59 protein-coding genes and 1 tRNA gene (2 of these 60 only partly in view) are annotated in these 55,640 nt (G+C 66.5%); 15 read left to right on the top strand and 45 right to left on the bottom strand.

Translation table 11 applies throughout. The features are described 5' to 3' along the window. Nucleotides 1-2,147, bottom strand: partial view of a ComEC/Rec2 family competence protein gene (locus E7773_RS12150; protein WP_363130370.1) — the 5' portion only. 40 nt of this gene lie to the left of the window's left edge; only the first 2,147 of its 2,187 coding nucleotides appear in the window; it begins with the start codon at nt 2,145-2,147; its stop codon lies beyond the left edge, outside the window. A 103-nt stretch (nt 2,148-2,250) separates the two neighbouring features. Here E7773_RS12150 and gltX point away from each other — a divergent pair, with 103 nt between their 5' ends. The 3 genes from gltX to E7773_RS12165 are packed head-to-tail and all read left to right on the top strand — an operon-like array spanning nt 2,251 to nt 5,170. Beyond that, a complete protein-coding gene (gene gltX / locus E7773_RS12155) occupies nt 2,251-3,684 on the top strand; it encodes a glutamate--tRNA ligase (protein WP_293991598.1) in 1,434 nt (477 codons plus the stop codon). A 20-nt stretch (nt 3,685-3,704) separates the two neighbouring features. Next, nucleotides 3,705-4,982, top strand: coding sequence for a citrate synthase (locus tag E7773_RS12160; protein WP_293991602.1), 1,278 nt, complete (start codon nt 3,705-3,707; stop codon nt 4,980-4,982). After that, a complete protein-coding gene (locus E7773_RS12165) occupies nt 4,982-5,170 on the top strand; it encodes a hypothetical protein (RefSeq protein ID WP_293991605.1) in 189 nt (62 codons plus the stop codon). Before E7773_RS12160 ends, E7773_RS12165 begins: the two co-directional genes overlap by 1 nt. A 169-nt stretch (nt 5,171-5,339) precedes the next feature. Here the strand turns inward: E7773_RS12165 and E7773_RS12170 are convergent, their stop codons facing one another. The 4 genes from E7773_RS12170 to E7773_RS12185 are packed head-to-tail and all read right to left on the bottom strand — an operon-like array spanning nt 5,340 to nt 9,311. Then, on the bottom strand, nt 5,340-6,689 hold the full coding sequence (locus E7773_RS12170) for a HAMP domain-containing sensor histidine kinase (protein WP_293991607.1): 1,350 nt from the start codon (nt 6,687-6,689) through the stop codon (nt 5,340-5,342). Next, the gene (locus tag E7773_RS12175) at nt 6,686-7,753 is read right to left on the bottom strand and encodes a DUF2336 domain-containing protein (RefSeq protein WP_293991610.1); all 1,068 of its coding nucleotides are present in this window, start codon (nt 7,751-7,753) and stop codon (nt 6,686-6,688) included. Before E7773_RS12175 ends, E7773_RS12170 begins: the two co-directional genes overlap by 4 nt. 48 nt (nt 7,754-7,801) lie before the next feature. Beyond that, nucleotides 7,802-8,980, bottom strand: coding sequence for a hypothetical protein (locus E7773_RS12180; RefSeq protein ID WP_293991612.1), 1,179 nt, complete (start codon nt 8,978-8,980; stop codon nt 7,802-7,804). A gap of 40 nt (nt 8,981-9,020) precedes the next feature. Continuing rightward, nucleotides 9,021-9,311 carry an Hpt domain-containing protein gene (locus E7773_RS12185; protein WP_293991615.1) on the bottom strand — a complete coding sequence of 97 codons (291 nt, stop codon included), beginning with the start codon at nt 9,309-9,311 and terminating at the stop codon, nt 9,021-9,023. 114 nt (nt 9,312-9,425) lie between these two features. Here E7773_RS12185 and E7773_RS12190 point away from each other — a divergent pair, with 114 nt between their 5' ends. Further along, a complete protein-coding gene (locus tag E7773_RS12190; RefSeq protein ID WP_293991619.1) occupies nt 9,426-11,168 on the top strand; it encodes a hypothetical protein in 1,743 nt (580 codons plus the stop codon). Here E7773_RS12190 and E7773_RS12195 read toward each other — a convergent pair. The 29 genes from E7773_RS12195 to thiE form a co-directional block, all read right to left on the bottom strand. Then, nucleotides 11,165-11,434, bottom strand: a complete 270-nt coding sequence (locus tag E7773_RS12195) for a DUF1467 family protein (RefSeq protein ID WP_293991622.1) — start codon at nt 11,432-11,434, stop codon at nt 11,165-11,167. The genes E7773_RS12190 and E7773_RS12195 overlap by 4 nt on opposite strands. A 4-nt stretch (nt 11,435-11,438) precedes the next feature. Further along, the gene (locus E7773_RS12200) at nt 11,439-13,079 is read right to left on the bottom strand and encodes a ribonuclease J (RefSeq protein WP_293991624.1); all 1,641 of its coding nucleotides are present in this window, start codon (nt 13,077-13,079) and stop codon (nt 11,439-11,441) included. Between the two features lie 44 nt (nt 13,080-13,123). Further along, complete coding sequence (locus E7773_RS12205; protein ID WP_293991627.1) at nt 13,124-13,903, bottom strand: type III pantothenate kinase; 780 nt, start codon at nt 13,901-13,903, stop codon at nt 13,124-13,126. A gap of 72 nt (nt 13,904-13,975) precedes the next feature. Then, the gene (locus tag E7773_RS12210) at nt 13,976-14,713 is read right to left on the bottom strand and encodes a biotin--[acetyl-CoA-carboxylase] ligase (RefSeq protein ID WP_293991629.1); all 738 of its coding nucleotides are present in this window, start codon (nt 14,711-14,713) and stop codon (nt 13,976-13,978) included. Further along, the gene (gene nuoN / locus E7773_RS12215; protein WP_293991632.1) at nt 14,680-16,128 is read right to left on the bottom strand and encodes an NADH-quinone oxidoreductase subunit NuoN; all 1,449 of its coding nucleotides are present in this window, start codon (nt 16,126-16,128) and stop codon (nt 14,680-14,682) included. Before nuoN ends, E7773_RS12210 begins: the two co-directional genes overlap by 34 nt. Then, the gene (locus E7773_RS12220; RefSeq protein WP_293991634.1) at nt 16,128-17,660 is read right to left on the bottom strand and encodes an NADH-quinone oxidoreductase subunit M; all 1,533 of its coding nucleotides are present in this window, start codon (nt 17,658-17,660) and stop codon (nt 16,128-16,130) included. The genes nuoN and E7773_RS12220 overlap by 1 nt, the downstream gene beginning before the upstream one ends. Continuing rightward, nucleotides 17,657-19,744 (bottom strand): NADH-quinone oxidoreductase subunit L, encoded by a 2,088-nt coding sequence (gene nuoL / locus E7773_RS12225; RefSeq protein ID WP_293991637.1) that lies wholly within the window; start codon nt 19,742-19,744, stop codon nt 17,657-17,659. The genes E7773_RS12220 and nuoL overlap by 4 nt, the downstream gene beginning before the upstream one ends. A 4-nt stretch (nt 19,745-19,748) precedes the next feature. Next, nucleotides 19,749-20,054: an NADH-quinone oxidoreductase subunit NuoK gene (nuoK, locus tag E7773_RS12230; RefSeq protein ID WP_293991639.1), complete on the bottom strand. Its 306-nt coding sequence runs from the start codon at nt 20,052-20,054 to the stop codon at nt 19,749-19,751. Further along, on the bottom strand, nt 20,051-20,665 hold the full coding sequence (locus E7773_RS12235) for an NADH-quinone oxidoreductase subunit J (RefSeq protein ID WP_293991642.1): 615 nt from the start codon (nt 20,663-20,665) through the stop codon (nt 20,051-20,053). Before E7773_RS12235 ends, nuoK begins: the two co-directional genes overlap by 4 nt. Before the next feature lie 33 nt (nt 20,666-20,698). Beyond that, nucleotides 20,699-21,184, bottom strand: a complete 486-nt coding sequence (gene nuoI / locus E7773_RS12240; RefSeq protein WP_293991645.1) for an NADH-quinone oxidoreductase subunit NuoI — start codon at nt 21,182-21,184, stop codon at nt 20,699-20,701. Then, the gene (locus E7773_RS12245; protein ID WP_293991647.1) at nt 21,181-22,002 is read right to left on the bottom strand and encodes a class I SAM-dependent methyltransferase; all 822 of its coding nucleotides are present in this window, start codon (nt 22,000-22,002) and stop codon (nt 21,181-21,183) included. The genes nuoI and E7773_RS12245 overlap by 4 nt, the downstream gene beginning before the upstream one ends. After that, nucleotides 21,999-23,051, bottom strand: coding sequence for an NADH-quinone oxidoreductase subunit NuoH (nuoH, locus tag E7773_RS12250; RefSeq protein WP_293991650.1), 1,053 nt, complete (start codon nt 23,049-23,051; stop codon nt 21,999-22,001). Before nuoH ends, E7773_RS12245 begins: the two co-directional genes overlap by 4 nt. Next, on the bottom strand, nt 23,048-25,066 hold the full coding sequence (gene nuoG / locus E7773_RS12255) for an NADH-quinone oxidoreductase subunit NuoG (RefSeq protein ID WP_293991652.1): 2,019 nt from the start codon (nt 25,064-25,066) through the stop codon (nt 23,048-23,050). The genes nuoH and nuoG overlap by 4 nt, the downstream gene beginning before the upstream one ends. Before the next feature lie 3 nt (nt 25,067-25,069). Then, complete coding sequence (locus E7773_RS12260; RefSeq protein WP_293991655.1) at nt 25,070-25,762, bottom strand: hypothetical protein; 693 nt, start codon at nt 25,760-25,762, stop codon at nt 25,070-25,072. 66 nt (nt 25,763-25,828) lie between these two features. After that, the gene (locus E7773_RS12265; RefSeq protein ID WP_293991658.1) at nt 25,829-26,422 is read right to left on the bottom strand and encodes a hypothetical protein; all 594 of its coding nucleotides are present in this window, start codon (nt 26,420-26,422) and stop codon (nt 25,829-25,831) included. Nucleotides 26,423-26,466: 44 nt separating this feature from the next. Beyond that, nucleotides 26,467-27,132 carry a hypothetical protein gene (locus tag E7773_RS12270; protein ID WP_293991660.1) on the bottom strand — a complete coding sequence of 222 codons (666 nt, stop codon included), beginning with the start codon at nt 27,130-27,132 and terminating at the stop codon, nt 26,467-26,469. Next, entirely contained in the window at nt 27,129-28,433 is a 1,305-nt protein-coding gene (gene nuoF / locus E7773_RS12275; RefSeq protein ID WP_293991662.1) for an NADH-quinone oxidoreductase subunit NuoF, read from the bottom strand. The genes E7773_RS12270 and nuoF overlap by 4 nt, the downstream gene beginning before the upstream one ends. Nucleotides 28,434-28,521: 88 nt before the next feature. Further along, on the bottom strand, nt 28,522-28,689 hold the full coding sequence (locus E7773_RS12280) for a hypothetical protein (RefSeq protein ID WP_293991665.1): 168 nt from the start codon (nt 28,687-28,689) through the stop codon (nt 28,522-28,524). Continuing rightward, nucleotides 28,689-29,354, bottom strand: a complete 666-nt coding sequence (locus E7773_RS12285) for an NAD(P)H-dependent oxidoreductase subunit E (protein WP_293991667.1) — start codon at nt 29,352-29,354, stop codon at nt 28,689-28,691. The genes E7773_RS12280 and E7773_RS12285 overlap by 1 nt, the downstream gene beginning before the upstream one ends. Beyond that, nucleotides 29,347-29,565, bottom strand: coding sequence for a hypothetical protein (locus E7773_RS12290; RefSeq protein ID WP_293991669.1), 219 nt, complete (start codon nt 29,563-29,565; stop codon nt 29,347-29,349). The genes E7773_RS12285 and E7773_RS12290 overlap by 8 nt, the downstream gene beginning before the upstream one ends. Further along, on the bottom strand, nt 29,565-30,800 hold the full coding sequence (locus E7773_RS12295) for an NADH-quinone oxidoreductase subunit D (protein WP_293991672.1): 1,236 nt from the start codon (nt 30,798-30,800) through the stop codon (nt 29,565-29,567). The genes E7773_RS12290 and E7773_RS12295 overlap by 1 nt, the downstream gene beginning before the upstream one ends. Next, a complete protein-coding gene (locus tag E7773_RS12300; RefSeq protein WP_293991675.1) occupies nt 30,797-31,627 on the bottom strand; it encodes an NADH-quinone oxidoreductase subunit C in 831 nt (276 codons plus the stop codon). The genes E7773_RS12295 and E7773_RS12300 overlap by 4 nt, the downstream gene beginning before the upstream one ends. Next, the gene (locus E7773_RS12305; RefSeq protein ID WP_293991677.1) at nt 31,620-31,844 is read right to left on the bottom strand and encodes a hypothetical protein; all 225 of its coding nucleotides are present in this window, start codon (nt 31,842-31,844) and stop codon (nt 31,620-31,622) included. The genes E7773_RS12300 and E7773_RS12305 overlap by 8 nt, the downstream gene beginning before the upstream one ends. Then, a complete protein-coding gene (locus tag E7773_RS12310) occupies nt 31,841-32,398 on the bottom strand; it encodes an NADH-quinone oxidoreductase subunit B (RefSeq protein ID WP_293991680.1) in 558 nt (185 codons plus the stop codon). Before E7773_RS12310 ends, E7773_RS12305 begins: the two co-directional genes overlap by 4 nt. Then, complete coding sequence (gene ndhC / locus E7773_RS12315) at nt 32,395-32,769, bottom strand: NADH-quinone oxidoreductase subunit A (protein ID WP_293991682.1); 375 nt, start codon at nt 32,767-32,769, stop codon at nt 32,395-32,397. Before ndhC ends, E7773_RS12310 begins: the two co-directional genes overlap by 4 nt. Before the next feature lie 101 nt (nt 32,770-32,870). After that, complete coding sequence (locus E7773_RS12320) at nt 32,871-34,064, bottom strand: diguanylate cyclase (RefSeq protein WP_293991685.1); 1,194 nt, start codon at nt 34,062-34,064, stop codon at nt 32,871-32,873. 152 nt (nt 34,065-34,216) lie between these two features. After that, nucleotides 34,217-35,029, bottom strand: coding sequence for an inositol monophosphatase family protein (locus tag E7773_RS12325; RefSeq protein ID WP_293991688.1), 813 nt, complete (start codon nt 35,027-35,029; stop codon nt 34,217-34,219). Between the two features lie 8 nt (nt 35,030-35,037). After that, nucleotides 35,038-35,601, bottom strand: coding sequence for an elongation factor P (gene efp, locus E7773_RS12330; RefSeq protein WP_293991691.1), 564 nt, complete (start codon nt 35,599-35,601; stop codon nt 35,038-35,040). A gap of 35 nt (nt 35,602-35,636) precedes the next feature. Further along, nucleotides 35,637-36,350, bottom strand: coding sequence for a thiamine phosphate synthase (thiE, locus tag E7773_RS12335; RefSeq protein WP_293991694.1), 714 nt, complete (start codon nt 36,348-36,350; stop codon nt 35,637-35,639). On the opposite strand from thiE, the gene E7773_RS12340 reads away from it, so the two are divergent. Then, nucleotides 36,350-37,099: a DUF72 domain-containing protein gene (locus E7773_RS12340; protein ID WP_293991697.1), complete on the top strand. Its 750-nt coding sequence runs from the start codon at nt 36,350-36,352 to the stop codon at nt 37,097-37,099. The two genes, thiE and E7773_RS12340, sit on opposite strands and share 1 nt — an antisense overlap. On the opposite strand, the gene E7773_RS12345 is transcribed toward E7773_RS12340, so the two are convergent. Then, entirely contained in the window at nt 37,096-37,770 is a 675-nt protein-coding gene (locus E7773_RS12345; protein WP_293991699.1) for an O-methyltransferase, read from the bottom strand. The two genes, E7773_RS12340 and E7773_RS12345, sit on opposite strands and share 4 nt — an antisense overlap. After that, complete coding sequence (locus tag E7773_RS12350; protein WP_293991701.1) at nt 37,770-38,675, bottom strand: fructose bisphosphate aldolase; 906 nt, start codon at nt 38,673-38,675, stop codon at nt 37,770-37,772. Before E7773_RS12350 ends, E7773_RS12345 begins: the two co-directional genes overlap by 1 nt. 126 nt (nt 38,676-38,801) lie before the next feature. Here E7773_RS12350 and E7773_RS12355 point away from each other — a divergent pair, with 126 nt between their 5' ends. Continuing rightward, nucleotides 38,802-39,281, top strand: a complete 480-nt coding sequence (locus E7773_RS12355) for a TlpA disulfide reductase family protein (RefSeq protein WP_293991703.1) — start codon at nt 38,802-38,804, stop codon at nt 39,279-39,281. On the opposite strand, the gene E7773_RS12360 is transcribed toward E7773_RS12355, so the two are convergent. From E7773_RS12360 to gap, 3 genes are read right to left on the bottom strand one after another with little or no spacing between them, the layout of a single operon-like run. After that, nucleotides 39,268-40,461 (bottom strand): phosphoglycerate kinase, encoded by a 1,194-nt coding sequence (locus E7773_RS12360; protein ID WP_293991706.1) that lies wholly within the window; start codon nt 40,459-40,461, stop codon nt 39,268-39,270. The two genes, E7773_RS12355 and E7773_RS12360, sit on opposite strands and share 14 nt — an antisense overlap. After that, the gene (locus tag E7773_RS12365) at nt 40,458-40,910 is read right to left on the bottom strand and encodes an MOSC domain-containing protein (RefSeq protein WP_293991708.1); all 453 of its coding nucleotides are present in this window, start codon (nt 40,908-40,910) and stop codon (nt 40,458-40,460) included. Before E7773_RS12365 ends, E7773_RS12360 begins: the two co-directional genes overlap by 4 nt. Next, the gene (gene gap, locus E7773_RS12370; protein WP_293991710.1) at nt 40,910-41,917 is read right to left on the bottom strand and encodes a type I glyceraldehyde-3-phosphate dehydrogenase; all 1,008 of its coding nucleotides are present in this window, start codon (nt 41,915-41,917) and stop codon (nt 40,910-40,912) included. Before gap ends, E7773_RS12365 begins: the two co-directional genes overlap by 1 nt. Nucleotides 41,918-42,058: 141 nt before the next feature. On the opposite strand from gap, the gene E7773_RS12375 reads away from it, so the two are divergent. The 4 genes from E7773_RS12375 (at nt 42,059) to E7773_RS12390 (ending at nt 43,570) form a co-directional block, all read left to right on the top strand. Then, the gene (locus tag E7773_RS12375) at nt 42,059-42,232 is read left to right on the top strand and encodes a hypothetical protein (protein WP_293991712.1); all 174 of its coding nucleotides are present in this window, start codon (nt 42,059-42,061) and stop codon (nt 42,230-42,232) included. Continuing rightward, nucleotides 42,225-42,533: a cell division protein ZapA gene (locus tag E7773_RS12380; protein ID WP_293991714.1), complete on the top strand. Its 309-nt coding sequence runs from the start codon at nt 42,225-42,227 to the stop codon at nt 42,531-42,533. The genes E7773_RS12375 and E7773_RS12380 overlap by 8 nt, the downstream gene beginning before the upstream one ends. A 276-nt stretch (nt 42,534-42,809) precedes the next feature. Further along, nucleotides 42,810-43,352, top strand: coding sequence for a 5-formyltetrahydrofolate cyclo-ligase (locus E7773_RS12385; protein WP_293992300.1), 543 nt, complete (start codon nt 42,810-42,812; stop codon nt 43,350-43,352). Beyond that, the gene (locus E7773_RS12390) at nt 43,349-43,570 is read left to right on the top strand and encodes a DUF2842 domain-containing protein (RefSeq protein WP_293991716.1); all 222 of its coding nucleotides are present in this window, start codon (nt 43,349-43,351) and stop codon (nt 43,568-43,570) included. Before E7773_RS12385 ends, E7773_RS12390 begins: the two co-directional genes overlap by 4 nt. Nucleotides 43,571-43,671: 101 nt before the next feature. Here E7773_RS12390 and E7773_RS12395 read toward each other — a convergent pair. Both E7773_RS12395 and E7773_RS12400 read right to left on the bottom strand, forming a co-directional pair. Next, nucleotides 43,672-43,748 (bottom strand) — tRNA-Asp (locus E7773_RS12395). A gap of 61 nt (nt 43,749-43,809) precedes the next feature. Next, the gene (locus tag E7773_RS12400) at nt 43,810-45,054 is read right to left on the bottom strand and encodes an AI-2E family transporter (protein WP_293991719.1); all 1,245 of its coding nucleotides are present in this window, start codon (nt 45,052-45,054) and stop codon (nt 43,810-43,812) included. Between the two features lie 53 nt (nt 45,055-45,107). Here E7773_RS12400 and glpK point away from each other — a divergent pair, with 53 nt between their 5' ends. Then, nucleotides 45,108-46,574: a glycerol kinase GlpK gene (gene glpK / locus E7773_RS12405; protein ID WP_293991721.1), complete on the top strand. Its 1,467-nt coding sequence runs from the start codon at nt 45,108-45,110 to the stop codon at nt 46,572-46,574. A 4-nt stretch (nt 46,575-46,578) separates the two neighbouring features. On the opposite strand, the gene E7773_RS12410 is transcribed toward glpK, so the two are convergent. Then, nucleotides 46,579-47,304 carry a Crp/Fnr family transcriptional regulator gene (locus E7773_RS12410; protein ID WP_293991724.1) on the bottom strand — a complete coding sequence of 242 codons (726 nt, stop codon included), beginning with the start codon at nt 47,302-47,304 and terminating at the stop codon, nt 46,579-46,581. 43 nt (nt 47,305-47,347) lie between these two features. Next, nucleotides 47,348-47,860 (bottom strand): GNAT family N-acetyltransferase, encoded by a 513-nt coding sequence (locus E7773_RS12415; protein WP_293991726.1) that lies wholly within the window; start codon nt 47,858-47,860, stop codon nt 47,348-47,350. Nucleotides 47,861-47,935: 75 nt separating this feature from the next. Between E7773_RS12415 and E7773_RS12420 the strand changes: the two genes are divergently transcribed. After that, nucleotides 47,936-49,198, top strand: a complete 1,263-nt coding sequence (locus tag E7773_RS12420) for an MFS transporter (RefSeq protein ID WP_293991730.1) — start codon at nt 47,936-47,938, stop codon at nt 49,196-49,198. Here the strand turns inward: E7773_RS12420 and E7773_RS12425 are convergent. Then, nucleotides 49,195-49,335: a hypothetical protein gene (locus tag E7773_RS12425; RefSeq protein ID WP_293991732.1), complete on the bottom strand. Its 141-nt coding sequence runs from the start codon at nt 49,333-49,335 to the stop codon at nt 49,195-49,197. The two genes, E7773_RS12420 and E7773_RS12425, sit on opposite strands and share 4 nt — an antisense overlap. 155 nt (nt 49,336-49,490) lie before the next feature. After that, on the bottom strand, nt 49,491-51,236 hold the full coding sequence (locus E7773_RS12430; protein ID WP_293991734.1) for a class I adenylate-forming enzyme family protein: 1,746 nt from the start codon (nt 51,234-51,236) through the stop codon (nt 49,491-49,493). A gap of 122 nt (nt 51,237-51,358) precedes the next feature. Between E7773_RS12430 and E7773_RS12435 the strand changes: the two genes are divergently transcribed. The 3 genes from E7773_RS12435 to E7773_RS12445 all read left to right on the top strand — a co-directional run. Continuing rightward, a complete protein-coding gene (locus tag E7773_RS12435) occupies nt 51,359-52,582 on the top strand; it encodes a serine hydrolase domain-containing protein (protein ID WP_293991736.1) in 1,224 nt (407 codons plus the stop codon). A gap of 103 nt (nt 52,583-52,685) precedes the next feature. Next, on the top strand, nt 52,686-54,710 hold the full coding sequence (locus tag E7773_RS12440) for a 3-hydroxyacyl-CoA dehydrogenase NAD-binding domain-containing protein (RefSeq protein ID WP_293991739.1): 2,025 nt from the start codon (nt 52,686-52,688) through the stop codon (nt 54,708-54,710). A 148-nt stretch (nt 54,711-54,858) separates the two neighbouring features. Beyond that, nucleotides 54,859-55,640: the 5' portion of an amidase family protein gene (locus tag E7773_RS12445; RefSeq protein WP_293991741.1), read on the top strand. 532 nt of this gene lie beyond the right edge of the window; 782 of the gene's 1,314 nt are visible here — the first part of the coding sequence; its start codon is at nt 54,859-54,861; its stop codon lies off the right edge, out of view.

Raw genomic sequence — 55,640 nt, forward strand, 5'->3', positions numbered from 1 at the left:
CCCGCGTCGCGCGTGCGATCGGTCGACGCGGCGATCACCCACGGATGTTGGTCGCCGGGCGCCCGCACGGTGACGATCCGTCCGCTCGACAGCGCGATCGCGACGCCGCCGGTTCGCCGCAGGGTCGGCGCATCGAGCTTGAGCCACGTCGGCGTGCAGCTGCGCGGCAAGCGGCGGTCGCTCACCACGATATCGGCGCTGCGGCACGCGGCGCTCAGCTGGTCGATCGGGAGTTGGTATAGGCTGCGCGTCGCGAGGATGCGGAACGTGCGACCGCTCGAGGTGACGAGCGCGAGGCAGGCGTCGCGGGTGCACTGCGCGAACGGCTGCTCCGACAGCAGCAACGCTTCGCCATCGACCCCGGCATTCTCCGCCATCGTGTCGCGCGCATAGTCGCCGGCCCGGTCGCGCAGCATCGCCACGCCGCCGTCGGGCGTCCTGATCGCGAGATGCTGGCCGTCGCCCGACACCAGCAAATCGGGCGCGGGAGTCGCCAGCGCCCACACCGCGCCGACCGCGAACGGCACCGTGCCCGCGAGCCGCGCCCGAGTCCGCCACAAGGCAAGCCACAAACCGCCCACGATCATCAGCCCGTACGCCCCGCCCGGCATCGCCGGCAGCATCGCGAGCGATCCCGGCGCGACCGCCGCCATGTGCGCGATCCACAACAACAGCGCGAGTGCCCTGCCCGCCACCCACCAGAACGGCGCGCCCAGCCCGACCGCGTCGAACGCCAGCGCGAGCGCCTCGGCGGGCATGATCACGAAGGTCGTCAGCGGAATCGCGACGATATTGGCAAGCGCGCCGTACAGTCCGTCCTTGTGGAAGTGATAGATCGCGATCGGCGCGAGTGCGAATTCGACGATCAGCCCGGTGAGCAGCAACGACGCCAGCTCGCGTAGCACCTTGCGCCACCACGATTCGTCGCGTTTCAGGAACCAGCCGCGCACCGTCGGCTGCTCGTGCAGCGCGACGATCGCGGCGACCGCCGCGAACGACAGCTGGAAACTCGGCCCCATCATCGCGTCGGGCCACAACAGCATCACGACGAACGCGCCCGCGGCGACCAGCCGCAGCGTGATCGCCTCGCGCCCCATCGCCAGCGCGGTCAGGACCAGCAACGCGGCGATGCACGACCGCATCGTCGGCACCTGGTTGCCGGTCAGCATCGTGTAGCCGATCGCTGCGAGCGCGCCCGCCCCGGCCGCGATGACCGGAATCCGCGCCCGGAGCGCCAGCCACGGCCACAAGGCGAGCAGCCGGGTGACGATCCAGATCGTGAAGGCGACCGCCGCGGTGATGTGCAGCCCGCTGACCGACAGCAGGTGCGCGAGCCCCGACCGGCGCATGTCGCTCTGCGCCTGCTGGTCGATCGCGCCCTCGTCCCCCGCGGCGAGCGCGGCGGCGATCCCGCCGGCATTCCCCGGCAGCGCGGCCTCGATATGCGCGGCCAGCGCGGCGCGCAGCCCGTTCGATTGCGAACCCGGCGTCAGGACCGTCACTGGCGCGATTCCCTTCCCCGTCGCGCCGAGCCCGTCGAACCATGCCACACGCCGGAAATCGTACGCACCGGGCACGGTCGCCTCGTTGGGCGGCATCAGGCGCGCTTGGAGCTTGATCGTCGCGCCGGTGCTGAGATTGGCCGGCATGTCAGCTTGCGCGAGGTTGACGCGGATGTGCGGCGGCAAGGCCGGAGGCGGTCGTTGATACGACGTGCCCCCGCCCGGTCTTCCGGGTGCGGTCGCGGTGGAGGCTTGCGCATCGGCCATCACCGACAACGGCGCCAGCCTGAGCCGCACCAGCGCCCGCGCCGGCAGCGGCTCGACGCTTTCGACCCGCGCGGTCATCGTCACGATCGCGGGCCGCGCGAGCACCGGCGCCGCGACATCGCTCGCACGCCACCACGCCAGCCCGATCCCAAGCGCCGCGACGATCGCGCCTATCGCCACAGCCCGCCCCGCACGCCCGTGCCGCCCGACCGCTACTGCCGCCAGCGCCACTGCCGCCAGAGCGTACATCGCCGCGATCCACTCCTGACGGTCGGGCAGCACGAACCACGCCGCGATCCCGCCGCCCAGCGCCACCGGCAGCCACAACGGCAGTTGGTCGCGCTCCGCCTCCAGCCGCGTCTCGAGTGCGTCACGCACACGCCAAACGCGCGCGACCTGCGTTTGAAGCCGCGAAACGTGCGTGCTAGAGGCCCCCTCGGCGATCGTCGCCATATGTTCTTCAGCTTGGGAGCACGCGCGGTTGAGCGCAAGTTCTGATCCCGGATCGCCCGCAGGCGCATCCGTCACGCCAGTCGTCACCCGGTTCGCGCCCTCGCCGACCGGTTATCTGCACATCGGCGGCGCGCGCACCGCGCTGTTCAACCTGCTGTTTGCGCGTCATCACGGCGGCAAGTTCCTGCTGCGGATCGAGGATACCGACCGCGCGCGCTCAACCCAGCCGGCGATCGACGCGATCCTCGACGGGATGCGCTGGCTCGGGCTCGATTGGGACGGCGACGAAACCTATCAGTTCGCCCGCGCCGACCGCCACGCCGCGGTGGCGCGCGAGATGGTCGAAAAGGGCGCGGCATACCGCTGCTACCTCACCCCCGACGAGCTCGCCCAGATGCGCGAGGAAGCCGCTGCGGCGAAGAAGCCGCTCCGCATCCGCTCGCCATGGCGCGACCGTACGCCCAACGATCCCAACGCGCCGCACGTCATCCGCCTCAAGGCCCCGACCGAGGGCGCGACGACGATCCACGACCGCGTGCAGGGCGAAGTCACCGTCCAGAACGCCGAGATCGACGACTTGGTCCTGCTCCGCTCGGACGGCACGCCGACCTACATGCTCGCGGTGGTGGTCGACGATCACGACATGGGGGTGACCCACGTCATCCGCGGCGACGATCATCTCAACAATGCGTTCCGCCAATTGCCGATCTACCGTGCGATGGGCTGGCCGGAGCCGGTCTACGCACATATCCCGCTGATCCACGGGTCGGACGGCGCGAAGCTGTCGAAGCGCCACGGCGCGCTCGGCGTCGATGCGTATCGCGACGAAATGGGGTTGCTTCCCGAAGCGGTCGACAATTACCTGCTGCGGCTCGGCTGGGGGCACGGGGACGACGAGATCATCAGCCGCGACCAGGCGATCGAATGGTTCGACCTGGCGGGCGTCGGCAAGTCGCCCAGCCGGTTCGACCTCAAGAAGCTGGAGAACATCAACGGCCATTATATCCGCGAGGCCGACGATGCCCGCCTGGCCGATCTGGTCGCCGCTCGCCTGCCCTCGCCAATCGACGATTCGCAGCGCGACCTGCTGCGCCGCACCATGCCATTTCTGAAGCCCCGCGCGGCCAATCTCAACGAATTGGCGACGGCGAGTACCTTCCTTTTCGCGGTGCGGCCGCTTGCAATCGACGCCGACGCCGCGCCCTTGCTCACGGGCGACGCACCCGCGCTTCTTTCGCAACTGCACACTGCGCTTGACGCGCTCGACGGCTGGGATACGGAGAGTCTCGAAAACGCGGTTCGGCAGGTCGCCGAAGGCGCCGGGGTCAAGCTGGGTCAGGTCGCGCAACCGTTGCGCGTGGCATTGACCGGGAAGCGCACCTCGCCCGGCATCTTCGACGTGCTTGCGGTGCTGGGCCGCGACGAAAGCCTGGGCCGCATCGCCGACGCGATGGCCGCCTGAAAATTCGAAGGAACGTTACGATGACCGATGCCCCCACGATCAAGCTCGGCAACCACGACTACGCCGTCATGTCGGGATCGGTCGGCCCCGACGTGATCGACATCCGCAAGCTGTACGCGGACACCGGCATGTTCACGTACGATCCCGGCTTCACCTCGACCGCGTCGTGCGAGAGCGCGCTGACCTATATCGATGGCGACGAGGGCGTGCTGCTCCACCGCGGCTATCCGATCGGGCAGTTGGCCGAGGAATCGAGCTTCATGGAGGTCAGCTATCTGCTGCTCAACGGCGAATTGCCGTCGAAGCAGGAACTTGCCGATTTCACCACCACGATCAGCCGCCACACGATGGTGCACGAACAGCTCGCCTCGTTCTTCCACGGTTTCCGCCGTGACGCGCACCCGATGGCGGTGATGTGCGGCGTGGTCGGTGCGCTGTCGGCCTTCTACCCCGATTCGACCGAAATCCACGATCCGCGCCAGCGGATGATCGCGTCACACCGCCTGATCGCCAAGATGCCGACGATCGCCGCGATGGCGTACAAATATTCGGTTGGCCAGCCGTTCCTCTATCCGGACAACAACCTGTCCTACACCGGCAATTTCCTGCGCATGACGTTCGGCGTGCCGGCCGAGCCGTACGAAGTGAACCCGGTGGTCGAAAAGGCGATGGACCGCATCTTCATCCTCCACGCCGATCATGAACAGAACGCCTCGACCTCGACCGTCCGCCTCGCCGGCTCGTCGGGCGCCAACCCGTTCGCGTGCATCGCGGCGGGGATCGCGTGCCTGTGGGGCCCGGCGCATGGCGGCGCCAACGAAGCCGCGCTCAACATGCTGCGCGAAATCGGCACGCCCGACCGTATTCCGGAGTTCATCGCGCGCGCGAAGGACAAGAACGACCCGTTCCGCCTGATGGGCTTCGGCCACCGCGTGTACAAGAATTACGACCCGCGCGCGACGGTGATGCAGCAGACCGTGCGCGAAGTGTTCGACGCGCTGAAGGTCAGCGATCCGGTGTTCGAGGTCGCGCTGCAACTCGAGCATATGGCGCTCAACGACCCCTATTTCATCGACAAGAAGCTCTTCCCCAACGTCGATTTCTATTCGGGCGTGATCCTGTCGGCGATCGGTTTCCCGACGACGATGTTCACCGCATTGTTCGCGCTCGCCCGCACTGTCGGCTGGGTCGCGCAGTGGAACGAGATGATCAGCGACCCGGCGCAGAAGATCGGCCGCCCGCGGCAGCTCTACACCGGGCCGACGCAGCGCGATTACGTGCCGGTGGGCAAGCGCTGATGAAGCTGCTGCTCCAGATCGTCGGCGTCCTGTGCGTCGCGATGGGCGGGCTGTGGTTCCTGCAAGGCGCCGGCGTCGTCCACTGGCCGGCGTCGAGCTTCATGCTCGACGTACGGATCTGGATGCTGTGGGGCGGATTGCTCGCGTTGTTTGGCGTGGCGCTGATCGGCTGGGCGCGGCGGCGCTGAATATCTCTACCAATGCAGGGTTTCGCATGACATCGTAGCGTCATGCAGCACTACCTTCTTCCTCACGGTCATCGGACCGAGCGGCTGGTCTTCGCGTCAACGCAGACCGCGGAAGCCGGGCGGCTAACCACCTTGCTAGTGTAAACTTAGTGTCAACTTTGCCTATTTTTCAGGCATTCCGTCCCGGCAAGCTCAGCATGAACCGAGCCCCCTCGCCCGGCGCCGAATCGACGCTCAGGTCGCCGCCCATCGCGCGCGCCAGCCGCCGTGCGATGTAGAGGCCGAGGCCGCTCCCGCCCGGCTCGGTCGGGTCGACGCGCTCGAATTTCTCGAAGATGCGCGCCTGGTCCTCGGGCGCGATGCCCTTGCCCTGATCGGCGACGATGATCACCACCGCGCCGCGGTCGCGATGCGTGCGCACCCACACCATCCCGCCGTCGGGCGAATAGCGCACCGCATTGCCGATCAGATTGACCAAGATTTGCAGCACGCGCTTGAACTCGCCGGTCGCGGGCGCGGCGTCGCTGTCTTGCGGCTTGTCGATCCGCACCCCGCGTTCGCTCGCGCGCACGCTCAGCAGTCCGGCGGCGCGGCGGCCGACATCGGCGAGGTCGATCGGCTCGGCGGCGACCGCGAAATCCGGCCGCTCGATCGCCTGCAGGTCGACCAGATCGTCGACCAGTCCCATCAGGTGCCGCCCGGCGCTGGCGATGTCGGCGGCGTAGTCTACATAATCCTGCCGGATCGGGCCATCGGTCTGCGCATTGATGCTGTCGGCATTGGCGATGATCCGCCCGAGCGGCGCACGCAGCGCGCGGTCGAGCCGCGCGCCGAATTCGTCGGTCAGCGTGTCGGTGGCGGCCGTGACGGGGGACGGCGTCGCGACGGCGCGCGCCGATCCGGTATAGCCGGCGAACTTGCCCGCGGTGTCGAGCCGCGGCCGCGCCGACAGCATGACCGTGGCGCCGGTCGAGCGGATCATCGCGGGCTGGTCGTCGAACGCGCCATGCGCGAGCAACACGGCGAACATCGGCATCGCGCCGTGCTCATCGGGCTTGGGCGTCATCAGCGCATCGAGCGGCTTGCCGAGCAGCCCCGACGGCTCGATCCCCTGCCGCGCGGCGTCGGCACCGATCGCGGTCAGGTGGAGCGTCGCGTCGGTCTCCCACGACCAGTCGGCGCCCTGCACCAGCAAGTCGCGCTCGCGCCGCGCGGTGTCGGCGGGCGGCGTCCACGGTGCTCGTGCGCGCCAACCGCTGATCGCGAGCGCGACCCCGGCATCGACTGGCGTGGCGACGACCCACAATTCGACCTCGTCGGGCCCATCGGCGACCACGGCGTGCCGCGACACGGGGATCCCGAGCCGCTGCGCCAGCCGCGCCAGCACCGCGATCTGCGGGACGACAAAGGGCTGCCCGATCGCACCCCCGGCGCGCCGGTTGAGCTCGTCGAGGGGACCGCCCGCCTCGACCAGGCGGCCGTCGCGATCGACCAGGCCCGGGACCGCCGCGTCGTTCATCGCGCTGCCGCCAAGACGGCGATCGCCGCACGAAAATCGGCCGGCAGCGCGAGCGGCGCCAAGGCGGCGCGTGCCTCAGCGACCGTTACCGCTGCAATCGCATCGAGTTGGTCGGCGAACGCCTCGACGTCGTCGCTCAGCGCAAGCCCGATCTGTGCGATCGTCGCGCGGTCGAGATCGAGCGCGCGCAGCGCCAGCCATAAAGGGTCGCCGCCGGTCACGACGATGTGCCGCGCGACCGCGAAATCGAGACGAAGCGGCAACGCTAGCAGCGCGATGAACAGTGCGACGTTGCGGTCGCCCAGCGCGTGGGTGAGGAGTGCCGCCAGCTCCCCCGGCTGCGCGTCGATCACCGCGGCAAGACGCGTCGCCGCGCCCTCGACTCGGTCTCCCTCGTCATGCGCGCCGAGCGCCCATAGCGCGGCCTCGGCCAGCGCACGGTCGGCCTCGGCACCGGTCAGCTGCTCGCGGATCGCGGCCGCCACCCACCATACCAGCCGGTGATGCAACTCCGCAGGCAATTCGGTGTGGGTCAGGCGCCCGGTGTCGAGAAAGGTGCGGCGTCGTCCTTCCGCGGTCATCAGCGCCAGTGCGGCGGCGGCAACATGGCCATCGGCGCTCGCGGTCAAGCGCGTGAGCAGACTGGCCCCGCTCTCGTCGAGAGAGCCGGATAGCAAGCCATCGGCGAGCAGATCCTGCCGCGTCCGCGCGATCAGCTCGCGCATCAGGTCGGGATCACGCAGGACACCCGCAGCAGCCAGCCGCTCGTCCACCGGCTCGCCTTCGCTCAGCCAGCGCGCCCGGTCGCCATCGCCCGCCGCCGTCAGCGTCTGCGCGACGTGGCGACGCATCTCGTTTTCGACCGCGACGATCATTGCACTCAGCGTACCCGCCAGTACCGCGCGCGTCCGGTCGTCGAGCCGGTCGTCGTCGGGCACGAAGAAATCGTCGATCGCATGCGCCAATCGGCGATCGGCGCGACCCAGCGAGGCCGCCGCGCGCGCGAGCAGCTGACTGGCGCTGCGGCGAGCGCCGTCGTCAATGTCGCCTCGGTCGATCGACATGGGAAATCCATACACGGCGCGTCGTTAAATTGCGGTTAGCCAGATGCTTCAGCCGGCGATCCGCGTGCGCAGCCGTTCGATCGCGTGCCCCAGCGTCGCCACCGCATATCCCGCCGCCGCCGCCAGCCCGACCAGCGGCTGCCCCGCGATCGCCGCGGGGAGCAGGATCAGGAGATAGGCCGGCGGCGTCGCCCACCACAATTGTCGTTGCACCGCACCTGCCGCGCGCTCCGCCAAGGCGCCGGCAATCACCGTCCCCAACGCGAGCAACGGTACCGTCGCGGTTCCTGCGTCGAGTCCCGCCTGGCGCCCGAACAGCAAGGTGGCGAGGACGATGCTGCCTGGGGCCAGCCACTTCACCGCGGCGATCAGCCGTCGTTCGTCGCGCAGCCACGCGAGCACGTCGCTGAGCGCGAACAGGCCGAGCGCAACGATCACCGCCGCGAGGCCGGGTGCTGCCCAGCCCATCATCACGCCCGCCAGCCCGGCCACGCCCACCGCGACGCCGCCCACGGCGAGCATCACCGCCGGCACCCCGCGCGCGACCAGCGGCGGCAGCGCGACACGTGCGAGCGGCGCGATCAGGAAGCGGTCGACCCAATTCGGCCGCGCGCCGATCGCCGCCACCAGCGTCGCGCGACCCTTTGCCACCAGCGCCCGCGAATCGCGCTGAATGCCGTGCCCGTCGCGTACCGCCGCTTCGGGCAATGCGACGCGGTCGGCGCCGTGCTGCGCCGTGACGCGCAACAGCGACGAGGCGAAATCGTAATCGCTCGGCAATTTCGCGACCTCGGCGATGCGTTGCGGGTCGATCGTCGCGACGCCCGCCCACACCACGCCCGGCTCGATCCGCTCGAGCTCGTCGCCCTCCGCCGCGACCAGCAAGGTGTCGGACTTGCGTTCACGCATCGCCTCCACCACGCCGCCGGTCGTGACCAGCCCGTCGGCGAGCCACACGACGCGCGCCAGCGGGTGGAGCTTGGCGATCGCTTCGCTGGGGTTGCGCACCGAATCGACCGCGACTCCGCGCTTGCCCATGCGGTTGATCGCGCCGAGCAATTCGGGGGTCAGCCGCGACACCACGACGACGATCTGCGATGCCCCCGCCGCGATCAGCAACCGCGCCTGAAACTCGATCAGCGTGACTCCGCCGATCGGCAGTGTCGCCGCGAGCGTATCGTGGCGATCGGACGCATCGGCCGTCGCGAACAGGAGCCCCGCAAGCATGGCCGCGCTGTTACGGCGTGATGTCGCTCAACGCAAAAGGTTAGAGGCGCGCGACCGCCTGCTTGAGCTTGCGCAGCATCGCGGCATCGTGCGGCATGCACGCGGCGTCCGACGCCAGCGCCATCAACCGCACCGCCCCGAAACTCGCCGCCAGCCCCTTCAATCGCGCCGCGCCGAGCGCCCAGCCGGCGGCGTCGGCGGCATTTTCGATCGTCGCGATCGCGCGCTCCGCGCTGTCGACGAACGCCACGCGCAGCTCCGCGATCAATGCTGGTTCGTCGCCGACGGCTGCCGCCAAGGTCGCGTCGATTGCTCCGGGATCATAGGCCATGACCGTGTCCTAACCGCCACGGCTTTAACGGATCGTTGCGTAATCGCTTTGATCTGCATGATTTCATGGTAAACGTGAGCGATGAGCGGGGGTTCAACTATCGTCGATCTGCGCGTGAGCGACGTGGATTTCGCCACATCGCCAGTCGCGGAACACGTGGATTTCACCGAAGCGACGCCGGCTGAAACGGCCGAGGAGCCGCTCGAACTCGACCAATATGAATCGCCGCCCAGTATTTGGGGTAAGGTATTCGGCGCGGTCGCGTTCCTGCTCGCGGCGGCATGGGTGGGCTTCATCATCTGGTACGCCGGGCCGTCGGTGCTCGCCAATCCGCAACCCATGGTCTTGGCGCAATTCGCCGCCGCACTCGCCGCGCCGCCCGCGTGGATCGGCGTGCTGTGGCTCATCGCGCTTCGGTCGAGCAAGGCCGAGGCGCAACGCTTCAACGCCACCGCGCGGTCGATGCGCGCCGAAGCCGACCACCTTCAGACCGTCATCGCCGCGATGGCCAAGACGATCGAGGCCAACCGGCTGATGCTGGGCGACCAGATCACGTCGATGATGGCGGCGGCGAGCGGCATGGCGGAGCAGATTTCCCAGGCCGGGACACAGGCCGCAGGACTCGACGCAGCGGCACGGACGGCGGAGGACAAGCTCAACGTCCTGTTGGCCACCCTGCCCAAGGCACATGCCGAAACCGAGGCGCTCGGCGCGAAGATCGAAGCGACCGGGCTGACCGCGAGCGAACGCGCCGCTGCACTCGATGCGCAACTCGTCGCGCTCGGCGAGCGTGGCAAGGAAGCGGATGCGATCACCAGCGGTGCCGCCGAACGCCTCGCCGCCAATATCGCGCGGATGGAAGCGACCAGTGAGACCGCCGGCGCCCGGCTGGAAAGCGTCACCGCAACCATGTCCGAGACGGTCGACGGCCTGCTCGATCGCACCGCGAGCGCGGTCGACGAGGCGCGCAAGGGGATCACCGCGCAGGGCGACGCGATGGCGGCGATGCTGTCGGCCAACCAGGCGTCGCTCGACCGCACTGCGACCGACAGCGCGACGGCGCTCGCCGAGCGAATCGCGGCGATCGAGGCGGTGGTGAACCATGTCGCGGATGTGCTCAACACCGGCCAGGCGCAAGTCGATGCGATGGCGCGGTCGATCGAGGACAGCAGCGGTGCCGCGCAACGCTTCGCTGGCGAGGCGGCGCCGCAATTGCTCGAAAGCCTGATGCGGATCCGCGACACCGCCAACGCCGCCGCCGACCATGCGCGCGAAGCGATCGAGCGGATCGTCCCCGAGGCGAGCGCCGCGATCGAGGAAGCGGGCAAGGAAGCGCTCGAAAAGAGCCTCGCCGCCATCGCCGAGGCGCAAACCGTCGCCGCGGCGTCCGCCGCCGAAGCATCGGACAAGCTCAACCAGCAGATGGTCGCGATCGCCGACGCGTCGGGGCACATCGAGGCGCGGCTCGCCGATACCAGCGAAGCGGACGGCTTTGCGCGGCGCGTATCGACGCTGATCGAATCGCTCAACTCGGCGTCGATCGATCTCGCCGCGATCTACGCAAGCGACGTGCCCGACACGTCATGGGCCGCGTATCTCAAGGGCGATCGCGGCGCCTTCACCCGCCGCGCGGTCAAGCTGCTCGATACCGGCGACATGCGCGCAATCGTGCAGGCGTACGAAAACGACGACACGCTGCGCGATCAGATCAACCGCTACATCCACGATTTCGAAGCGATGCTCCGCGCGGTGCTCGCGCAGCGCGACAGCGCGCCGATCGGCGTCACCTTGCTATCGTCGGATATGGGCAAGCTCTACGTCGCGCTCGCCCAGGCGATCGAGCGGCTGCGCGCCTAATCGAGCCGGCCGAACAGGTCGAGCATCTTCGGCGTGATCCAGCCGAATTCGTAATTCGCCACGAACAGCGCCCAGAGGATCGTCGCGACGATCGTCACGCGGATTGCGATTCGCCGTACATCGAAGACGTGCGGCGCGCTTTCGGCCTGGCCGGGGACGTACTCACCCCCCGCCTCGTGCGTCGTGCGGACGCCGAACGGCAGGACGAGGAAGACCGAGAACGACCAAAACAGGAAGTAGATCGCGAGCAGCGAGGTCCAGCGCATCGCGTCAGGCCTCGATGATCAGCACGTCGACGACGGGCTTCTTGCCGGTCCATTTGGTCGCGACGCGGCGCACCGCGAGCCGCAGCGATTCTCGCAGATTTTCGAGGTCGCCCTTGTGCTTGCGCACCGCGTCTTCCGCGGCGTCGCATGCTTCGTCGAGAAACGCCTCCTTGTCCTCCTCGACCGGCACGCCCTGCAGCCGAACCTCGGGCGTTCCGACCAGCCGGTAATTGCCGTCGATCGCCACCGCGACCGACATCTGGCCGAAGCTTGCGAGGCGGCGGCGCTCGTTCATCGTCGCGCCGTCGGCGGGCAGGATGACGTCGCCGTCGAGCATCAGCCGCCCGACCGGGGCATGCCCGACCTTCTCCGGCTCGCCCGGCGCCAGCCGGACGATGTCGCCGTCGGTCTGGACCAGCGCGCGTGGAACACCCTGCGATAGGCCAAACCGCGCCTGTTCCATCATATGGCGCATCTCGCCGTGGACGGGCACGAGCAGTTCCGGCCGGATCCAGCGGTACATCGCCTCGAGTTCGGGACGGCCCGGATGGCCGGAGACGTGGACATGCTCCTGCCGCTCGGTGACCATCTCGACGCCCTTGGCGGCGAGCTGGTTCTGGATGCGGCCGATCGCAAGCTCGTTGCCGGGTATCTGCTTCGACGAAAAGATCACGGTGTCGCCCGCCGCCAGCTTGATCGGGTGCGTGCCCTCCGCGATCCGGCCGAGCGCGGCGCGCGGCTCGCCCTGCCCGCCGGTCGCCACGACCAGCACGTCGCGGCCCGGCATCGCCATCGCGGCGTCAGGATCGACCGGCTCCGGGAAATTCTTGAGATAGCCGGTCGAGCGCGCCACCGTCAGGATGCGGTCGAGCGAGCGCCCGGTGACGCAGATCCGCCGCCCGGTCTTCTTCGCCACCTCACCCAGCGTCTGCAACCGTGCGGCGTTCGACGCGAAGGTTGTGACGACCACCCGCCCCTTCGCCTTGCCGACCGCCTCGATCAGCCCGTCGCGCACGCTCGCTTCGGACCCAGACGGCTCCGGATTGAACACGTTGGTGGAGTCACACACCAGCGCGAGCACACCTTCATCACCGATCGCCGACAGCTGCTCCGGCGTCGATGGCTTGCCGAGCACAGCGTTGCTGTCGTCGAGTTTCCAGTCGCCGGTGTGGAACACACGCCCGTACGGCGTATCGATCAGTAGCGCACTCGCTTCGGGGATCGAATGCGCGAGCGGGACGAAGGTGACGCCGAATGGCGCCAGATCGACGCGCTCGCCGGGCTTGATCACGTTGAGCTTCACCCGGTTGGCGACGCCTTCTTCTTCCAGCTTCCCGCGGATCAGCCCGGCGGTGAAGCGCGTCGCGTAGAGCGGCACGCCAAGATCGTCGGCGAGGTATGGCAGCGCGCCGATATGATCCTCGTGCCCATGCGTCAGCACGATGCCGAGCAGGTTATCGCGCTGTTCCTCGATGAATTGCAGGTCGGGCAGGATCAGATCGACGCCGGGATAGGCCGGGTCGGCGAAGGTCACGCCCATATCGACCATCAGCCATTTGCCCTGACAACCGTACAGGTTGACGTTCATTCCGATCTCGCCCGATCCGCCGAGCGCAAGGAAAAGCAGTTCGTTTTTCGGTATCACTTAGTCACTTTCAAAAATTCGTTGGCGCGGCGCCCGGCCGCGCATCAGTTCGCGTGGGCACGTTCCCACATCATCGCGAGCCCCTGAATCGTCAGATCGGGCTCAATCGCATCGAATATGGGGCTGTTCTTCTCGAAAAGAACCGCCAGCCCGCCGGTCGACACCACGGTCACCGGACGGCCGACCTCCGCCTTCATCCGCGCGACCAGCCCTTCGATCATCGCGATATAGCCCCAATAGATGCCGATCTGCATCTGGCTGACGGTGTCGCGGCCGATCACGGTGGGGTCGGCGGGCGCTTCGATCCCAATCCGCGGCAGCTTGGCGGCGGCTGCGACGAGCGCGTCGAGCGACAGGTTGATCCCCGGCGCGATGATCCCGCCCTTGTAACTCCCTCGATAATCGATCCAGTCGACCGTCGTCGCGGTGCCGAAATCGATCACGATCAGATCGCCTTCGTGAAGCGCGTGCGCCGCGATCGCGTTGACCGCGCGGTCGGCGCCCAGGCTCTGCGGTTCCGCCACGTCGATCGCCATGCCGTATTCGACCGGCGGCTGCCCGGCGATCAGCGCATTCGTCTTGAAATATTTGTCGGCGAGCACCTGAAGGTTGTGCGTCGCGCGCGGCACCACCGTGGATACGATCACGCCGGTCACGTCGCTGCGGTCGTACCCTTCGAGGCTGAGCAACTGGCTAAGCCACACCGCATATTCGTCGGCGGTGCGGCGCGGGTCGGTCGCGATGCGCCAGCGGCCTTTGATCGCGCGGCCATCGAGCAGCGCGAAAACGACATTGGTGTTGCCGGCATCGATCGCGAGCAGCATGGATTTGCCTTCTCAGAGCATCGTGCAGAAAAGTGGGAACCGGTTTTCTGCTAAACGATGCGACCACAAAAACTACAGCAGGAACACGTCGCCGGCGTGAATGACACGTCGCGTGCCGTCCGCCAAGCGCAGGATGAGGGCACCGTCGGAGTCGAGCCCGTCGAACAGTCCGTCGATCGCCGATCCGTCAGGCAAGCGCGCGGTCAGCGCCGCGCCGATCGAATGCGCGCGGGTCATCCAGCGGCGCCGCACGACGTCGATCCCCTCGCCGCGCCAGCGCTCGACCCAGCGACCGAACGCATCGGCCAGCGTCTCGATGAAATCCACAGGATCAACCGCGACATCGTACGCCGCCAGACTGGTCGCGACGCGGTCGGTATCGGTCGGGTGGTGCGCCAGATTGACCCCGAACCCGATCACCACCGCCTCGCCCGCGCGTTCGAGCAAGATACCCGACAGCTTCGCGCCGTCGATCAGCAGGTCGTTGGGCCATTTGAGCACCGCCGCGCCCATGATGTAAGCGCCGACCGCCTCCTCCAGCGCGACCGCCGCGACCAGAGCGAGGGTCGCCGCGGGCGGATCGCTCGGTCTGGGCCGTACCAGCGTGCTCGCGTAGAGATTGCCGGTATCGGATACCCACGCCCTGCCCTGTCGTCCACGACCGCTGGTCTGGCGCTCGGCGCGCAGCCACACTCCCTCCTCCAGCCCCGTCGCGGCGAGCGCGATTATGTCGGCGTTGGTCGACCCGGTTTCCGCAACCGTTCGGATCGCGTGGCTCAGAACAGCGCCTTTGCCGCCGCCGCCGTCCACACGCCGATCGGCTTTAGCGCGAACCAGCCGACCGGCGAGATAAATAGCGCCATGACGGTGAGGATCGCATATTCGACCGCCGTGTCGCGGCTCCGCTGATACGCCGGCGCGGCCGCGTCGAAATACATCACCTTGATGACGCGCAGATAATAATAGGCGCCGATCACCGATCCGACGAAGCCAGCCACCGCCAGCGGGAACAACCCCGCCTGCACCGCCGCCTGGAACACCGCCAGCTTGGCGAAGAATCCGAGCAACGGCGGAATTCCCGCCAAGCTGAACATGAAGATCGCCATCGCCGCGGCCAGGCCGGGACGCGTCACCGACAGGCCCGCCATGCTGTCAATGCTCTCGACCGGATCGCCGTTGGCGTCGCGCATCTGGAGCACGACGAGGAAGCTGCCGAGCGTCATCGCGACATAGATTAGGAGGTACAGCAGCACCGACGACACGCCCGCCTGCGTCCCTGCGGCCAACCCGACGAGCAGGAAGCCGACATTGTTGATCGACGAATAGGCGAGCAGCCGCTTGATGTTGCGCTGCCCGATCGCGGCGACCGCGCCGAAGATGATCGAGGCGAGGCTGGCGAAGATCACGATCTGCCGCCAGTCGGCGATCGCCGGGCCCATCGCGTCGATCGCGACCCGCACGCCCAGCGCCACCGCCGCCACCTTGGGCGCCGAGGCGAAGAAGGTCGTCACCGGCGTCGGTGCGCCTTCGTACACATCGGGTGTCCACATGTGGAACGGCACCGCCGACATCTTGAACGCGAGGCCGGCGAACACGAACACCAGCCCGAAGGTCAGGCCTAGCGAGTGGCTGGCGGCGTAAGCCGTAGCGATGCCGGGAAACAGCGTCGTACCGCTGAACCCGTATACCAGCGAAATGCCGTAGAGCAGGATGCCGCTCGCCAGCGCGCCGAGGACGAAATATTTGAGACCCGCTTCCGCCGAGCGCTGGTCGCGCCGCATGAAGCTGGCAAGCACGTAGGCCGCGAGGCTGTTGAGCTCGAGCCCGACGTACAGCGTCAGCATATCGCCCGCCGACACCATCATCCCCATGCCCGCGACCGCGAGCAGGATCAGCACGGGATATTCGGGATGCAGACCGTCGCCGTCGCCGCGCGCGAAAAAGCGTGGCGCGATGACGATCGACACCGCTGCGGCGACGTAGATCAGCACCTTGGCGAATGCCGCGAAGGCGTCGGCGCGATAGAGGCCGTCGAAAACGACACCGGCGTAGGACGCCGGCCCGGCGAGCGAAATGCCCGCGCCGATCAGCACCGCGATGGCGGTCCAGCTCACCATCCGCGTCGATCGTTGCCCGCCCCATGCCGCGACCAGCATCAGCGCCAGCGCGCCGACCGACAGAACGAGTTCGGGCATCGTGGCCTGAAGCGCGGTGGACCAGTCCATCACTTCGCCTCCGCCGTCTTGGCGGGCCCGGAAACCGTGAGCGGCTTGCCCGGGGTCGGTGCCGCGTCACCCGCGGGCTTGGCGCGGTCGACCCGGTCGAGCAGGATCTTCACGTCGCCGCGCATCGGCGCGAGGAAGCTTTCGGGGTACACGCCCATCCACAGCACCGCCGCCGCGATCGGCACGAGTAGCGCGAGTTCGCGCGAGTTGAGATCGGGCATCGCGCGCACGTCGTCCTTGACCAGATCGCCGAACACGACGCGGCGGTAGAGATAGAGCATGTACGCCGCGCCGAGGATGATCCCGGTGGTGCACAGCAAGGTGATCGTGGTCGACACCTTGTACGTGCCGGCGAGGCTGAGGAACTCGCCGACAAAGTTGCTCGTGCCGGGCAAGCCGACCGACGCCATCGTGAACAGCATGAACAGCAAGGCATAGCGCGGCATATTGATCGCAAGCCCGCCGTAGCGGTCGATCTCGCGCGTATGCAGCCGGTCATAGATGACGCCGACGCACAGGAACAGCGCGCCCGACACCAGCCCATGGCCGAGCATCACCATCATCCCGCCCTCGATCCCCTGGCGGTTGAAGGCGAACAGCCCGATCGTCACGATCGCCATGTGCGCGACCGACGAATAGGCGATGAGCTTCTTCATGTCGGATTGCACCAGCGCGACGAGGCTGGTGTAGATCACCGCCACGGCCGACAGGCCGAACACCAGCCAGACGAGGCTCGACGACGCTTCGGGGAACATCGGCACCGAGAAACGCAGGAAGCCGTACCCGCCGAGCTTCAACAGCACGCCGGCCAGGATCACCGACCCCGCAGTCGGCGCTTGCACGTGCGCGTCGGGCAGCCAGGTATGGACCGGCCACATCGGCATCTTGACCGCGAACGACGCGAAGAAGGCGAGCCACAACCACGTCTGCGCCCAGACCGGGAAGTCGTGGTTGAGCAGCGTCGGGATGTACGTCGTCCCCGCCTGCTGCGCCATCCACAGCATCGCGATCAGCATCAGCACCGATCCGAGCAGCGTGTAGAGGAAGAATTTGTAGCTCGCGTAGATCCGGTTCGCGCCGCCCCAGATGCCGATGATCAGAAACATCGGGATCAGGCCGCCTTCGAAGAAGATGTAGAACAGGAACAGGTCCTGCGCGGCGAAGGTGCCGATCATCAGCAATTCGGTCAGCAGGAAGGCGGCCATATATTCGGGCACGCGTTTTTCGATCGCGGTCCAGCTCGCGCCGATGCAGATCGGCATGAGGAACACCGACAGCTCGATCAGGAGGAGCGCGAAGCCGTCGATGCCGAGCGACCAGCCGAAGCTGCCGAACAGCGGCACGTTCTCGACGAACTGCCATTGCGGACCGCCGATCTGGAAACTGCTCCACAGCACCACGCCGAACGCAAGGTCGACCAGTGTCGCCGCCAGCGCGAGCCAGCGCGCGTTGCTCGCGCTGAGGAACAGGCACGCTACCGCCGCGAACGCCGGCACCGCGAGCATCACGCTCAGGATCGGGAAGCCGCTCATCGCGTGATCGCCCAGGTAACGGCGGCGGTCAGGCCGATCAGCATGACAAAGGCATAGGTATAGAGATATCCCGATTGGGCGCGGCCGGCGACACGACTGCCGAGGCCGACGATCCACGCCGACCCGTTGGGGCCGAACCGATCGATCGTGCCCTCGTCACCACCCTTCCAGAACAGTCGCCCGATCGCGAACGCGGGGCGGACCAAGAGCAAGTCGTAGAGCTCGTCGAAATACCACTTGTTGTACACGAAGCGATACAGATAGCGGAACGTCGCGGTGAAGCGCGCGGGGATGTCGGGGCGGCGGATATAGGCCAGCCACGCCCCCCACAGCCCGAGCAGCATCACGATCGTCGCCGACAGCTTGATCCCCACCGGCACCAGGTGTGCGGCGTGATAGAGGTGCTCGTCGAACGCGATCGCGCCGCGCCAGTAATGCTCGCCAGCGTTGGGCTCGATGAACCAGCCGTGGAACACGAACCCGGCGAACACCGCGCCGGTCGCTAGCAGGATCAGCGGCACGAGCATCGACGGCGGGCTTTCGTGTGGGTGATAGCCGCCGGTGCCCGTCGGGATCTCGGGCGCACCGCTCTGGCCAGCGTGCGGGTCGCTGCCCGCGCCTTCGGCTGCCGCGTCGCTATGGCCGTGAGTCTCGTCGTCATGACCGTGGCCGTGCGCGTCGTGCAGCGCATGCTGGATATGCTCCGACCGCGCCCAGCGCGGCTTGCCCCAGAAGGTCAGGAACATCAGCCGCCACGAATAGAAACTGGTCAGCAGCGCCGCGAGCACGCCGACCCAGAACGCCCCGCTACCGCGCCCCGACGCATAGGCCAGTTCGAGGATGCCGTCCTTCGAATGGAACCCGGCGAACCCGATCTGCGGCAGGCCGAAGATACCGGGAATGCCCACACCGGTAATCGCCAGCGTACCGAGCAGCATCACCCAGAAGGTGATCGGAATCTGCTTACGAAGCCCGCCGTAGAACCGCATGTCCTGCTCGTGGTGCATCGCATGGATCACCGAGCCCGCGCCGAGGAACAACAGCGCCTTGAAGAAGGCGTGCGTGAACAGGTGAAACATCGCTGCGCCATACGCACCGCTGCCCGCCGCGAAGAACATATAGCCGAGCTGCGAACAGGTCGAATAGGCGATCACGCGCTTGATGTCGTTCTGGCACGTGCCGATCGTAGCGGCGAAGATGCACGTCGCGGCGCCGATGAACACGATGAAGTTCAGCGCGACTTCGCTCGTTTCGAACATCGGCGACAGACGGCACACCATGAACACGCCCGCGGTGACCATCGTCGCGGCGTGGATCAGCGCGGAGACCGGGGTCGGGCCCTCCATCGCGTCGGGCAACCAGGTGTGCAGGCCGAGCTGCGCCGACTTGCCCATCGCGCCGACGAACAGACACAGGCACAGCACCGTCATCGTATCGAAACGGTAGCCGAGGAATCCGATCGTCGACCCGGCCATGTTCGGCGCGTCGTGCAGGATCTGTGGGATCGAGACGGTGCCGAACACCAGGAAGGTGCCGAAGATGCCGAGCATGAAGCCCAGGTCGCCGACGCGGTTGACCACGAACGCCTTGATCGCGGCCGCGTTGGCGCTGGGCTTCTTGAACCAGAACCCGATCAGCAAATAGCTCGCGAGCCCCACGCCTTCCCAGCCGAAGAACATCTGGACCAGATTGTTCGCGGTCACGAGCATCAACATCGCGAAGGTGAACAGCGAGAGATAGGCGAAGAACCGCGGCTGGTCCGGATCCTCGTCCATATAGCCCCAGCTATAGAGGTGGACGAGCGCCGAGACGCTGGTGACGACCACTAGCATCACCGCGGTCAGGCTGTCGACGCGTAAAGCCCAGGCGACGTCGAGGTCGCCCGATTTCATCCATTCGAACACCGGCGCGACGGTCGCGTCCGCCCCGCCGAGATAATGGATGAAGATCGGCCAGCTGAGCGCGCACGATGCGAACAGCGCGCCGGTCGTGACGAGCTTGGCCGGCACGTTGCCGATCGCGCGATTGCCGAGGCCCGCGACGATCGCCGCGAGCAGCGGCAGGAAGACGATGAGCTGGATCACGCGCTCACCCCTTCATCCGGCTGGGATCGTCGACCGAAATCGTCCCCCGCCCGCGGAAATAGATCACCAGAATGGCGAGCCCGATCGCCGCCTCACCCGCCGCGACGGTCAGCACGAACATCGCGAACACCTGGCCGACCAGATCGTGCAGATACGCCGAGAAGGCGACGAGGTTGAGGTTCACCGCGAGCAGGATCAACTCGATCGCCATCAGCATGATGATCAAATTCTTGCGGTTCGCGATCAGCCCCATCACCCCCATACCAAACAGGATCGCCGCCACGACGAGATAATGCGTCAGCCCGATCACAGCTCCACCCCCTGCCCGACCGGCGGCTGCGTGTTGCGCGTGGCGTCCTGCGGACGGCGCGCGACCTGGCGACTGATCTTCTGGCCCTTCACCCCGCCGCGCGCACGATGCGTCAGCACGATCGCCCCGATCATCGCGACGAGCAGCACGAGGCCCGCGCCTTCGAACACGTACAGATAACGCGAATAGAGCAGCTGGCCGATCGCCTGGATATTCGACGTATGGTCGGTGGGCATCGGCGCGACACGCTGGTCGAGTTTCAGCCCGCCGGCGCCCCACGCGCCGACCGCGATGAAGATCTCGCACGCCAGCGCCACCGCGAAAGCGAGCCCGATCGCCGCATAGCGCGCGAACCCCGCGCGCAACTCGGCGAAATCGATGTCGAGCATCATCACGACGAACAGGAACAGCACCGCGACCGCGCCGACGTAGACGATCACCAGCAGCATCGCGATGAACTCGGCGCCGACCAGCAGCATCAGCCCCGCGGCGTTGAAGAACGCCATGATCAGCCACAGCACGCTGTGCACCGGATTGCGCGACGTGATGGTCAGCGCTCCGGACAGGAGCACCATCGCGGCGAACAGGTAAAAGGCGATTGCCTGGATCACGGAATCAGGGGTCCCCGAAGAGTTGGAGCGCGATTAACGGTAGGGTGCATCGGCGGCAAGGTTCGCGGCGATCGCGCGTTCCCAGCGGTCGCCATTGTCGAGCAATTTGGCCTTGTCGTAGATCAATTCCTCACGCGTTTCGGTCGAAAATTCGAAGTTCGGCCCCTCGACGATCGCATCGACCGGGCACGCTTCCTGGCACAGGCCGCAATAAATGCACTTGGTCATGTCGATGTCGTAGCGCGTCGTGCGCCGGCTGCCGTCGTCGCGCGGCTCGGCCTCGATCGTGATCGCCAACGCGGGACAGATCGCCTCGCACAGCTTGCACGCGATGCAGCGCTCCTCGCCGTTGGGATAGCGCCGCAGCGCATGCTCGCCGCGGAAGCGGGGCGAAATCGGGTTCTTCTCGAACGGGTAATTGATCGTCGCCTTGGGCTTCCACATGTAGCGGAAGGTCAGCGCATGGGCCTTGATGAACTCCCACAGCGTGAACGACTTGATGATCTGACCGACGGTCACGCCTTGGTGCCTTTCATGAGCAGGAACAGCCCGTTGCGCTTCGCAACGCGGCGGAGCAGCCAGCGCGGCCAGACCTTGCGGGCGATATCGAGCGCGCGGCCCTGATGCCGCTGTCCCGCGCCGCTTTCGAGCAAGTCGCCGTGGCTGAGTTCGATCTGGATGCTCGCGTCGCGGCTCGCACCGTTCAACAACGCGAACGCGCCGGCGGGGGTGTAGGCCTTGGTTCCGGGGCTTTCGAGGTAGCGGCTATAAACCTCCGCCAGCGACAGCGTCGGCTTGCCTTTGGCGAGACCATAGCGCGCCCACAACATCAGCCCGATCAGGCTCCATTTGTTGTAGATCATGAAGCGGAACTGCCCGCCCGGACGGAGCACGCGCAGCGCCTCGGCGAACGCCTTGGGCGTGTCCGGCGAATGGTGGAGCACGCCCCAGCTGTAGACGCGGTCGAAACTGGCGTCGGCGAACGGCAGCGCCTCGGCATTGGCGACCTGAAGGTCCGATGACAGACCCATCAGCGCAAGCCGCCGCCGCGTATGCTCGACCGCCCGCGGCGTCAGGTCGACCCCGGTGAGGTGCGCTCCGCCGCGCGCAAATTGCTCGTGATCCGCCCCAAGCCCGACGCCGATCTCCAGCACGCGCTCACCCGCCGCGTCGGCGAACCCCGCGAACGCCGGAATGTATGGCTCGAGCCGATAGCGCTCGGCCGATTGCTCGGCGTACCCCGCAACGCTCTCATCGGCGAGGAGCAAGTCCTCACCGCACGACGCGGCATCCCAGAAGTCGCGCACATCTGACAATTTGGCGGCGGCGGCGCTCATCCCGGCAATCCCACGCGCTGCCACATCAAATAGCCCGACACGACGAACACGAAGATCAGCGACAGCGGCAGGAACACCTTCCACCCGAGCCGCATCAGCTGGTCATAACGATAGCGCGGGACGGTCGCCTTCACCCAGCTGAACAGGAAGAAGAAAAACAAAATCTTGGCGAACAGCCAGACGATCCCCGGCACCGCGTACATCCACCCGACGTTGAGCGGCGGCAGATACCCGCCCCAGAACAGCACCGCGTTCAGCGCGCACATCAGGATCACGTTGGCATATTCGCCGAGCCAGTAGAGCGCGAAGCTCATCGACGAATATTCGGTCTGGTACCCCGCGACGAGCTCGCTTTCGGCTTCGGTCAGATCGAACGGCGCGCGTTGCGTTTCCGCGAGCGACGAGATGAAGAACACCACCGCCATCGGGAACAGCAGCGGGTTGATGAAATTGCCGTTGACCCAGCCCCAGGCGTACCCGCGCTGCGCCTCGACGATCTCGCCGAGGTTGAAGCTCCCCGCCCACAGTACGACCGAGATCAGGACGAAGCCGATCGACACTTCGTAGCTGACCATCTGCGCGGCCGCACGCAGCGCGGAATAGAAAGGATATTTCGAGTTCGACGCCCAGCCGGCGATGATGATCCCGTACACGCCGAGGCTCGACGCCGCGAGCACGTAGAGCAGACCCACGTTGATGTTGGACAGCACCACGCCCGCCTGGAACGGCACCACCGCCCACACGATCAGCGCGACGGTGAAGGTGATGATCGGTGCGATCAGGAACAGGCCCTTGTTCGCCGCGGACGGGATGATTGTTTCCTGCAGGAAGACCTTGAGCCCGTCGGCGAACGACTGGAGCAGCCCGAGCGGCCCGACCACGTTTGGGCCGCGGCGGAGCGCCATCGCCGCCCAGATCTTGCGGTCGGCGTAGATGATCATCGCGACGGCGAGCATCAGCGGGAGCGCGATGACGAGTATGTCGATGATCGTGGCGATGAACCACGCCCAGCCGTATTCCATGCCAAGATAGGTGAACCAGGAGGTCATTCCGCCGCCTCCGCGAACGACTGGCCGTGGATGAGTTCGGCCGAGCATTGCTGCATCGTCGGGCTGGCGCGGCAGATCGCGTTGGTGAGGTAGAAATCCTGGATCGGATAACCGGTGATCGTGCCTTCCGTCTTGGCGTCGAGCTTAGGCGGGCTCCAGTCGAACTTGGCCAGACCGAGCTGGCCGAGCGCCGGCGTGTCGAGCGCCATCTGCGCGCGGAGTTCCTCGAGACTATCGAACGGCAACGTCACCTTCAGCGTGTCGCTAAGCGCACGCAGGATCGTCCAGTCCTCGCGTGCATCGCCCGGCGGGAAGACCGCCCGCTCGCCACGCTGCACGCGACCCTCGAGGTTGACGTAGGTGCCCGATTTCTCGGCATAGCTCGCGCCCGGCAGCACGACGTCGGCCGCCGCCGCGCCCTTGTCGCCGTGATGCCCGACATAGACCGTGAAGCTCTTGTCGAGCCTGGCAAAATCGACCTCGTCCGCGCCCATCAGGAACACCAGCTTGGGCGCCGCGGCGTAGATATCGGCGATCCCGCCCGGCTGACCCGCACCGAGCATCAGTCCACCCATCCGGCTGGCCGAGAAATGCAGCACGTTGAACCCGTTCCAAGCCGTGCCGTCCTCCAGCGTGCGGATCAGCCCGAACGTGTCGGCGAACTTGAGCGCCGCGCCGTGCGCGCGCTTCACCGCCAGGCCGCCGACGATCACCATCGGCGCCTTGGCGTTCTTGAACGCCTCCGCGGCCGCCTTGGGTAAGTTGCCGATCAGCGACAGGTCGTCGCCGATCCATTCGGTCTTGTACGTCAGATCGGTTTCCGGCCCGATCGCAAAGACTTTCGCGCCTTTCTTGACGGCCTTTCTGATCCGCGTGTTGACCAGCGGCGCTTCCCAGCGGACGTTCGACCCGATCAACAGGATGGCGTCGGCGCGCTCGACACCGGCAATCGTCGTGTTGAAATTGACCGCGGCCAAGCTCGACACGTCATAGTCCGCGCCGGTCTGGCGCCCTTCGATCAGGCTCCCGCCCATCGCCTTGACCAGCGCCTTGGCCGCGAAGATCGTTTCGCAATCGACGAGATCACCGTGCACCGCCGCGACGCTTTTGCCGGCTTTCACCGCCACGATTGCCGCGAACGCTTCGTCCCAGCTCGCCGCGACCAGCTTCCCGCCGCGCCGCACATAGGGCCGGTCGAGCCGCCGTCGCACGAGGCCGTCGACCGCATGCCGCGTCTTGTCGCTCGCCCACTCCTCGTTGACGTCGTCGTTGACGCGCGGCAGCGCGCGGAGCACCTGCCGCCCGCGGCTGTCGAGGCGAATGTTCGTCCCGACCGCGTCCATCACGTCGATTGCCAGCGTCTTCTTCAATTCCCACGGTCGCGCCTCGAACGCGTAGGGCTTCGACGTCAAGGCGCCGACCGGGCATAAGTCCACGACATTGCCCGACAATTCGCTCGTCACCGCGCTTTCGAGGTACGACGTGATCTGCATGTCCTCGCCGCGGTAGATCGCGCCGATTTCCTCGACCCCCGCGACTTCCTCGGCGAAGCGGATGCAGCGCGTGCACTGGATACAGCGAGTCATCACCGTCTTGACGATCGGCCCCATGTATTTCTCGGTCACCGCGCGCTTGTTCTCGTCGTAGCGCGAATGACCACGGCCATAGGCGATCGACTGATCCTGCAAGTCGCACTCGCCGCCCTGGTCACAGATCGGGCAGTCGAGCGGGTGGTTGATCAGCAGGAATTCCATCACGCCTTCGCGCGCATTCTTGACCATCGGGGTGTTGGTGAACACCTCCTGCCCGTCGCCCGCGGGCAGCGCGCACGACGCCTGCGGCTTGGGCGGCCCAGGCTTCACTTCGACCAGGCACATCCGGCAATTGCCGGCGATCGACAGCCGCTCGTGATAACAGAAGCGCGGGATTTCCTTGCCCGCGGCCTCGCACGCCTGCAGCACGGTGGCGCCCGCGGGGACTTCGATATCGATCCCGTCTACCTTGAGCTTCGGCATCGTTCAGCGTCCTTCCGCCACGGCAGGGCGGCGTTGCAAATACAGCGCTTCGGCGGCCCAGCCATGAATCGCCGTACCGGTCATGTCGATCCGCCCCATGCCCCGCGCACAACCGTTGAGGACAGGCGCGAACGCCCGACCGGCCTCGGCTTCGGTCGTCGACAGCCGCTTCGACCGCACCAGCCGGTCGGCAATGACCGGATCCAGTGCCGCCGCACAGCGGACGACGACATAGCCGGGCGGCAACCCAGCATTGCCTAGGGCCGGCGCAGGCACCGGGCTGGCGGGTGGGCTGGCCTTCGCAAGATCAAGATAGAGCCGCGTCGCGATCGCGCCGCGCAGCGCGCGTCGGGGAAACGCCACTTGCTGGCGCTGCCCAGCAAGCTGACCGGCCGCCTGCGCCACGCTGAGGCGTCCCAACGCGACCTCAGCCGATAGTTCATCGGCCGCCAGCGTCGGACCGAATTGGAAGCAATTGCCATGCTTTTTGAAGAGCAGGTCGAGTTGAGCCTGCTCGGCCGCACTGTCGGGCGCGGTATCGATCACCATCGCGGCCTCGCGCGGCGCGGCGCGGACAGCGCATTGCGCGAACTTGGCGAGCACTTTTTCCCCGTCCATGCTCGCCTTCTGCTGCGCGAAGGCGGGCGCACCCAGTATGGGTGCCATGACGGCGAACAACGCGATGCCGTACTTCATGCCGCCATCTCGGGCGGCAGGCGGCGTGCGCCGGTCGGAAAGTGGGGCGTATTCATCGCGAACGTCTTACTTGGACACCATGTGATAGAGCGGCTCGGCGACGATCAACCGAAGGTCGTCGCGCTTCACCGTGAAATTCTTGCCCGGCGCCAGGCAGTCGTTGAGCGCCGGAGTCAAAGCGCGGATCGCCGCACGCTCGCCGACGCTGCCGCGCGTCGAGCGGGCAAGGTCCAGCGCGCCGACCGGGTTGAGCGCCACGACGCAATCGCCGAACTGGCGGATCGAGACGAGGTTGCGGTCGTACCCCCAACTGCCTTCGCTTACGGTGAGGGCCCAACTCGCGCGTGGCGGGGGCGATGCCGCGTCGAACCGGCCGCGCTCCAACCAGTTCATCAGCGCTGCGTTGGCGATCTCCGCGCGCTCGCGCCACGCGAATTGGCCGCCCATCCGCCGGTTGTCGTTGCACCCGCCATACAAATCCATGAGCTTCGCGCCGGCGCGGCGTTCGCTTTCGGAACCGGGCAAGGTCGCGAGCAGCATCTTCGCGTCATGCGCGTCGTTGTCGACGACGCATTGCGCGACGTCGTAGCCATCGCTGGCATGCGCGGGCAGCGCGACGAAGGCGCCGAGCAATGCGGCGATCACAAGCGGATATTTCATGTGGCGGCCTCCTGTTCTTGACGCGGGGAAAATCGGATTCGACATCACTTTGCCCCCACTGCCCTGGTCTTGTCGCTCAACGCGACGGTGCGCTTGTACAGCGCCTCCGCCACCGTCGCCTGCAATCCCCAGCGCGTCAGTCGCACCTGCTGCTTGGGCGGCAGGCAGTCGGCCAGGGTCGGCCGAAGCGTCGCCAGTGCCGCGTCTTCGTTGCGCGAGGCGGGGGTGGCCATTACCAGATCGCGCGCCGCCGCGGGCGCCAGCTTGGCGACGCACCCGCCGAACGTGATCGACGGCGCCGCGTCGACTTCCTCGCCGGGCTGGCCATTCGCGGGAATGACCGCCGCGCGCGCGCCCTGCGAAAGATAGCCGAACTCCCGCACGTACATCGCGCGGTAGATCGCGCCGCGGAACAACGGCGGCGACATCCTCAGCTTGCCCGCGAACAGGCAATCGTCGGTCGCGAGCTTGCGCAGCGCGCCGTCGGTTGCCGCATCGTCGCCCAGCGCCAGCGCCCGCTGCACGCCGCCCAGATGCTGCATCACGACGCAATAGCCGTATTGGTTCAGCATCTCGCGCGCCTTGTCGTTGTCGGACAGCGGCCGGTCCGAGGGCATCGCGGCATAGGGCGTCGGCAACGCATATTGCGCGCTGGCCGGTGACACCCAGCACACGGCAAGCGCCGACAGGACGGCCAGCCGCTTGGTCACTCCGCGGCCTCCTGCATCGGCGACAGATCGCCACCCTGCGCTTCGGCGATGCGCCGCTCAATTTCGGGACGGAAATGCTTGATCAGGCCCTGGATCGGCCACGCCGCGGCGTCGCCCAGCGCGCAGATCGTGTGACCTTCGACCTGCTTGGTCACGCTGTAGAGCGTGTCGATCTCCGACACGTCGGCGTCGCCGGTGCGCAGCCGCTCCATCACGCGCCACATCCAGCCGGTGCCCTCCCGGCACGGCGTGCACTGGCCGCAGCTTTCGTGCTTGTAGAAATAGGAGATGCGGCTGATCGCGCGGACGATGTCGGTCGACTTGTCCATGACGATCACCGCCGCGGTGCCGAGCCCCGACCCGACCGCCTTCAGCCCGTCGAAGTCCATCGGGCAATCCATGATGTCCTTGGCCGGGACCAAGGGCACCGACGACCCGCCGGGGATCACCGCGAGCAAATTGTCCCACCCGCCGCGGATGCCGCCGCAATGCTCGTCGATCAGTTGACGGAACGGGATCGACATCGCGTCCTCGACGACGCAGGGGCGGTTCACATGGCCGCTGATCTGGAACAGCTTGGTGCCCTTGTTGTTCTCCGCGCCGAAGCTCGCGAACCATTCGGGGCCGCGGTGCAGGATCGTCGGCACCACCGCGATCGATTCGACGTTGTTGACCGTGGTCGGGCAGCCGTAGAGGCCGGCACCCGCCGGGAACGGCGGCTTCAGGCGCGGCTGGCCCTTCTTGCCCTCCAGGCTTTCGAGCATCGCGGTCTCTTCGCCGCAAATGTACGCGCCCGCCCCGCGGTGGCAGAACACGTCGAAATCGTACCCCGATCCGCACGCATTCTTGCCGATCAGCCCGGCGTCGTAAGCCTCGGCGATCGCCGCGAAGAGCACCTCCGCCTCGCGGATATATTCGCCGCGGATGTAGATGTACGCGGCACGCGCGCGCATCGCATAACCGGCAACCAGCGCGCCTTCGATCAGCTTGTGCGGATCGTGGCGGATGATCTCGCGGTCCTTGCACGATCCAGGCTCGGATTCGTCGGCGTTGATCACCAGGAAATTTGGACGATCGGGTCGCGGCTCCTTGGGCATGAAGCCCCACTTCGTGCCGGTCGGGAACCCCGCCCCGCCGCGCCCGCGCAGGCCCGACGCCTTGATCCGGTCGATGATCGTGTCGGCGCCGATCTCGAGCAGCTTTTTGGTGTTGTCCCAATCGCCACGCGCACGCGCCGCCAGCAGCGTCCAGGGCTGAAACCCGTAGACGTTGGTGAAGATGCGGTCCTTGTCGGCGAGCATCAGCGGCGCCCCCGCTTTTTGGCGGCGGCGACGATGCACACGAACGCGCCACTAAACGCGGCGATGATGGCGGCAAGTTGCGCCGAGGTCATCGCCGTCCCCCCATCGCGCCGCGGATGAAATAGAACAGCACCAGCACGATCCCCACCGTGACGATCAGCCCGATCAGCGCGAATGCGACCTTCAGCACGATACCGAGCACGATCAGCGCGCCGATGATCGCGAACAATGCGATGATGGGGTTTTGCCCGCGCATCACCATTCCCCCCGATAATCGTGGTTGGCGTCGACCATCTCTTTCAGCGTCGTCGGCCCACCCTCGGGACAGCTCGCGCGGCGGCCGATGGTCGATCCGGCGGGCGGCGTTTCGCCCCGCGCCAGCGCCTCGAGCACACCGATCGTGCGGTCGTAGTCGAGATCCTCGTAATTATCGTCGTTGATCTGGACCATCGGCGCGTTGGCGCACACGCCCAGGCACTCGACCTCGGTCAGCGTGAACAGCCCATCGGGCGTCGTCCTGCCCTTGACCAGCCCATGGTTCTTGCACGCCGCGAGCACGTCATCCGACCCCGCCAGTAGGCACGGCGTCGTCCCGCACACCTGGACGTGATAGCGACCGACCGGCGCCATGTTGAACATCGTGTAGAAGCTGACGACTTCGTACACGCGCATGTACGGCACGCCGATCTGGCGTGCGACGAACTCGATCACCGGCACCGGCAGCCAGCCTTGCGTGTCGGTCTCCGCCCCAACCTGCCGCTGCGCGAGATCGAGCAATGGGATCGAGGCCGATTGCTCACGCCCCGCCGGATAGCGGCCGAGGATTTCCTTCGCCTTGGCGGCATTCGCGTCGGTCCACGCAAAATCGCCCCAGCGCACGCGGGTTTCGGCTTCGTCGGGGATTTGAGGGGTTTCAGCCATCGTTATTCTTATTCCTGCGGCGCCGCGCAGCGCCCGCATAAATCGGGATCAGCGACACGTAGATCGGGAGCAGCGCAATCAACACCGTGTGCGGCCCGCTCGACGGCCCGGCCTTATGCGACGTTGGCGCAAGGAACGCGATCAATGCGCCCGCCACCAACGCGACGAGAGCGACGGCAATCAAAATAATTTTATTGCGCGAGCGAAGCATCACCGGTCACACTCCCCGAACACGATGTCGAGCGCGCCCAATATCGCCGTCGTATCGGCCAGCATGTGGCCCTTCGACATGAAATCCATCGCCTGGAGGTGACTGAACGCGGTCGGGCGGATCTTGCAGCGATACGGCTTGTTGCTGCCGTCGGCGACGAGATAGACGCCGAACTCGCCCTTGGGGCTTTCGGTCGCGACGTACACGTCGCCGGCGGGGACGTGATAGCCCTCGGTGAACAGCTTGAAGTGATGGATCAGCGCTTCCATCGACTGCTTCATCTCGGCGCGCTTGGGCGGCACGACCTTGCGGTCGTCGCTCGCGATCGGACCGGCGGGCATTTCCGACAGGCACTGCTTCATGATGCGGACCGACTGGCGGACTTCCTCGACGCGGACCATGAAGCGGTCGTAGCAATCGCCGCGCGTGCCGACCGGCACGTCGAAGTCCATCTTCGCGTAGACGTCGTACGGCTGCGACTTGCGCAAATCCCACGGGATGCCCGACCCGCGGATCATCGGTCCGGAGAAGCCCCAGCGCACCGCATCCTCGCGGCTGACCACCGCGATGTCGACGTTGCGCTGCTTGAAGATGCGGTTGTCGGCGACCAGGCTGATCGCGTCCTCGAACAATCGTGGCACGCGCGTGTCGAGCCAGTCGGCGATGTCGGTCAGCAGCTTGAGCGGTACGTCCTGATGCACCCCGCCCGGCCGCAGGTAATTGTGGTGCATCCGCGCGCCCGACGCGCGTTCGAAGAAGTTGAGGCAGTCCTCGCGCAACTCGAACATCCACAGGTTCGGCGTCATCGCGCCGACGTCCATCACGTGGCTGCCGAGGTTGAGCATGTGGTTCGAAATGCGTGTCAGCTCGGCGAAGAACACGCGGAGGTACTGCGCACGAATGGGCACTTCCAAGTCGAGCAACTTTTCGACCGCGAGCACGAAACTGTGCTCCATGCACATCGGAGAGCAGTAATCGAGCCGGTCGAAATAGGGCAGCGCCTGCGCGTACGTCTTATATTCGATCAATTTCTCGGTGCCGCGGTGAAGCAGGCCCACGTGCGGGTCGACGCGCTCGACGATCTCGCCGTCGAGCTCCATGACGAGGCGAAGCACGCCGTGCGCGGCGGGATGCTGCGGCCCGAAATTGATCGTGTAGTTCTGGATCTGCACGTCGCCCGTGGCCGGGTCTTCGGCGTCCTCGCGGCCCAACATCTGGTCGAGGGCATCGCTCATTGGTTCTGCCCCTTGCCCTTGGTCGGCACCACGTCCGGATTCTTCGGCTTGCGCGAACGCTTCGGCTTGGGCTCGGCCTTGCCTTCACCGGTCTGCGCGGGGGATTCGGTCACCTTCGGCGTGACGGGCGCGGCCTTGGGCGATTGCGCGGCGTCGGCCTTGATTATCTCGTCGGCCTTGAGCGGCGTCGGCGCGCCCTTTCCCTCCGGCAGCTTGGCCTTTTCGTCGCCCGGCAGGACGTACTCGGCACCCTCCCACGGCGACATGAAGTCGAACGTGCGGAAATCCTGCGCCAGCTTCACCGGCTCGTACGCGACGCGTTTGGTCTCTTCGGAATAGCGCAGTTCGACATAGCCGGTCAGCGGGAAGTCCTTGCGCTGCGGATGCCCGACGAACCCATAATCGGTCAGGATGCGACGCAGGTCCGCATTCCCCTCGAACAGCACGCCGTACATGTCGTACACTTCGCGCTCGAGCCAACCGGCGACCGGCCAGATGCCCGTCACCGACGGCACCGGCTTGATCTCGTCGGTCTGGACGTGGACGCGGATGCGGTGGTTGCGCGTCAGACTGAGCAGGCAATAGACGACTTCAAAGCGGTCGGGCCGCTCGGGGTAATCGACCCCCGCGATCTCCATCAGCTGTTGATATTCGAGCCCGGGCGTGTCGCGCAGCAGCGTCATCGTCTCGACCAGGCTTTCACGGTCGACGGTGAACGACACTTCGTATGCCGCTTCGAGGCTCGACAGCACCCGTTTGCCGAGCGCGCGCTCGGCGACGTCGATCACGCCGTCGTTGGAAGTGTAGGCTGGCGCGGAACTACGCATCCGGCCCGCTCCGCTCGCCCCGCCAGATCATCGCGCCAGCGGCGATCCCAGCGATGATGGCGACACCGGCGACCACGCCCGCCAACTGGGCGAAAGCAATCCGGTTCTCCGCCCACAAATCGCCGAAATCGCGCCGTTTGAACGCAATAAAAACGGCGTCGACCAGCAGGATCGCCGCTACCCCAATCAGCCGCCGCTTCCTCGACAAGCCGCTCACCGCTCGATCGTCCCGACGCGGCGGATCTTCCGCTGCAACTGCATGATCCCATAGAGCAGCGCTTCGGCGGTCGGCGGACAGCCGGGAACGTAGATGTCGACCGGCACGATCCGGTCGCAGCCGCGCACGACGCTGTAGCTATAATGGTAATAGCCGCCGCCATTGGCGCAGCTGCCCATCGAGATGACGTATTTGGGCTCCGACATCTGGTCGTAGACCTTGCGCAGCGCCGGCGCCATCTTGTTGCAAAGCGTTCCCGCGACGATCATCACGTCACTCTGACGCGGGCTCGCGCGCGGCGCGGCGCCGAAGCGTTCGAGGTCATAGCGCGGCATGTTGACGTGGATCATCTCGACCGCGCAGCACGCCAGTCCGAACGTCATCCACCACAGGCTGCCGGTGCGCGCCCACTGGAAGAGGTCCTCGGTCGAGGTGACCAGGAAACCCTTGTCGGTCAGCTCACCGTTGAGGCCGTCGAAAAACGCCTGATCGGGCTGGATAATCCCGCCGCCAGTGCTCATCGGCAATTCGACCGGGCCGGAATGCGGGGTCATTCCCAATCGAGCGCTCCCTTCTTCCAGGCATAGACGAGACCGAGCGCGAGTTCGGCGATGAAGATCATCATCGATCCCCACGCCACCCAGCCGAGCTGGAACACGCTGACCGCCCAAGGGTAAATGAACGCCGCTTCCAGATCGAAGACGATGAACAGGATCGCGATCAGGTAGAAGCGCACGTCGAACTGGCTGCGCGGGTCCTCGAACGCGGGGAAACCGCACTCATATTCGCTGAGCTTTTCCGGGTTTGGCTGATGCGCGCCGGTGAAGCGTGCGGCGATCATCGGCAGGAACACGAACGCGCTCGACAGCGCGAGCGCGACCCCCAGGAACAGCAGGATCGGCAGATATTGTGACAGGTCGACCAAAAGCTCTCTCTCGCGGGTGCGAAGCGTTGGCCGCGTCTCTAGGACCCCGCCCTCTATCGAGCAAGGCTCTAGCGGTGAGAATGACTCGCAATTAGTTCGGTTTAGGCAGCGCTGGCGACAGGAGTGATCGTCCCGAGCTCGTAACGGTTCCGCCCACCCATCTTGGCTTGGTACAGGGCGGCGTCGGCGGCGATCGTCAGTTCGTGCACCGACCGCCCGGCCGCGGGCTCCATCGCCGCGACGCCCAGGCTGATCGTAACCTTGTCGGGCAGCGCATAGGCCGGATCGGCGCCGCATTTCGCCACCATTACCCGAACGCGCTCCGCAATCGACGCCGCGCCGGCCAAGTCGACGCCGGGCAGGATCAGCATGAACTCCTCGCCCCCCTGCCGCGCGGCGAGATCGATCGGCACGCGGATGCCCGCCTGGAGCATGTCGGCGACCGCCTGCAACGCACGGTCGCCTTCGTCATGGCCGTGCGTGTCGTTGAATTTCTTGAACCGGTCGACGTCGATCGCAACGACCGCGAGGCTCCCGCCATTGCGGACGGCGCGGGTCCATTCGTCGGCGAGCCGCATGTCGCGCGAGCGGCGATTGGCGAGCCCCGTCAGCGGATCGGTGCGGCTGACGCGTTCGAGCGCGTCACACGCCTGCTCCAATTCGCGCCCGCGCTCGCCGAGCGAATCGACCAGCGCCTGGTTGGTGATGGCGAGACGGTAGGCATGGACGATCTGGTTCGCGAGGCGGCGGCTGATCGCCAGCATGGCGAGCGCCAGCGCAAAACCCGCACCGGCGAGGACAAGGTGCCCGGGCCGCCCGGATAGAGCCAGCCCCGACGCCGCCGCCAACGTCACCGGCATCGCAAACATCGCATAGACCGGCCAATAGGCGACGTTGGCGATCGTCATGCTGACGGCGGCAAGCACGATGCACACGACGAACATCACCTGGTTGTCGGTTCCGACGTCGAGCATCCAGCCAACCGCGCCGCTCCACAACAACGCGGATAGCCCTGCGAACAGCACCAGCAGTTTCGCGATCGACCGCGCGGGTACGTGCGCTATCCGCCCGGTCCGGAACGCGAAGGCGGCCCCGCCGCGCCCGGCGCACAGTACGACCGTCGCACCGAGCCAGGTGAGCAGCCAACCAGCGCGCGCGGGACTCCAGAAATATCCCGCCAGCAACGTCGATCCGAGCAGATCCATCGCGATCGTCGGCACCGCGAGCGCGTACACCGAGCCTAGCCGCGCCCGTAGCAGCGTGTCGTCGGTCGGCATGGGGGCGGCATCTGCCATGCCCCGCGCATACTCCGGGGAGCGTTAAGGCCGGGTTAGTCCTATCATGGCATGCGAAGCGGACGATTAGTGCTGGCGATGCACGGATGGCGGATTGTCGACCGTCAGTGCGGCGGTCGTGACGGCGAGCAGCAGCGCCGCCAGCCCGCACATCAGCGCAAAGCGCCTGCGACCAGTTTGTGCAGCTTCGACTGGAGCACGTCGTTCGCCGCAAGGAATTCGCTGCGCTCGATCATCTTGTCGCCGCCGCGGAAGTCGGTGACGAACCCACCCGCTTCCTTGACCAGCAACATGCCCGCCGCGACATCCCACGGCTGCAGGTTCGATTCCCAATAGCCGTCGTACCGCCCGGCCGCGACCCAGGCGAGGTCGAGCGCCGCCGACCCGAAACGACGGATTCCCGCCACTTCAGGCGCGACTGCGCCGAAAATACGGCTCCACTGCACGAAATCGCCATGTCCCAAAAACGGGATGCCGGTCGCGATCAGCGCTTCGGACAGGTCGCGGCGCGACGACACGCGTAGCCGCTGGTCTTGCACCCAGGCGCCGCGGCCCTTTTCGGCCCAAAAGCTCTCGTCGGTCAGCGGTTGATAGACGAGCGCCGTCGTGACCTCGCGCTTGCTGTTCGCCATGGGCTCCTCGACCGCGATTGAGATCGCGAAGTGCGGCAGTCCGTGGAGGAAATTGCTCGTGCCGTCGAGCGGATCGATGACGAAGCGCGGCTTGTTCGGGTCGCCGGGCAGCTCCCCGCCCTCTTCGGCCAGGATCGCCCAGTCGGGGCGCGCCTTGCGCAGTTCCTCGACCAGCGTCTGCTCTGACCGTTTGTCGGCCATCGACACGAAATCGGCCGGGCCCTTGCGGCTGACCTGGAGGTGCTGGACCTCGTTGAAGTCACGCCGCAACCGCGGCGCCGCCTTGCGCGCGGCGCGTTCGATGACGGTGAAAAGGCCGGAATGACTAGGCATTTTCTGCTTTAGTCCGCGCGCTTTACGTAGGTTTGCTCGTACACGTCGACAACGATCCGCGTGCCCGTTCCGATATGCGGCGGGACCATGATACGCACGCCGTTGTCGAGGATCGCCGGCTTGTAGCTCGACGACGCGGTCTGGCCCTTCACCACCGCGTCCGCTTCGACGATCGTCGCCTCGATCTGGTCGGGCAGCTGCACCGAGATCGGCTCCTCGTCGTACAGCTCCATTACGACGTCCATCCCGTCCTGCAGGAACGCCGCGGCGTCGCCGAGCAAGTCGCGCGGCAGAGTCGTCTGCTCGTACGTGTCCTTGTCCATGAAGGTCAGGACGTCGCCGTCGGCGAACAGGAACTGGAAATCCTTGGTATCGAGCCGCACGCGCTCGACGCTTTCGGCCGAGCGGAAACGGACGTTGTTCTTGCGGCCATCGCGCAGGTTCTTCATCTCGACCTGCATGTACGCCCCGCCCTTGCCCGGCTGGGTGTGCTGGATCTTGACGGTCTTCCAGATACTGCCTTCATACTCGATGATGTTGCCGGGACGAATCTCGACCGCGTTGATTTTCATGGTGTCAGCCTGATGGGAATAGCGAAGCGCGGCCTTTAGCCAGCGTCGCCGTTCCCGGCAAGCACGGCAGCGAACGCTTGCACCGCCGCCGCTTCGTCTCCACCCCAGACGGCGTTCGACACCGCGAGGAAATCGGCGCCCGCGGCGATCAGCGGTGCGGCATTGGCCGGGGTGATCCCGCCGATCGCCACCGAAGGCAGCTCGAACAGGGTCGACCACCACGACAGGATCGCTGGGTCGGGGCGATGCGTCGTTTCCTTGGTCGTCGTAGGATAAAAGGCGCCGAACGCCACATAGTCGGCGCCGGCGTCGCCAGCTTCCATCGCCAAGTGTCGGCTGCCGTGGCACGTAACGCCAATCTGGACGTCGGGGCCAAGTAGCGCCCGCGCCTCGCGCGGATCGCCATCGCCCTGCCCCAGATGCACGCCGTCCGCGCCGAGCCGCTTCGCCAAACTGACGCTGTCGTTGACAATGAAGGCCACCTCACGGTCCGCGCAAATCCGCTGAAGTGGTTCGGCGAGGCGTGCCGCTTCGTGCTGGTCGACATCTTTCAGCCGGAACTGGAACGCCGCGACCGGCCCCGCGTCGAGCGCGCGAGCAAGGCGGTCGGGAAACGCGCCGCCGACATCGCGCGGCGACACGAGATAGAGCTGGCACGCTGGGCGCCGATCGTCGCGAACGAACCTGTCGGCGAACCCTTCGACGCCGATCGCCGTTTCGTATCCATCATCGTCGCCGGAGATCGCCATTGTCTTCCTCTTCACCCGCCGCGATCCGCATCGGCTGCTCGGGCTGGGTGTATCAGCACTGGCGCGGCGCCTTCTACCCGCAAGACTTGCCGGTCAAGCGCTGGTTCGCCTTCTACGCCGAGCATTTCGACACGGTCGAGATCAACAACAGCTTCTATCGCCTGCCCAAGGCCGAGACGTTCGACGCGTGGCGCGACCAGGCGCCGCCGGGATTTTGCTATACCGTCAAGGCTAACCGCTTCCTGACACAGGCCAAAAAGCTGAAGGATTGCGCCGAGCCGCTCGACCGGATGATGACGCCGGTGCGTCATCTCGGCGATGCACTCGGCCCGATCCTCTACCAACTGCCGCCGCGTTTCCGGATCAACCTCGACCGGCTCGAGTCCTTCCTCCGATTGCTGCCGACCGATGTCGTCAATATCTTCGAATTTCGCGAGGCGAGTTGGTATACCGAAGAAACGCTGGCGCTGCTCGATCGCTATGGCGCGGCGTTCTGCGTCCACGACATGCCCGGTCTCGCCAGCCCGCGCTGGTCGAGCGGTCCGGCGGCCTATGTCCGATTTCACGGTGGCGTCGGGAAATATTGGGGCCGCTACCGCGACGAGGCGCTGCTCGGTTGGGCCGACTGGATGATCGGGCAAGCGCGGAGCGGGCGCGCCGTCTGGGGATATTTCAACAACGACGTCGAAGCGCACGCCATTCACGACGCCCAGACGCTCAAGGCAATGCTGCGGCAGGCCGAACGCTAACCGGTCACCACCGCAAGTAGAAACCCATCCCATTTCTTGACGCCCACCGTCTGCACCGCGGTCGCAGTCAGACGCGGCTCGGCGGCGACCATATCGAACAACGCGCGCGTGCCCTGGATGCGCGGGTCGGCGCTGTCGGCGTCGAGCACCCCGCCCTCGCGGATCACGTTGTCGACCACGATCGTCGTGCCCGGGCGCGACAGCCGGATCGCCTCGCGGACGTAGCCCGCGTTGTTTTCCTTGTCGGCGTCGATGAACACGAAATCGAACGGCCCGGTCAGCGTCGCGAAGCTGTCGAGCGCCGGCCCGGTGATCACCTCGACCCGGTCGCTCAATCCGGCCGCGGCGACATTGGCGCGCGCGACGTCGGCATGGTGCGGGTCGATTTCCAGCGTCACCAGTTCGCCGCTGTCGGGCAATGCGCGCGCCAACTCGATCGTCGAATAGCCGCCGAGCGTCCCGACTTCGAGGATCCGCCGCGCTCCCGCCATCCGCGCGAGCAAGTGGAGCATCCGCCCCTGTGCCGGTGACACGTCGATATCGGGCAAGCCGCCCGCCGCGTTTGCCGCTAGCGCCGCGTCGAGCGTGGCATTATCGCCCAGCAAATGCTCGCCGATATACCGATCGACCGCCGCCCAGCGCTCGTCCTGCGGCTGGGTGCGCTCGACCATCAGGCGGCGTCCGGCGTCTTTTGGGTCGATGCCGCGAAGATCTCGTCGATCGCCTCGCCCAGCGCGGCATCGAATTCGGCGTCGGTCATCTGGTAGCGCAGGTCCTCGAGCAGCGCGCGGCTGAAGCTCGCGATCATGCCCTTGTTGCGCGCCAGTTCGGCGCATGCCTCGGGCCGGTGGAACCCGCCCGACAGCGCGACCACCTTGAGCACGCGCGGGTGCGCGATCAGCGCATCGTACTGGCCGCGATTGGCAGGGAGCGACAGCTTGAGCATCACTTTCGCGTCGCCGGTCATCGCGTCGAGCGCCTTCTTGAGCTCGTCGGTCAGGATCGCGTCGCTGTCGGCGCGGTCGGTGCTCTTGATGTTGACCTCGGGCTCGATGATCGGGACCAGGCCGTGCGCCAGAACGGTTTGCGCGACCTCGAACTGCTGCGCGACGATCGCCGCGATCCCCGCGCGGTTCGCGGCGTTGATCACCGACCGTTCCTTGGTACCGAAAATGCCGAGCTTGGCGGCGCGGTCGAGCAGGTCGCCGAGCCCCGGCATCGGCTTCATCAGCTGGACGCCGTTACCTTCGTCTTCCAGCCCCTTGTCGATCTTGAGGAACGGCACGACGCCGCGGTCGTGGAGCGCCTGCGGCACCGGCGTCCCGTTCGCGTCGCCATCCATCGTGCGCTCGAACAGGATTGCGGCGATGACCTTCTCGCCAGTGAACGCGGGCGAGGTGATGATGCGAACGCGCATCTGGTGGATCAGGTCGAACATCTCGGCATCGGTCGACCACGCGCCTTCCTCGATACCGTAGCCCTTGAGCGCTTTGGGGGTCGAACCGCCCGACTGGTCGAGCGCGGCGATGAAGCCGTGGCCGGCGGCGATCTTGGCGGTCATCTCGGCGGTGTTCATGCGGGCTCCCAGCATTGCATACGTATGTGGCGCGGCTGTTAGACAGCGCGAGGCGACGCGGCAATGGCTGGATTGACCCGGGACGCGCGGCACGTCAGGTTCGGTGGAAGAAGGGGAGCTCGGTCAATGTCATGGCGTGTGATGGCCGCGGCGGCGGCGCTGACATTGGCTGGCACAAGCACGCCGAGCGCCGCCGGCCCGGCGGACGTGATCGACAGTTTCCGCTTCACGCTGCCCGATGGCGCCGTACTGACCAGCGCCAACCTGCGCGGGCATGTCGTTATGGTCAATTTCTGGGCAAGCTGGTGCGTGCCGTGCCGCCAGGAATTGCCGCTGCTCAACCGTTACTATCGCGCGCATCGGGCCGAGGGGCTGGTCATTATCGGTGTCGCCGCCGACATGAGCGAGGACGGGCATGGCCGCTGGCTGTCGCCGACGATCGCCTTCCCCCAAGCTGCGCGGGTCGGCGGGCCGGATTATCGCCTGCGGGCAATACCGATGAACTATGTGATCGGGCGCGACGGCAAGCTCGCTTATGCCAAGTCGGGATCGTTCGACCAGGCGAAGCTCGACACAATTGTGGGACCGCTGCTCAAGAAGCGCTGAGCGCTTTCACTCCAGGTAATTCCTTGCCTTCCATCCATTCGAGGAACGCGCCGCCGGCGGTCGAGACGAAGGTCATGTCGCCCGCCACACCCGCCTGATTGAGCGCCGCGACGGTGTCGCCGCCGCCCGCGACCGACACCAGCGAACCTTCGCGGGTCAGCGCCGCGGCGGTCCGCGCCAGCGCCATCGTCGCGGCATCGAACGGCGGCGTCTCGAACGCGCCGAGCGGACCGTTCCACACCAGCGTGCGGCACGTCTTTAGCACGTCGCCCAGCGCTTCGGCAGCGGCAGGGCCGATGTCGAGGATCATCTCGTCGGGCGCGACTTCGTGGACGTTGACCGTGCGAGTCGCCGGGTTGGGCTTGAACTCGGTCGCTACCACCACGTCGTAAGGCAAATGGATCGTGCAGCCTGCGCGGTCGGCGGCGTCGAAAATTTCCTCCGCGGTGCCGATCAAATCGTGTTCGGCCAGGCTCTTGCCGACGTTCACCCCACGCGCGGCGAGGAAGGTGTTCGCCATCCCGCCGCCGATGATCAGATGATCGACCTTGTCGACCAGATGCTTGAGCACATCAAGCTTGGACGACACTTTTGCGCCGCCGACGACCGCTGCGACGGGATGATCGGGCGCGCCCAGCGCCTTGTCGAGCGCGTCGAGTTCCGCCTCCATCTGCCGCCCGGCGAAAGCGGGCAGCGCGCGCGCGAGGCCCTCGGTCGAGGCATGCGCGCGGTGCGCGGCGGAGAAGGCGTCGTTGACGTACAGGTCGCCGAGCGCCGCGAGGCCGGAGACCGTCGCGGGGTCATTCTTTTCCTCGCCGGCGTCGAAGCGCGTGTTCTCCAGGATTGCAATATCGCCATCCTTCAGCGTCGCGATCGCTTCGTCCGCGCCGTCGCTATCGACGAACCGCACCGACCGGCCGAGGACTTGCTCGAACGGCTTGGTGACGAGCGCGAGGCTCATCTCCGGGTTGCGCTGCCCCTTGGGCCGCCCGAAGTGCGAGAGCACGATTACCCTGCCACCACGATCCGCCAGCTCGGCCACGGTCGGTACCGCCGCGCGCAACCGAGTGTCGTCGGTCACCGCACCGTCGGCCATGGGCACGTTCAGATCCTCGCGCACCAGCACGCGCTTGCCTGCAATGTCGACCATGTCGTCGAGCGTCTTGAACGGCCGTGTCATGCTTCGATCCTTATCGTGTCGCCGACGGCGACTTCGCCTTCCTCGACGACCATCGTGCAAACGCCGCCGCGCCAGTCCGGGGTCAGCGCGGCGCGCAAGCCTTCGGCCAGCGCTTCCATTCGCTCGCACGGATCGGTCTCGCGCGTCACTTCGAGCAACGCAGTCCCCACGCGTAATCGCGCGCCGGGCCGCTGCGGCAGGTCGATCCCTTCCGCGAGCAGGTTCGCGCGCCGCTCCTGCCAGGCGATGTTGTGGCCGACCAAGTCCTGCGCGGTCGCCCAATCGCTCGCCTCGATCAGCGTGACTTGCCGCTTGTACGGCTTGCCCTTCATCGCACCGCGATAGTCGCCTTGGATGCCGCCTGCGAATGTCACCGTCGCATGGTCGATCACCTCCATCGGCGCCCTGGGGCGCGCGTGGCGGGCGATACCGGCGACCCTGCCGCTCACTAGATCAGCGCCGCCATCGCCTTGGCGGTGTCGACCATGCGGTTCGAGAAGCCCCATTCGTTGTCGTACCAGCTGACCACGCGGACCAGCTTGCCGTCCATCACCGCGGTTTCCAGGCTGTCGACGGTCGACGAGGCGGGGTCGCCCTGCAGGTCGATCGAGACGAGCGGCTCATCGGTGTACGCCAGCACGCCCTTGAGCGCGCCATCGGCCGCGGCCTTCAGCACCGCGTTGACCTCATCCCTGGTCACGTCGCGCGAGGGCGTGAAGGTCAGGTCGATCAGCGACACGTCCGGGGTCGGCACGCGGATCGCCGAGCCGTCGAGCTTGCCCTTCAACTCGGGCAGCACTTCGGCGACGGCGCGCGCCGCGCCCGTCGTGGTCGGGATCATCGACATGCCCGCAGCGCGCGCGCGGCGCATGTCGCCGTGGATCTGGTCGAGGATTTTCTGATCGTTGGTGTAGGCGTGGACCGTCGTCATCAGCCCGCGCTCGATCCCGAAGGCTTCGTGCAGCACCTTGGCGACGGGGGCGAGGCAGTTGGTCGTGCACGACGCGTTCGACACGATGTGGTGCCCGGCCTCGAGCTTGTCGTGGTTGACGCCGTATACGACCGTCAGATCGACGCCCTTCGCCGGGGCGGAGATCAGCACCTTCTTCGCGCCCGCATCGATATGCTTCTGCGCGCTCTCGCGGTCGGTGAAGAAACCGGTGCATTCGAGCACGAGATCGACGCCCAATTCCTTGTGCGGCAGGTTCGCCGGGTCGCGCTCTGCGGTGACGCGTATATGCTGGCCATCGACGACGAGATCCTGGCCCTCATGACGGACGTCGCCGTCCCACTTGCCATGGATCGAGTCGCGCTTGAACAGGAAGGCGTTCGATTTGGCGTCGCCCAGATCGTTGATCGCGACGAGCTCGAGCCCGGTGTCCTTCGCCGTCAGCATCGCGCGCGCCACCAGCCGCCCGATCCGCCCGAACCCGTTGATCGCAACCTTCACCGCCATGTGTAGTGCTCCATCCTGGTGCCGGCGCGCGCATGGGGCCAGCAGTCGCGGGAGCCTTTGGGGACGAGGGCGCGATGCGTCAACCGTTACCCACGGCGAATCGAGGTTGCCGCGCCGTCCGCCCGTGCTATTTCGTTTCGGATGACGGATGCATCCCCGACCGACCGTATCGATGCCGCATTAGCGCGAATCGAGCGCGCAATCGCCACGCGCGATCGGTCGGTGCAAGATCTGAAACAGCGTCACGACGCCTTGCGTGCAAAAGTAAGCGAGGCGATCTCCGCGCTCGACGCGCTGGGGGCGAGAAATGGCTGAAGTCACGCTCACTATCGGCGACCGCCGTCACAACGTCACGTGCCGCGACGGCGAGGAAGCGCAACTGCGCCGATTGGGCGAGATGCTCGACCAGCGCTGGCCGTCAGCGAACCGCGCATCCGGCGGACTCAACGCGGAGCGCACGATGCTGCTCGTCGCGCTGATGCTCGCCGACAGCCTCGATGCCGCGGAGAATCGTCCCGCGGCGGATGGTGGGCCGAGCCCCGTTCTCCTCAACCGTCTCGCCGACCGCCTCGAAGGAATTGCCGACGCCCTTGAGAAACCGGCCGCGGACGCCTAAGTCTGTGCATGGCGGGCACTGCCCGGTACGAGCCTATATTATCCCTGAGGCTATTCATCATCCATGGGGGCTGTCCCTGCCCGGATCCTGGTCCGACGTATATGGTCCCCACCTGACGTACCGTGCGTCAGAGGATAACCCGGCCAACGGCCACGGCGGTCCCGCCACCCGCGAAGTGCGCAGGCATTTAGCTGCGCTAAATGCCAGACGCACAAGCGCGGCCGGCGGAGCAAAGCTCCGTCCGACGACGCGGCTTTGCCGCGGCGCGAGCATATGATGATCGACAAACAAGCTTTGCGCGCCCACCTGCGCGCCACCCGCGATGCGTTCGTGGCGGCGAACCCACCGCCCATCACTGTCCCCGAGGAATTCCGCGCCCGCCTCTCCCACGGCCAGACCATCAGCTCCTACGTCCCCATCGGCAGCGAAGCCGACCCCTCCCCCCTCGCCCGCGCCGCGACCGAGGCCGGCTGCGTCCTCGCCCTCCCGCACATCACCGCCCGCAGCGAGCCGATGCGCTTCCTCGCCTGGGAAACCGAGGCTGCGCTGGAAGCCGGCCCTTTCGGGCTCAGCCAGCCCGCCGCCGACGCGATCGAACTGCGTCCCGACATCATTCTGACCCCGCTCGTCGCGTTCGACGCGAAGCTCGACCGGCTCGGCCAGGGCGCGGGCTATTACGACCGCGCCTTCGCGCGCTTCCCCGAGGCGTGGCGGGTCGGCGTCGCGTGGAGTTGCCAGCAGGTCGCGGATTTGCCCATCGAGCCATGGGATATATCGCTCCACGCGGTTGTCACCGAACAAGGATGGATCACGCGATGAGCAGCAGCCCGCGCTGGCAGAAACCCGTCGGGATGCTGGCAATTCTTGCGCTGATCGCGGTGTGGTGCGTGGGTGTCGCCAGCCTGTCGCCATGGATCGGGCAATGGCATCCGCTGGTGCAGCTGGTGTTTTATGTCGCGGCGGGCGTGGTGTGGCTATGGGTGTTGCCGATGCGGCGGATGCTGAGCTGGATGGAGACGGGACGCTGGCGGCGGTAAGCGCCGCGGCGAAGCCGCGTCGTCGGTCGAGGCGATGCCTCGCCGGCCGTGCTTGTCTGAGTGCGCGCCAGCTTCGCTTGCGCGTCTTTCAGACTGCGCAATGGCGCGAGTGACGGGGCTCGAACCCGCGACCTCCGGCGTGACAGGCCGGCGCTCTAACCAACTGAGCTACACCCGCTTGGAAGCGTGAGGCGCGGCCACTAAGCGAGGCACCCTACCCTGTCAACAGCGCCGTCCCGCTAATTGCGGCGGATACCGAACCGCCCGCGTTTTCGTTCGCTGACCAGCGTGCCGCGCTCGAACAGAAAGCCCGCAATATCGGGCTTCCCCGCCGCGCCGATCACCGTCTGGATGATGATCAGCAGCGGCACCGCGAGCAATGCCCCCGGGGTGCCCCACACCCAGCTCCAGAAACTCAGCGAGATCAGGATCAGCACCGGGTTGATCGTCAGCCGGTGCCCGACGATCAGCGGCGTCACCACGTTCGCTTCGAGCAGATGGCACCCGATCATGATCGCGGCGGGGATCATCGCGACCCAGAAATCGTTGAACGTCATCAGCCCGCCGATCGCGAGCAGCAGTGCCGCGACGATCGGCCCGAAATAGGGTACGTAGTTGAGCAACGCCGCGATACCGCCCCACATCGCCGGATAGGGCATCCCGACCGCCCACAACGCCGTCCCGACGATCGCGCCGAGCATCACGTTGATCAGCGTGATCGTGCCGAGATAGGCGGAGACGTCGTCGACCACGTCCTGGATCACGCGCGCGGTCGCCATCGCGCCGCCGAAGCTCTGGCGGCTGGTGATCGTCTTGCGCCGCGTGCGGCTCCACCCGGCGAGGAAGAAGAAGACAACGAGTATTCCGAAGAACACTTGGATAATCGCGGTCGGTGCCGAGGTCGCGGCGAGCTCAAGCAACGACCCCGGCGGTGCGACGGCGGCGGTGGCCGGCGCTTTGACCGGCCCGGTGTTGGCGAGGTGCGTGATCGTGCGATTGAGGTACTTTTCGAGCGTCGTGTAGAGCTCGAGCAACGGTGCGAGGTTCGCCTGAATGCGGTCGATCCGCTCGGGCAGACGACGGAAGAACTCGATCGCCGGCACCACGATCGCCGCCAACGCGACGTTGGCCAGAGCAAGAAAGGTCAGCACGCAGACGAGCGACGCCAGCCACGACGGCAATCGCCGCCGTTCGAGCCATTCAAGCACAGGGATCAGCGCGATCGCGATCACCAGCGAAATCGTCACCGGCAGGAAAAACTCGGCCCCCGCCTTGAGCGCAAAGGGCAGCCCGAGCACCAGCGCCACGCCCGCGATCAGTGTAAGCCCCGCAAGCAGCCGGTCGCGGCGGTCGTCGATGACCGGCGCGGTCTCCTCGCCCACAGGGATCGACGGTGCCGGCTGCGGTGCGGGTGCGACGGCCGCCGCGCCACCGGCGTTTGCGGACAACGCAGCGTCGATATTGAGCTTGTCGGCGTCTTCCATGCCGCTTTTCTAGCGGCATTCCATCGCAAAGTAATCCCGGCTAGCGTCGCGGCATGTCCGATAAATTGCTGGTCATCGACGAGGGCACTACATCGACCCGCGCGATGCTGTTCGCGGCCGACGGGAAATGCCTGGGCAGCGGACAGGCGGACCTGACGCAACACTATCCCGCTCCCGGGCTGGTCGAGCACGACGCCGCCGAAATCTGGGACCGCACGCTCGCTTGCGTGCAGGCGATGGTCGAGAAGGCCGGCGGTGCCGAGGCGGTCGCGGCGATCGGCATCACCAACCAGCGCGAAACGATCGTGTTCTGGGACAAGACCACCGGCGAGCCACTCGCGCCCGCAATCGTCTGGCAGGATCGCCGTACCGCGGAGATGTGTCGCAAGCTGAAGGAGGCGGGGCACGAGCCGACCGTGCAGGCGCGCACGGGGCTGTTGCTCGACCCCTATTTCTCCGGGCCGAAGATCGGCTGGGCGATGGCAAACTGGCCACAGCTTAAGGAAGCCGGCGACCGGCTCGCGGTCGGGACGATCGATTCGTGGCTCGTCTGGAAACTGACGGGCGGCCTGCATGTCACCGACGCGACCAACGCCAGCCGCACCGCGCTGATGGCGATAGGCAGCGGGCATTGGGACGACGGTCTGATCGATCTGTTCGAAGCCCCGCGCGCCGCGCTGCCCGAGATCGTCGATTGCGCCGGGCGCTACGGCGAGACGACATTGTTCAGCGCGCCCATCCCGATCTGCGGCATGGCCGGCGATCAGCAAGCGGCGACGATCGGCCAGGCGTGCCTCAACCCCGGCGACACCAAGGCGACCTTCGGCACCGGCGCGTTCGTGCTGACGCAATATGGCGCGAAACAGCCGACCTCGAAGAATCGTTTGCTCGCGACCATCGCGTGGCAACTCGGCGGCCGCCGCGCCTATGCGCTCGAAGGGTCGGTATTCGTCGCCGGCAGCCTGATCCAGTGGCTGCGCGATTCGCTCAAGCTGATCGCCACCGCGCCGGAGACCGAGGGGCTGGCGCGGTCGGTCGACGACAACGCCGGCGTCTACCTTGTCCCCGCGCTATCGGGTCTCGGCGCGCCGTGGTGGGAAGCCGAAGCACGCGGCAGCATTTCGGGGCTGAGCTTCACCGCGACCCGCGCGCACGTCATCCGCGCCGCGTTGGAGTCGATGGCCCACCAGGCGCACGACTTGAAGACCGCATTCGCCGCCGACGGCGCCGACTGGAAAACGCTCAGGATCGACGGCGGGATGGTTGCCAACGACTGGATCGCACAGGACCTCGCCGATCTGCTGGACGTTGCGGTCGAGCGACCCGCCTTTACCGAAACCACCGCGCTGGGCGCGGCGATGCTGGCGGGGGTCGGATGCGGATTGTTCGCCGACCTGGCGGCAGCCTCGGCGATGCGAGGCAAGATCGAGACGTTTGCACCGGCGATGGACGACAAAGTCCGCCAGACACGGCTCGAAGGTTGGGAAAAAGCCGTGAAGTCGGTCGTCGCGTCCGCCTGAAGGGCTAGGGCGTGCGGATGTGGTCGTCGAAATAGAGATAGTCGGGCGAGAACTCGCCGGTATGCGCCAGCCGGTCGAAATCCATCATCGTCACGATACGGTCCGACACCTCGACCATCCCCGCCTCGCGCAGGACGCGGAGCGTGCGGTTGACGTGCACCGAGGTCAGCCCGCACGCCTCGCCCAGATCCTGCTGCGTCAGCGGCCAGGCGAAGGTGCCGTTCTCGACCAGCCCGACCGCGTCGAGCCGGGCGTAGGTTTCGCACAGCATATGCGCGACTCGCCCCACCGCATCGAGCCGCCCCAGCCGGAAGATCCATTCGCGGTGCATGGCCGCATCGAGCAACGTCGAGAACCACAGGATCCGGCCGAGGTGCGGCAGCCGTTCGATGATCTCGGTGATCTTGTCGTGCGGCGCATAGGCGACCTGGCACTCGCTCAACGTCGCGATGTCGTGATCAAGCCGTTGTAGCGGATAACCGTGCAGGTCGACGAAATCGCCGGGCGTCTGGACGCTTACCAGCTGCCGGTGCCCGTCGGCACCGTCCATATAGCGGCACATGAAGCCCGAAATCAGGAAGGTGCTGCGAGTCACCACGTCGCCGCGGCTGATCACGACCTTGCGCCGAGGCAAGGTGACCGGCGCCGTCAGGATGCTTTCAAGCGCTTCCTTCTCTTCGTCGCTCAATTCGCGGCGGCGGCGGCTCTTCAGGAAATTATCGGTCAGCATGGGTGCGTTATGTCCGAAAACGGCCTGTTGACCATAATCTGTGTCAGGGTTGCGCGCGATCGTCGAGCAACAACTGCAGAAACACCAGGTCGAGCCAGCGCCCGAACTTTTCCGCAACCTGTGGCATCCGCCCGACTTCCCGGAACCCGAGCGCGCTGTGCAGCGCGATCGATCCGGCATTGCCCGCCTCGATCCCGGCGATCATCGCATGTTTGCCCGCGCCCCGGGCTCGCTCGATCAGCGCCGCGAGTAGCGCGCGACCAATCCCTTCGCGGTGTCGCGCGGGGCTGACATAGATCGAATGCTCGACGGTGAAACGGTATCCGTCCCATGCACGGAACTCGCCGTATGATGCGAACCCCGCGATCGTACCGTCGACCTCGGCGATCAGCACGGGGAACCCGGCATCCCGCCGCCTCGCCAGCCACGCTTCACGCCCCGCCAGATCGGATTCGCCGGTGTCGAAGATCGCGGTCGTCTGTCGAACCGCATAATTGTACATCGGCAGGATGCCGGCGGCGTCGGCGGGCACGGCATCGCGGATGGTCGGCGTCATCCTGCAACGCTAGCTTCATTGACTTGCCCCGCAAAGCCGTCCGTAACCGACATCGGCTATCCGGGGGGATCAACGATGACGAGCGAAGCGCCGCCGATCACGCGTGGGCAGATATTCGGCGTCGCGCTCGGCAACGCGCTCGAATTCTACGACTTCCTCGTGTTCAGCTTCTTCGCTGTGCAAATCGGGCAGTGCTTCTTCCCTGCGACCGACCCGCATTCCAGCCTGCTGCTCGCGCTCGCCACGTTCGGCGCCGGGTTCCTGACCCGGCCGGTCGGCGCGGTGGTGATCGGCGGGCTCGGCGACCGGATCGGGCGGCGCCCGATGATGTTGCTGTCGTTCGCGCTGATCGGGCTCTCGACGCTGGGCGTCGCGATCACACCATCCTACGCCACGGTCGGGCTCGCGGCGCCGATCACCATCATCCTGTGCCGCCTCGTCCAGGGCTTCGCGCTGGGCGGCGAGGTCGGCACCAGCACAGCGTTCCTCGCCGAGGCCGCGCCGCCTGAGAAGCGCGGCTGGTACGTGTCGATGCCGTTCACCGGGCAAGGTTTCGCGACATTGTCCGCGGGACTGATCGGTGTCCTCGTTGCCGCGCTGATGAGCGATAGCGCCCTGTCGAGTTGGGGATGGCGCATCGCGATGGCGATCGGCGCCGCCACCGTGCCGGTCGGGCTGGCGCTGCGCCGGACGCTCCCCGAAACGCTCCCCGCGGCGGAATCGGTCAGCCGGCCGCCACCGCTGCGAAGCTATGCCGGTGTCTTAACCTTCGCTTTCCTGGCGATGCTTTCCGGGACGATCGGTACGTACGTGCTCAACTATATGACGACTTTCGCAAAGGCGACGTTGGGCATGCCGTCGAGCGTGGCGCTCGGCGCGACGATCGCAGTCGGACTGGGCAACGTCGTCGGGGCGATGCTCGGTGGCCGGCTGTCGGATGTGCACGGAAGGCGGCCGTGGATGATTTGGCCGATGCTGGCGATGACGCTTGGGGTGATGCCGGGCTTCTGGCTGCTCGTCGGGCATCCGACGGCGACGATGCTATATGCAATCGGCTTCGTCCTGCGCCTCTTGCTCGCGATCGCGACGGCCAGCGCGTTCATCGCGGTCACGGAAGCGCTGCCGATGCGCGTGCGATCGGGCGCCGTGTCGATCGTCTATGCGCTGGCGATTTCGATCTTCGGCGGGTCGACCCAGTTCGTCGTCGCTTGGCTGACCGGGGTCACGGGCAGTCCGCTGGCGCCCGCCTGGTACATGTTGGCCTCCGCATTGGTCGGGCTGACGGCGATGGCCTTCGCTCGCGAAACAGCGCCGGCGAAGGCCGCTGCGTCAGCCTAGAAAGGCAGCGCGCCGAAATATTTGAGCACGCCCAACACCAGGATCAGGATCGCGATCGCGACGATCACGTTCGCCACGTTGAAACTGGCGCTGCTGCGCTCGACGACGGTACGCTCGTCGGTGTTGAGATCGGCCATGGTTACACTCCTCCGTTCCGGCAGCATAACGATGCGCGCGCGGCGCGGTTCCGGGGGAGCGTGGTTAATGCCCTTCCGCTATTGCGAGCGTAGCGAAGCAATCCACGAGCCGACCCGACGCTGGATTGCTTCGCTCCGCTCGCAATGGCGAAACTCTAGGCCGCAACCTCGCGGTCCTCGAACAGGCTCTTCAAGTCCTTCTTGAGAATCTTGCCATTGGCATTCCTCGGCAGCGTTTCGTGGACGAAGCGCACCGCGACCGGCGCCTTGAACGCCGCGAGCCGCGTCCTCACCCAGGCCTGCAGCTCGGCCTCGCTCGCCGTCATGCCGGGGGCGAGATGGACGACCGCTGCAGGTTCCTCGCCCAGCGTGCGGTGCGGGATGCCGATAATCGCGCAGTCGGTGACGGCGGGATGCTCGTACAGCGCGTTCTCGACCTCGGACGAATAGATGTTCTCGCCGCCGCGAATCACCATGTCCTTGGCGCGGTCGACGATATAGACGAACCCCTCCTCGTCGAGCCGCGCGAGGTCGCCGGTGCGCACCCAGCCATTAACAAACGTTTCGGCCGACGCTTCGGGCTTGTTCCAATATTCCTTCACGATCATCGGTCCGCGCGCCCAGAGTTCGCCGACTTCGCCGATCGGCAACACGGTGACGCCGTCGTCGGCGCGGATTTCGAGGTCGGCGACCGCGACCGGCGGCCCCGCGCTGGTCGGGCGGTTGAGGTAATCCTCCGCCGCGTGATGCGTGACCGTCGCCATCGTCTCGGTCATCCCCCAGCCGTTGCCCGGAAGCGCGCCGAATTCCTCGTAGATCTTCTTGACCAGCTCGGGCGCCGAGGGCGCGCCGCCATAAGCGATCGCCTCGATCGACGAGAGGTCGTATTTGGCGCGGTCGGGATGCTCGAGCAGTTGCCAGGCGATCGTCGGCACGCCGCCGGTGAAATGGACGTGCTCGCGCTGAATGATCTCCATCGCCTGGACCGGCTCCCATTTGCGCATGAAGATCGACGTGCCGCCGCTCGCCATCATGCCCATCAGCCCGGCCGAGCAAGCGGTAACATGGAACATCGGGATTACGGTCAACGAGGTGCGCGGCGTCGGGTCGGGGATCGCCTCACCGCGGCGCAGGAAACTGCGCGCCGACGAGAAACCCGCCGACATGATATTGGTCATCATGTTGCGGTGCGTGCCGAGGGCGCCCTTGGGACTCCCGGTGGTGCCGCTGGTGTAGAAGATCGTGACATCGTCGTCGCTGTCGATAGCGACGCGCGGACGGTCGGTATCGGGCAGCGTCGCCCAGCTGTTCGACGCTCCGACGATGTCCTCGAGCGCGCGAGCGCCCGGGACCGGCTGCGGCGAGCGAGCGACGATCAGTTGCTCCAGACCCGGCATCGCGCTCAGGTGCTCGGCGATCCGCGCATGGCGCTCGGCATCGACGATAAGTACCTTCGCGCCCGAATCGTTGATCCCGTATTCGAGCTCGGCGCCGGTCCACCACGCGTTGAGCGGCACCGCGATCGCGCCGATCGTGGTGATAGCGAAGAACACGACTGGCCACTCTGGCAGGTTACGCATCGCGAAGGCAACGCGGTCGCCCTTCCCCACGCCCATGGCCTGGAGCGCGCGCGCAAGTGTCGCAGTGGCGCGATAATTCGCCTCGTACGTCACGCGCTCGTCGTCGAGGATCGTAAAGGTGCGCTTGCCATGGGTACGCGACAGGTCGAGCAGCTGGCCCAGGTCGTGCGGTGCGTTCTTCCACACGCGTGTCGGGACGCCGCGGATCGTCACCGTCTCCATTTCGAACTTCGATCCCGGCGCGGTCAGCGTGGCGGTCGCGTCCTGCAACGACACCTTCGGCCAGTTCGGGTCCAGCGCGATCACGGGTTCGGTTGACACATGCTCTCCGTCTGTCTGTTCGGCGGTTTCATGACAGCCGATTTGCCGTAACGTTAGAGTTGATTCGCGCGCCGCTCAAGGCAATAGAGGATCAGGTTTAGAAACGAGGGTATGGACGAGCGATGCTGATGAAGGCCCCCCAAGGTCACGGCTTGGACGCCGCGCGGCTCGACCGGCTCCCGGCTTTCCTGAAGGATCGGTACCTCGATTCGGGGAAGCTGGCGAACGCCCAGCTGCTGGTCGCGCGCGACGGCGAGATCGTCCATTTTTCGAGTCAGGGCGCAGCGCGCGAGGGCGGCGCGAAGGCGATCGACGAAAGTTCGATCTTCCGCATCGCCAGCATGACCAAGCCGATCACCTCGATCGCGTTCATGATGCTGGTCGAGGAGGGCAAGGTCGCGCTCGACACGCCGGTCCATCATGTGCTCCCCGAGTTCAAGGGAATCGGCGTGTTCGAGGCGGGCGGCGGGCGCGTACCGTTCCAGACGAAAGCGACCGGTCAGCCGATGCGGATGGTGGATCTGCTGCGCCACACATCGGGGCTGACGTATGGGTTTCAGCATCGCACCAACGTCGATGCGCAATATCGCCACGAAAAGATGGACGATTGGCACGCCGGGCACGACCTCGACGCGTGGATCGGCAAGCTGGCGCAGATCCCGCTCGAATTTTCGCCGGGGGAGGCGTGGAATTATTCGGTGTCAACCGATGTGCTCGGCGCGGTCGTCCAGCGCGTGTCTGGGATGAAGCTCGACGACTTCTTCCGCACGCGCATTTTCGAGCAGCTCAAAATGGTCGACACCGGGTTCAGCGTGCCCGCGGACAAGATCGACCGGCTGACCGATTGCTACACCTTCGTGCCCGGCCAAGGGCGGATCATGTACGACCGCGCGACCGAAAGCGGTTGGGCGACCACGCCGCAATTCCTGTCGGGTGGTGGCGGGCTGGTGTCGACTGCGCTCGACTATAACCGCTTCTGCCAGATGTGCCTCAACGGCGGCGAACTCGACGGCGTACGCCTCGTAGGCCGCAAGACGATCGAGCTGATGACGATCAACCATCTGCCGGGCGACTCCGACCTCGCGACGATGTCGAAATCCTTGTTCAGCGAAGCGGCGCTGGCGGGGACCGGGTTTGGGCTCGGCTTCGCGGTGATGAAGGACCTGGCGCCCGGCATGGTGCAGGGGTCGGCCGGCGAATATTATTGGGGCGGGATGTTCTCGACCGCGTTCTTCATCGACCCGGTCGAGCGGCTCAACATGGTGTTCATGACGCAGATGAGCCCGTCCAGCACCTATCCGATCCGCCGCGAATTGAAGACGCTAATCTATTCGGCGCTGACCTGAGCCGGTAACAAACGACCCGTTCGTGTCGAGCGAAGTCGAGACACGCTGGACGGGAAACGCTTCTCGACTTCGCTCGAAGCGAACGGAAATGGAGATACCCAGAATGACCAACCCGATCCGCACCGAACGCCATGACGACGTGCTCGTTATCATTTCGAACAACCCGCCGGTCAACGCACTCGGCGCGGCGGTGCGGTCGGGTCTCGAGGCGGGCGTCAACGAAGGCCTCGCCGACCCTACGATCAAGGCAATGGTGATCCGTTGCGACGGGCGCACCTTCTTCGCGGGCGCCGACATCACCGAGTTCGGCAAGCCGATGCAGGGGCCGGGGCTCGGCACGGTGATCGACATGATCGAGGCGTCGGACAAGCCGGTAGTCGCGGCGATCCACGGCACCGCGCTGGGCGGCGGATGCGAGGTAACGCTGGGCTGCCACTATCGCGTCGCGGTGCCGTCGGCGAAGATCGGCACGCCCGAGGTCAAGCTCGGGCTGCTCCCAGGCGCAGGTGGGACGCAACGAATCCCGCGTATCGCCGGGGTGAAGCTTGCGCTCCAGATGACCGCGATCGGCGACCCGATCCCGGCCAAGGCCGCCCACGAGGCGGGTTTGATCGACAGGATCGTCGGCGAGGATAGCCTCGAAGCCGATGCGATCGCCTTCGCGCGCGAGGTGGCCGACACGCGTCCCCTGCCCCGCGCGTCCGAAAAGACCGCCGCGCCCGACCCCGAAGCGGTCGAGGAATTCAAGAAGGCCAACGCGCGCAAGTTCCGCGGCTTCGACGCCCCCGCCGCCAACATCCGCTGCGTCGAGGCGGCGACCTACGGCAGCTTCGCCGACGGCATCGCGGTCGAGCGCGCCGAGTTCATGAAGCTGATGATGGGCACGCAATCCGCCGCACAACGCTACATGTTCTTCGCCGAGCGCCAGGCCGCCAAGGTCGACGACATCCCCGCCGACACGAAGCTGCGCCCCGTCGACAAAGTCGGCGTGGTCGGCGCGGGCACGATGGGCGGCGGGATCAGCATGAACTTCCTGACCGCCGGCATCCCGGTGACGATCGTCGAGACCGCGCAGGAAGCGCTCGACCGCGGAGTCGGCGTGATCCGCAAGAATTACGAGAATTCAGCGAAGAAAGGTCGCTTCACCCAAGAGAAAGTGGAGCAGATGATGGGTTTGCTCACGCCCACGCTCAGCCTCGACGAGCTCGCCGATTGCGACCTCATCATCGAGGCGATCTACGAGAATATGGACGTCAAGAAGGAGCTGTTCGGCAAGCTCGACGCGATCGCCAAGCCCGGCGCGATCCTCGCGTCGAACACCAGTTACCTCAACGTCGATGAGATCGCCTCCGCGACCCAGCGGCCCGAGGACGTGATCGGCATGCACTTCTTCTCGCCCGCCAACGTCATGAAATTGCTAGAAGTGGTACGCGGCGCCAAGACCGCACCCGACGTGCTCGCGACGGTGATGGCGCTGGCCAAGCCGATCGGCAAGGTCGCGGTCGTCTCGGGCGTGTGCCCTGGGTTCATCGGCAACCGCATGCTGTCCCAACGCGGCGCGCCCGCGAACACGATGCTGATGCAGGGTGTCCCGCCCGAGCGGATCGACAAGGCGCTGGTCGATTTCGGGATGCCGATGGGCGTGTACCAGATGAGCGACCTCGCCGGGGTCGATATCGGCTGGCACCGCGACCCGACCCGGATCGAGAGCATCCGCGACGCGCTCGCCGCGAAGGGGCGCTGGGGGCAGAAGACCGGCAAGGGCTGGTACGATTACGACGAAAACCGCAACCCCTCCCCCTCACCCGAAGTTGCCGAGATCATCGAGGAGTTCCGCTCGAAATCGAACCAGGCGCGGCGCGACTACACCGACGACGAGATCATCGGCGCACTGCTCTATCCGATGGTCAACGAAGGCGCGAAGATCCTCGACGAAGGTATGGCGCAGCGCGCATCGGACATCGATGTGGTGTGGATCTACGGGTACGGCTGGCCGGTCTATCGCGGCGGGCCGATGTTCTGGGCGAACACCGTAGGTTTGGACAAGGTCGTCGCGGGACTGGAGAAGAACGGCGTGCCGGTCGCGCCGTTGCTGAAGGCGAAGGCCGAGGCGGGCGAGAAGTTTTGATGATGAGGTTATCAATCCTCCCCGTTAACGGGGAGGTGGCGCGCGCAGCGCGAAGGAGAGGGCTCACCCCGTCCGAGGCGCTCGTTGCCCACCCCCTCCACCATGCTTGCGGCATGGTCCCCCTCCCCGTCCCGGGGAGGATTTCCGGATGACCGAACTTTCTGCCATCGAGACCGCCGCGGCGATCCGGTCGGGCGAAACCACCGCCCTGCTCGAATGCGAAGCCGCGATCGCGCGGATCGAGGCGCGCGACGGGGCGCTCAACGCGGTCGTGGTGCGCGACTTCGACCGGGCGCGGCATCAGGCGCGTGAGATGGACCAGCGGTTGGCGGCGGGCGAGACCGCCCCGCTGCTCGGCGTGCCGATGACGGTGAAGGAGAGCTTCGACGTCGCTGGCTTGCCGACCACCTGGGGTTTGGAGGCCGCGCGTGAGTTCGTGCCCGAGCGTGACGCACTGGCGGTGCGGAGGCTCAAGGCGGGGGGCGCGGTGATCCTGGGCAAGACCAATGTGCCGCCGCTGCTCGCCGACCTGCAGGCAAACAACCCGGTCTATGGTCGAACGGTCAACGCGCATCACGCCGAGCGCGTTTCGGGCGGATCATCGGGCGGGTCGGCGGTGGCGTTGGCTTCCGGCATGGTGCCGCTCGAGCTCGGCAGCGATATCGGCGGGTCGATCCGCGTCCCCGCCGCGTTCAACGGCGTGTGGGGACACAAGCCGACCTTCGCCGCGCTCGGCCGGGACGGCCATGCCTTTCCGGGCACCGACGGCGCGCCGGGCGAGCTGTCGGTGATCGGCCCGATGGCGCGCAACCCCGACGATCTGGCGCTCGCGCTCGACGTGCTCGCCGACCACCCGCTCGAACAGGCGGGCACGCGGCCCGCGAGCGAGTACCGTATCCTGCTGCTCGCCGAGCATCCCGGCGCGAAGGT

Origin of the sequence: Sphingomonas sp. (assembly GCF_004799495.1) — a bacterium.
In the GTDB taxonomy this organism is placed as follows: domain Bacteria; phylum Pseudomonadota; class Alphaproteobacteria; order Sphingomonadales; family Sphingomonadaceae; genus Sphingomonas.

What these genes read in the sequence shown, in the direction of transcription:
- glpK (WP_293991721.1), top strand. Translation starts at nt 45,108, where the DNA reads ATGTCCGATAAATTGCTGGTCATCGACGAGGGCACTACATCGACCCGC.
- E7773_RS12440 (WP_293991739.1), top strand. Translation starts at nt 52,686, where the DNA reads ATGACCAACCCGATCCGCACCGAACGCCATGACGACGTGCTCGTTATC.
- E7773_RS12290 (WP_293991669.1), bottom strand. Translation starts at nt 29,565, where the DNA reads ATGCTTCGCTCGCGCAATAAAATTATTTTGATTGCCGTCGCTCTCGTC.
- E7773_RS12320 (WP_293991685.1), bottom strand. Translation starts at nt 34,064, where the DNA reads ATGGCAGATGCCGCCCCCATGCCGACCGACGACACGCTGCTACGGGCG.
- E7773_RS12420 (WP_293991730.1), top strand. Translation starts at nt 47,936, where the DNA reads ATGACGAGCGAAGCGCCGCCGATCACGCGTGGGCAGATATTCGGCGTC.
- E7773_RS12165 (WP_293991605.1), top strand. Translation starts at nt 4,982, where the DNA reads ATGAAGCTGCTGCTCCAGATCGTCGGCGTCCTGTGCGTCGCGATGGGC.
- E7773_RS12285 (WP_293991667.1), bottom strand. Translation starts at nt 29,354, where the DNA reads ATGGCTGAAACCCCTCAAATCCCCGACGAAGCCGAAACCCGCGTGCGC.
- E7773_RS12390 (WP_293991716.1), top strand. Translation starts at nt 43,349, where the DNA reads ATGAGCAGCAGCCCGCGCTGGCAGAAACCCGTCGGGATGCTGGCAATT.
- E7773_RS12245 (WP_293991647.1), bottom strand. Translation starts at nt 22,002, where the DNA reads ATGAGCGCCGCCGCCGCCAAATTGTCAGATGTGCGCGACTTCTGGGAT.
- E7773_RS12265 (WP_293991658.1), bottom strand. Translation starts at nt 26,422, where the DNA reads ATGAAATATCCGCTTGTGATCGCCGCATTGCTCGGCGCCTTCGTCGCG.
- E7773_RS12195 (WP_293991622.1), bottom strand. Translation starts at nt 11,434, where the DNA reads ATGCGCTGGACCTCGCTGCTCGCGATCTACTTCCTGTTTTGGTCGTTC.
- E7773_RS12345 (WP_293991699.1), bottom strand. Translation starts at nt 37,770, where the DNA reads ATGGTCGAGCGCACCCAGCCGCAGGACGAGCGCTGGGCGGCGGTCGAT.
- E7773_RS12170 (WP_293991607.1), bottom strand. Translation starts at nt 6,689, where the DNA reads ATGAACGACGCGGCGGTCCCGGGCCTGGTCGATCGCGACGGCCGCCTG.
- E7773_RS12175 (WP_293991610.1), bottom strand. Translation starts at nt 7,753, where the DNA reads ATGTCGATCGACCGAGGCGACATTGACGACGGCGCTCGCCGCAGCGCC.
- E7773_RS12375 (WP_293991712.1), top strand. Translation starts at nt 42,059, where the DNA reads ATGACGGATGCATCCCCGACCGACCGTATCGATGCCGCATTAGCGCGA.
- E7773_RS12400 (WP_293991719.1), bottom strand. Translation starts at nt 45,054, where the DNA reads ATGGAAGACGCCGACAAGCTCAATATCGACGCTGCGTTGTCCGCAAAC.
- E7773_RS12325 (WP_293991688.1), bottom strand. Translation starts at nt 35,029, where the DNA reads ATGCCTAGTCATTCCGGCCTTTTCACCGTCATCGAACGCGCCGCGCGC.
- E7773_RS12385 (WP_293992300.1), top strand. Translation starts at nt 42,810, where the DNA reads ATGATCGACAAACAAGCTTTGCGCGCCCACCTGCGCGCCACCCGCGAT.
- nuoH (WP_293991650.1), bottom strand. Translation starts at nt 23,051, where the DNA reads ATGACCTCCTGGTTCACCTATCTTGGCATGGAATACGGCTGGGCGTGG.
- E7773_RS12360 (WP_293991706.1), bottom strand. Translation starts at nt 40,461, where the DNA reads ATGACACGGCCGTTCAAGACGCTCGACGACATGGTCGACATTGCAGGC.
- E7773_RS12205 (WP_293991627.1), bottom strand. Translation starts at nt 13,903, where the DNA reads ATGCTGCTCGCGATCGATGCCGGCAACACCAATGTCGTTTTCGCGCTG.
- E7773_RS12425 (WP_293991732.1), bottom strand. Translation starts at nt 49,335, where the DNA reads ATGGCCGATCTCAACACCGACGAGCGTACCGTCGTCGAGCGCAGCAGC.
- nuoF (WP_293991662.1), bottom strand. Translation starts at nt 28,433, where the DNA reads ATGCTCGCCGACAAGGACCGCATCTTCACCAACGTCTACGGGTTTCAG.
- thiE (WP_293991694.1), bottom strand. Translation starts at nt 36,350, where the DNA reads ATGGCGATCTCCGGCGACGATGATGGATACGAAACGGCGATCGGCGTC.
- E7773_RS12415 (WP_293991726.1), bottom strand. Translation starts at nt 47,860, where the DNA reads ATGACGCCGACCATCCGCGATGCCGTGCCCGCCGACGCCGCCGGCATC.
- E7773_RS12410 (WP_293991724.1), bottom strand. Translation starts at nt 47,304, where the DNA reads ATGCTGACCGATAATTTCCTGAAGAGCCGCCGCCGCCGCGAATTGAGC.
- E7773_RS12435 (WP_293991736.1), top strand. Translation starts at nt 51,359, where the DNA reads ATGCTGATGAAGGCCCCCCAAGGTCACGGCTTGGACGCCGCGCGGCTC.
- E7773_RS12380 (WP_293991714.1), top strand. Translation starts at nt 42,225, where the DNA reads ATGGCTGAAGTCACGCTCACTATCGGCGACCGCCGTCACAACGTCACG.
- E7773_RS12295 (WP_293991672.1), bottom strand. Translation starts at nt 30,800, where the DNA reads ATGAGCGATGCCCTCGACCAGATGTTGGGCCGCGAGGACGCCGAAGAC.
- nuoG (WP_293991652.1), bottom strand. Translation starts at nt 25,066, where the DNA reads ATGCCGAAGCTCAAGGTAGACGGGATCGATATCGAAGTCCCCGCGGGC.
- E7773_RS12280 (WP_293991665.1), bottom strand. Translation starts at nt 28,689, where the DNA reads ATGCGCGGGCAAAACCCCATCATCGCATTGTTCGCGATCATCGGCGCG.
- E7773_RS12350 (WP_293991701.1), bottom strand. Translation starts at nt 38,675, where the DNA reads ATGAACACCGCCGAGATGACCGCCAAGATCGCCGCCGGCCACGGCTTC.
- efp (WP_293991691.1), bottom strand. Translation starts at nt 35,601, where the DNA reads ATGAAAATCAACGCGGTCGAGATTCGTCCCGGCAACATCATCGAGTAT.
- nuoN (WP_293991632.1), bottom strand. Translation starts at nt 16,128, where the DNA reads ATGGACTGGTCCACCGCGCTTCAGGCCACGATGCCCGAACTCGTTCTG.
- E7773_RS12260 (WP_293991655.1), bottom strand. Translation starts at nt 25,762, where the DNA reads ATGAAGTACGGCATCGCGTTGTTCGCCGTCATGGCACCCATACTGGGT.
- E7773_RS12355 (WP_293991703.1), top strand. Translation starts at nt 38,802, where the DNA reads ATGTCATGGCGTGTGATGGCCGCGGCGGCGGCGCTGACATTGGCTGGC.
- E7773_RS12160 (WP_293991602.1), top strand. Translation starts at nt 3,705, where the DNA reads ATGACCGATGCCCCCACGATCAAGCTCGGCAACCACGACTACGCCGTC.
- E7773_RS12185 (WP_293991615.1), bottom strand. Translation starts at nt 9,311, where the DNA reads ATGGCCTATGATCCCGGAGCAATCGACGCGACCTTGGCGGCAGCCGTC.
- E7773_RS12220 (WP_293991634.1), bottom strand. Translation starts at nt 17,660, where the DNA reads ATGAGCGGCTTCCCGATCCTGAGCGTGATGCTCGCGGTGCCGGCGTTC.
- gap (WP_293991710.1), bottom strand. Translation starts at nt 41,917, where the DNA reads ATGGCGGTGAAGGTTGCGATCAACGGGTTCGGGCGGATCGGGCGGCTG.
- E7773_RS12310 (WP_293991680.1), bottom strand. Translation starts at nt 32,398, where the DNA reads ATGACCCCGCATTCCGGCCCGGTCGAATTGCCGATGAGCACTGGCGGC.
- E7773_RS12180 (WP_293991612.1), bottom strand. Translation starts at nt 8,980, where the DNA reads ATGCTTGCGGGGCTCCTGTTCGCGACGGCCGATGCGTCCGATCGCCAC.
- E7773_RS12300 (WP_293991675.1), bottom strand. Translation starts at nt 31,627, where the DNA reads ATGCGTAGTTCCGCGCCAGCCTACACTTCCAACGACGGCGTGATCGAC.